Raw genomic sequence first — 57671 nt, 5'->3', positions numbered from 1 at the left:
GCTGATCATCGGCGACCGCCAGACCGGCAAGACCGCGATCGCGCTCGACACCATCCTGAACCAGAAGCCGATCAACGCCTCGGGCGACGAGAAGCAGAAGCTCTACTGCGTCTATGTCGCAGTCGGCCAGAAGCGCTCCACCGTCGCGCAGTTCGTGAAGGTGCTCGAGGAGCAGGGCGCTCTCGAGTACTCGATCATCATCGCGGCGACCGCCTCCGACCCGGCCCCGATGCAGTTCCTGGCCCCCTTCGCCGGCTGCGCCATGGGCGAGTACTTCCGCGACAACGGCATGCACGCGCTGATCGTCTATGACGATCTGTCCAAGCAGGCCGTGGCCTACCGCCAGATGTCGCTGCTGCTGCGTCGTCCGCCCGGCCGCGAGGCCTACCCGGGCGACGTGTTCTACCTGCACTCCCGCCTGCTCGAGCGCGCCGCGAAGCTCAACGACGACAACGGCTCCGGCTCGCTGACCGCGCTCCCCGTGATCGAGACCCAGGCGAACGACGTGTCGGCCTACATTCCGACCAACGTCATCTCGATCACCGACGGCCAGATCTTCCTCGAGTCCGACCTGTTCTACCAGGGCGTGCGCCCGGCGGTGAACGTCGGCATCTCGGTGTCGCGCGTCGGCTCGTCGGCCCAGATCAAGGCGATGAAGCAGGTCGCCGGCAAGATCAAAGGCGAGCTCGCCCAGTACCGCGAGATGGCGGCCTTCGCGCAGTTCGGCTCCGACCTCGACGCCTCGACCCAGCGCCTGCTGAACCGCGGCGCGCGCCTGACCGAGCTCCTGAAGCAGCCGCAGTTCTCGCCGCTGCGCGTGGAGCAGCAGGTGGTGGTGATCTACGCCGGCACCAACGGCTATCTGGACAAGCTCCCGATCGACAAGGTGCGCGGCTTCGAGACCGGCGTGCTCGAGCTGTTCGAGGGCAAGCACAAGGACATCCTCGAGACGATCCGCACCTCCAGGGAGCTTTCCAAGGAGACGACCGAGAAGCTGAAGAGCGCGCTCGACGCGTTCGCGGCCTCCTACTCGTAAGCGGATCGCCAGAGGAGTCCGGGCCACGTCATGGCGAGCCTAAAGGATCTAAGAAACCGCATCGCTTCCGTTAAGGCGACGCAGAAGATCACCAAGGCCATGCAGATGGTCGCGGCGGCCAAGCTCCGCCGCGCCCAGAGCGCGGCCGAGGCGGCGCGCCCCTATGCCGAGCGCATGGAGCGTGTGCTCGCCAACCTCGGCGAAAGCCTCAAGAACTCTCCCGAGGCCCCGCTGCTGCTGTCGGGCACCGGCTCGGACAAGCGGCACCTGTTCGTGGTGGCGACCGCCGAGCGCGGTCTCTGCGGCGGCTTCAACGGCTCGATCGTCCGTCTGGCCCGTCTCAAGGCCGAGAAGCTGCTGGCCGAAGGCAAAGAGGTTCAGTTCCTCACCATCGGCAAGAAGGGCGCGGAGCTGCTCCGCCGCAACTATGGCGGGCTGATCCGCGAGCGGATCGAGTTCCCGGCGAACAAGGCTCCGTCCTTCGCGTCCGCGGATGAGATCGCGAAGAAGGTGCTGGAGCTTTACCAGGCCGGCGAGTTCGACGTCGCGACGCTGTTTTATTCGCAGTTCCGCTCGGTGATCAGCCAGATCCCGACCGCGCAGCAGATCGTTCCCGCCGAAATCCCGGCGAGCGACGAGGCCGTCGCGGTGGCCGGCGGCGCGATCTACGAGTACGAGCCGTCCGAAGAGGAAATCCTCGAGGAGCTGCTCCCGAAGAACGTCGCGATCCAGATCTTCAAGGGTCTCCTCGAGAACGCCGCCTCGGAGCAGGGCGCCCGGATGTCCGCCATGGACTCGGCCACCCGCAACGCCGGCGAGATGATCAAGAAGCTGACGCTGAACTACAACCGGACCCGCCAGGCGCAGATCACGAAGGAGCTGATCGAGATCATCTCCGGCGCTGAAGCGCTCTGAAGAATTTCCGACGAGGATTGACACCATGACCGCTCAAGTCGGCCGCATCACCCAGGTCATCGGCGCCGTCGTCGACGTCCGCTTCGACGGCCATCTGCCTGAAATCCTGAACGCGCTCGAGACCAAGAACAACGACGCCCGTCTCGTGCTCGAAGTCGCCCAGCATCTCGGCGAGTCGACGGTCCGCACCATCGCGATGGACTCGACCGAAGGTCTCGTCCGTGGGCAGCAGGTGACCGACACCGGCGAGCCGATCGCGGTTCCCGTCGGCGCCGGCACGCTCGGCCGCATCCTGAACGTCATCGGCGAGCCGATCGACGAGGCCGGACCGGTCGCCAACGAGGGCACCCGCCCGATCCACGCGCCGGCTCCGTCCTACGCCGAGCAGTCGACCGAGACCGAGATCCTCGTCACCGGCATCAAGGTCGTCGACCTGCTTGCGCCTTATTCTAAGGGCGGCAAGGTCGGCCTGTTCGGCGGCGCGGGCGTCGGCAAGACCGTGCTGATCCAGGAGCTGATCAACAACGTCGCGAAGGCCCACGGCGGCTACTCGGTGTTCGCCGGCGTCGGCGAGCGCACCCGCGAGGGCAACGACCTCTACCACGAGTTCATCGAGTCCGGCGTGAACAAGCAGGGCGGCGGCGAGGGCTCCAAGTGCGCCCTGGTGTTCGGCCAGATGAACGAGCCGCCCGGCGCCCGCGCCCGCGTCGCGCTCTCGGGGCTGACCATCGCGGAGCACTTCCGCGACCAGGGCCAGGACGTGCTGTTCTTCGTCGACAACATCTTCCGCTTCACGCAGGCGGGCTCGGAAGTGTCGGCGCTGCTCGGCCGCATCCCCTCGGCGGTGGGCTATCAGCCGACGCTCGCCACCGACATGGGCGCGCTGCAGGAGCGCATCACCACTACCACCAAGGGCTCGATCACGTCCGTTCAGGCGATCTACGTGCCGGCGGACGACCTGACCGACCCGGCCCCGGCCGCCTCCTTCGCCCATCTCGACGCCACGACGGTGCTGAACCGCTCGATCGCCGAGAAGGGCATTTACCCGGCGGTGGACCCGCTCGACTCGACCTCGCGCATCCTGTCGGCTCTGGTCATCGGCGAGGAGCACTACAACACCGCCCGTCGCGTCCAGGAGACGCTGCAGCGCTACAAGTCGCTGCAAGACATCATCGCGATCCTGGGCATGGACGAGCTCTCGGAAGAGGATAAGCTGACGGTCTCGCGCGCCCGCAAGATCGAGCGCTTCCTCAGCCAGCCGTTCCACGTCGCCGAAGTGTTCACCGGATTCCCCGGCAAGTTCGTCGAGCTCGCGGACACCATCAAGGGCTTCAAGGGCCTGGTCGAAGGAAAGTACGACGACCTGCCCGAGGCCGCCTTCTACATGGTCGGCACGATCGAGGAAGCGGTCGAAAAGGCCAAGAAGCTCGCCGAGGGCTGATCCCCACAGGCTTCTCCCTTCGCCGGCCTGCCCGGCGAAGGGGCGGGCCCTATATCGCGCAATGCGGCCCCAAGGGCCGGCTTAGGCGAGGTAGGGTTCCATGAACGGCAAGGTTGTGTTTCTTCTGATCGGTCTCGTGGTCGGCGGTCTCGCCGGCTGGCTCACCCGGCCGCAGGCGGCGGAAGTGAGCTTCCTCGGCCTCAAGGTCGAGGTGCAGGGCGATCAGGCGGCCGCGCCCGACGACCGGACGCTGACGTCCGGTCAGGCGCAGCATGTGGGCGTGAGCGCCGTGATCGGCGCGCTGCTCGGTTTCGGCATAGGCTTCGTCGCCGACCGCCGCCGCGGGTGACCGCCGAAAGGTTTGAGAGAACGGAACGATGGACAGCTTCCCCTTCGAACTGGTGTCGCCGGAAAAGCTCCTCATCTCCGAGGAGGTGCAGCATGTGGTGGTGCCGGGCGTCGAGGGCGAGTTCGGCGTGCTGGCCCATCACGCGCCGTTCATGTCGGTGCTGAAGCCGGGCGTGGTGAAGGTCTACAAGACCGAGGGCGGCGAGCCGCAGAAGCTGTTCGTCCGCGGCGGCTTCGCGGACGTCAACCCGAAGGGGCTGACGATCCTCGCCGACGACGCGATCCCGCTGGAGCAGCTCGACGTCTCGCACATCGACGACCTGATCAAGGACGCCCAGGAGGATGTCGCCGAGGCGACCTCCGACGAGGCGGCGCTGAAGGCGCAGCTTCGCCTGTCGCACCTGCTGCAGGTCAAGGCGGTCGAAGGCTGACGGCCGAAAGCTTCACACGCTGGAACTGACGAAAGCCGGGCTCGCCCCGGCTTTTTTCATGGGCGGAGCGCGGCGAGCTCCTGACGCGCGCAGGCGTCGAGCCGCCGCACCGTCTCCTCGATGTCGGCGATCGTGGTTTCGGGGTGGATCGCGCAGATGCGGAGCGCGACGCGGCCGCCGATCCGGGTGGCTCCCACGGCGGCGTAGCCCTCGGCCAGAATCCGTCGCGCCGCCGCCTCGGTGACGGCGTCCGCCGCCGCGTCGTCCAGCCCCTCCGGAGCGTAGCGGAAGGTCACGATGGCGCACTGCGCCGTCGTCGCGACCACCCAGTCCGGCGTCGCGCGCAGGGCGTGCTCGGCCGCCTCCGCGAGACGGAAGCCATGGCCGATCGCGGCGGCGACCGCGTCGAGCCCCATGACCCGCAGCGTCATCCAGAGCTTCAGCGCCCGCGCCGGCCGCGTCAGCTCGGGGCCGAGATCCCAGAAGTTGGTCGCGCCGTCGTCCGGCGTGGCGTCGCGTAGGTAGTCCGGACCGGCGCTGAAGCTGTCGAACAGGCGCGCGCGGTCGCGCACAAGCACGAGGCCGCAGCCATAGGTCTGGAACAGCCATTTGTGGGCGTCCCAGGACAGGCTGTCCGCGCGCTCGAGCCCCGCGAGCAATGCGCGATGCTCGGGGCAAAGCGCGATCGACGCGCCATAGGCGCCGTCCACATGCAGCCACAGCCGCTCCGCGGCGCAGACGTCGGCGATGTCGTGCAGCGGGTCGATCGCGCCGCAGTTTGTCGAGCCCGCCGTCGCGACTACGGCGAACGGCTTCAGGCCCGCCCGCCGGTCGGCCGCGATCATGCCGGCGAGCGCGCCGGCGTCCATGCGCAGGTCCGCGTCGACCGGCGCGCGCCGGATGCGCGAGGCCGCGACGCCGATGATCCGCAGCGCCTTGGCGACGGAGGAATGGGTCTCGGAGGAGATGTAGGCGGCGCCGAGATGGCGGTCGTCGTCGCCGAGCGCGGCGTCGCGCGCGGCGACCAGCGCGGTGAGGTTGGCCATGGAGCCGCCGGAGACGAACAGCCCGCCGGCCGTATCCGGCAGGCCGGCGGCGTCCGCGAACCAGCGCACGAGAGCCGCCTCGACGGCCGCCGGGCCCTCGGCCTGCGGCCAGGCGCCGGCATGCGGGTTCGCGATCGCGGTCAAGGCCTCGCCGATCCAGGAGGCCGGCGACACCGGGCTCGGGATGAAGGCGAAGAAGCGCGGATGGTCGGTGCGGGCCCGCTGGTCGAGCAGGGCGACGAGGTCGGCGGCAACCTCGCCGAGCGGCTGTCCCGTGGCGGGCAGGCCGCCGCCGGCGAGCCGCGCGATCAGACCCTGCGACCTCTCCCGCTGGACGGGTTCGTCCGACCGCCCGGCCGCCCGCCGCCGCATTTCGCTCGCGACGAGGGCCAGAGCCTCGTCGAGCGCCGCGGGCGACAGCACCGGACGCTCAGGCCGGTCGAACACGGCGCTTCGCGGATCGTCGGGCTCAGACGCCGACGCCGGCGGGCGACGAGCCCGCCTCGGCGTCGCCGCGCGGCCTGAACATCAGCTTGTCCACGCGCGGGCCGTCCATGTCGATGACTTCGATGATCCAGCCGCCGATCTCGACGGTGTCGCCCTCGACCGGGATGCGGCCGAGTTCGGCGATCACCAGACCGGCCGCGGTGTGGAACTCGCCCTGATCCTCGGCCGGTATGGTGAAGGCGAAGGTGTCGGTGACCGCGTCGAGCGGCGCCCGGCCGTCGACCATGTAGCTGCCGTCCTCGCGGCGGCGGATGTCCTGGTCCTCGGCGGTCTCGTGCTCCTCCGGCAGGACGCCGGCGATCGCGCCGAGCACGTCGTGCGAGGTGACGATGCCTTCGAAGCCGCCGAACTCGTCGACCACGAACGCGGTCGAGGACGGCTGGCTCTTGAACAGCTCGAGCAGGCTGAGCGCCGAGGCGCCTTCCGGCACGTAGAGCGGATCCCGGATCGCCGAGGCCACCTCGAACGTCGCGCCGGAGATCAGCGTCGAAAGCACGTCCTTCTTGTGCAGGATGCCGACGGGATCGTCGATCGAGCCGTCCTTGCCGACGACGACGCGGGAGAACGGGCTTTCCGCAAGCTCGGTCTTGATGGTCTCGAGATCGTCGGTGATGTCGACCCAGAACACGTCGCGGCGGGGCGTCATGATCGAGCGCACCGGCCGGTCGGCGAGGCCGAGCACGCCTTCGATCATCTTGCGCTCGACAGGCTCGATCGAGCCCGCCGCGACGCCTTCGGCGATCACGCTGCGGACCTCCTCCTCGGTGACGTTGCTGCCGTCCTGCTCCTTGATGCGCAGCAGCCTGAGGATCAGCGTCGAGGACGCGCCCAGAACGACGACGAAGGGCTTTCCGACGATGGCGAGCAGAGAGAGCGGGCCGGACACAAACGAGGCGATCGCCTCCGGGTCGGCGAGCGCGATCCGCTTCGGCACGAGCTCGCCCAGGATCAGCGAGAGGTAGCCGATGCCGAAGACCACGACGCCGCTCGCGACCGGGCGGGCGTAGTCGTCGAGCGGCGTCGTGGCCGCGAGCAGTTGCGCGAGCGGTTCGGCGAGCGCCGCCTCGCCGACCACGCCGGTCAGGATCGCGATCAGCGTGATGCCGATCTGGACCGAGGACAGGAAGCTGCCGGGGTCGTCGGAGAGCACGATCGCCCGCGCGGCGCCCTTGCTGCCGCCGTCGGCGAGCATCTTGAGGCGGGGGCGCCGCGACGACACGATCGCGAGCTCGGACATGGCGAAGAAGCCGTTCAGGAGGACGAGTCCCACGAGAACGGCGATTTCGAAGATGGGCATGAAGCTTCCGGAGGGAGGTGGAAGGCGCGCCGCGCGCGCTTTTCGCGATCACTATAGGGCCAAACCGCACGTCCGTCATGACGGCTGCGTCATCGACGCCCTCGCGGCCTGGCGACACCGAACGTCGGCGTCGTTCACGCAGCGAAAACCCCGCGCCTTGCGGCGCGGGGTTCAAGCAGTTCGGCGGTTTGGCCGGACGTTCGGACTTACTTCAGCTTGCTGAAGGCGGTGTCGAACGAAAGGCTGAGCATGTAGCGGTCGCCGCAGACCCAGCGGGCGCCGTTGTTGACGGCGCACTCGGTCTTCGACAGGTCGCTGTCGGAGTAGCGGAACTCGACGGTCGCGGCCTTGTAGGTGGCGCCGATGCCGACGTTCCAGGTCAGGTAGTCCTCGAGCTGGACGCGGCCGTACTTGGCGGAGGTCTTGCCGATCCACTGCTTGCCGAGCTCGCCCGACACGTAGAAGGAGGTGTCCTGCAGGACGTCGACCGGGATGTTGACCTTGGCGATCGCGGACAGGTAGGTCGCGTCAGCGCCCGTGTTCACGAAGTCGCTGGTCCAGTAGACGTTACCGGTGATCGAGCCGAGGTCGCCGAACGCGTAGCTCGGCTTGGCGTAGATCTCCCAGTAGTCGAGCTCGAAGCGGCTCGGGCCGTCCTCGCCCGGGTAGTAGTAGTACAGGCCGCCGACGTCGATCGTGAAGGCGTCCCAGGTGTGGCGGATGCCGGCGTAGAGGTCGACCTCGGAAGCCGGGTCGGTGGCGAAGCCGTTGACGCTCGACGCCCAGATGCCGGCGTAGACCCAGTTGTAGGCCTGCAGCTCGGCGTAGCCCTGAACCGCCGGATCGCCCTTGCTCTGCGTCACGCCACGGAACACGTAATCGGTCGTGAACTTCACGCCGAAGGCGACGTCGATCGGCGAAGGAGCCGCCTCAATGATGGCGGCCTCAGGCGCAGCCAGGTCCGCCGCGGACGCGACGCCAGCCGCCGACACGATGGCCGCGGCGGAAACCAGCGTCCCGAATGCAAACCCCGTTGCTTTAATCATCTCTTAATTCCCCGAATCCCGTGAAACGTCAGGCGGTTGCTAGTCAAAATCACGGAATGACCCTGTTAAGTCTAGCCTGATTTTTGTGCGGCGCACCCGTTGTCGAGGTTAGATGCTTTTTCGCAACAGTTTTGCGTCGCGCTTGTTGTTTAGCGCTCAGCGCTCGTCCAGCGGATGCGTTCGCAGCCGGTGCGGATCGTAAAACGGCGTCCGCACCACATGAGCGGAAAATGTTCCGGCCGCGGATTGCACCTCAAGCGGCGTCCCGATCGCTTTCAACGCCGGCTCAACATGCGCGAGCGCGATCGACTTCATGAGATGACGGCTGTAGGTCGTGCTGTTCACGAGCCCCACATCTTTGCCGTCTTTGTAGATTTTGGCGCCGGGTTCGATCGCCTCATGGGCGTCGATCTCGATTCCGACCTGCGCCACGCGCTCCTTGCCCTTTTTTGAGGCAAGTGCGGCTTTTCCGTGAAAGTCGGGCTTGCCCATGTCCACCGTCCAGTCGGCGCCGACCTCCCAAGGGGTCGTGTCGCCCTGCGGCATGTCGAAGGGAAAGAACAGCAGCGCGCCCTCGACGCGGACGATGTCGAGGCAGGACCACGAGGCGGGAACCGCGCCGTAGGGCTTGCCGGCCTCGAGGATGGCGTCCCACAGGAACGGGGCGTCCTCGGCCGTGCAGAACACCTCGTAGCCGCGTTCCGCCGAGTAGCCGCCGCGGGCGAGCGAGACCGGCTTGCCGAACAGTTCCGTGCGGGCGTGCTCGAAGTATTTCAGCGTCTTGAGATCGAACGGCGTATGCGGCGCAAGAATATCGAGCGCGAGCGGCCCCTGCAGAGACAGGATATGCACGTCGTCGTCCTTGGCCCAGGTCGCGTCCGCGCCCTGGAAGAAGCCGTCGATCACGTCCTCGAGGCCGCCGCCGCCATGGCTGAGGCGGAACGCGGTCGGGCCGTCGCGATAGACCAGCACGTCGTCGATCAGCGCGCCGTTCTCGTCGACGATGTTGGAGATGGCGGACTGGCCGGGCGTCAGCTTGTCCACGTCCGACGTCAGCATGAGGTTCAAGACCTTCACGACCTCGGGGCCCGACACGTCGATCATGCGCAGGCCCGACACGTCGAACAGGCCGGCCTTCGAGCGGACGATCGTCGTCTCCTCGTAGGGGTCGGTGGCGTAGTTCTGCGGGATCGGCATGCCGTTCCAGTCGCTGTCGAGCGGCGAACCCAGCGCCCGATGCTTGGCGAACAGGGCGTTCTTGCGCGGAAAGTCTTCGGCGGTGGTGGCCATCGTGGCGTTCCTTCCAGGGACGAGGTTGGGCGTGTGGCGATGGGGCTCGAACGGCCCTTTGGGCGCCGGACGCGAGCGTCCGGCGCGGGAGGCGAAGGGGATCAAGGAGGCGCGGCGCCGGCCTTCAGTCCGGGAAGAAGCCCGGCGAGGTCGGGGCGCCGTCGTCGTGTCGCGACAGCCAGTCCACGGTCATGCCGTGGTAGCGCGACAGGCCCTTGTATTCGACGAGTTCGGGCTTGAGGCCGCGCAGCACGCGGTGGAGCCGCCGTCCCCATTTCGGGACCGTGACCAGCTCCTCCATCTTGATCATGTAGGCGCGGATCGAGAACACGATGGCGTTGGAGCGCGGCAGCCGCCACAGCGCCTGAAGCTCCACGCGCAGATGCACCTTGTCGCCCACGTTCTCGGGCGTCACCGTCGTCCGGTCCTTGCCCCACTTGTGGTAGTTCTCCGGGCTGGTGTCGAGCCGCGGATTGATGGTCATGGTCCAGTTCAGCCGGCGCACGGGGCGGCCCTGCTGCAGGTTGAGCAGGAACTTCAGCGCCCGCTCGAACACGCCGAGATCATGCGCGAGCGGCACCGGCGCGTGCCATTCCATGAAGTTCATGCCGATGTCGAAATCGAGCGACCAGTCCGCCTGAGTCGTGACGATGCCGGAATCCATCCAGAGATTGTCGAGCCGCTGGTCGAGCAGGCAGAAGTCGCCCTGGCACTGGCGGGTGACGTACTCCATCGGGGGGTAGGGCAGGGTCGAGACGTCGCCGAAGGTGAAGCTCTGATCGATGCCGAGCGGGCGGTTGACCCAGCGCCAGCGGTCGCCGTCCTTCGTCAAGGTGAAGTGCTCGGGATAGTTCTTCGCCATCGACTCCATCAGGAGCTCGAGCAGGTCCCATTCCGCGGTGATCATGTGCGGCAGGGACTGGCAGCGCAGCGGGTCTTCCTTCAGGACCAGCGCCCGATCCTGCATCTCGGCGACGTAATGCTCGTCGATGTCGATCGGGAACTCGAACGCCGACTTCGCCGGCCCCGGCATGTGCTGCTCGATGTTGACCGCGTACATGTACTCGTCCCTGTCGAACGGGAACGGAAAGCGGCGGATCGCCTCCGGGCTGTTCGAGAAGGTGAAGTCGTCGCGGAAGGTTTCCTGCTTGAACTGGATCGTCATCGGACCGCTCCGGCGTTCGAAGGATTGGGCGAGAAACAAGGACCGTCATGCCCGGGCTCGACCCGGGCATCCACCTTCAGGCGCGCGTCCGCGCGCGGATGGATCCTCGGGTCAAGCCCGAGGATGACGATCGGGGCGTCCGTCCGCGCGCTCACAGGTCCAGCACCAGTTCGCGGCCCTTGAGGCGCGAGACGCAGAGCATGATCTTGGAGCCCGAGGCCTTGTCGGCGTCGGTCAGGTAATGGTCGTTGTGGACGAGCTCGCCGTCCGCCTCGACGACGGTCGCCTCGCACTGGCCGCAGGCGCCGCCCCGGCACAGGAACGGCGCGTCGACGCCGGCTGCCTCCAGCGCCTCCAGCAGGCTCTGGTCGCCGCGCACCTCGCAGGTGATGCCGGCCTTCGCGAGCCTGACCGAGAACGGCTCGCCGGTCGGCGGCGCCTGGAAGCGCTCGGAGTGCAGGTTCTCCTCGGGCCAGCCGGCCTCCCGGGCGCCCTCGAGGACCGCCTCGATCATGCCCTCCGGGCCGCAGACGTAGAGATGCGTGCCGAGCGGCTGGTTCGGCAGGATCGCGTCCACCGCCAGAATCTCCTGACAGTCGTCGCGGTAGAGCTTGAGCTTGTCGCCGTGGCGGGCGCGCAACTCGTCGACGAAGGCGCCGCTCGCGGCGTTGCGCATGGCGTAGTGGATCTCGTAGTGCGCATCGGTGCGCCTCAGCTCCTCGGCCATGGCGAAGATCGGCGTGATTCCGATGCCGCCCGCGATCAGCAGGTGCTTGCGGCCGGCATGCGCCAGCGGGAACAGGTTCACCGGCATGGTGATCCGGAGTTCGGTCCCGACCGTGACCTCGTCATGCATGAAGGCGGAGCCGCCGCGCGACTGCGCGACGCGCAGCACGCCGATGCGATAGCTGGAGCCGTCCGCGGCGCGGTCGATCAGCGAATAGGCGTTGCGGATGACGCGGTCGCGCGCCGGCATAAGCGTCACCACATGCGCGCCGGCCGAGAACGGCGGCAGCGGCGCGCCGTCGATCGGGGCCAGCCGGAAGCGCCGGACGGTCGGGGTCGCCTGCTCGATCTCGACGACGCGGACGGGAATTTCGACGCCGCCGCTCACAGGTAGAGCTCCTCGCGCGCCGGCAACTCGCCGGGAGCCTCGGCGTCGACGCAGACGCCCTGGAAGGCGCCGAGCCGGCGGGAGAAGTGGTCGCGCACGAACAGGTTCAGCCCGCAATGGGAGCAGACGAAGGGGGTTGCGGTCACGTTCTCGGTCATCCCCTTGCAATGGACGCACTGGACGCGCCGCGCGAGCGAGCCGCGGTGCTCGGCGCGGACGGATTGTGGATCGACGCCATGGGTTTGCGCCGAAGCGATCACCTTTCCGATGAAGCCCTCGACGCCGGCGACATAGATGCGGGTTCCCATGGTCGCGGTCTGCAGGATGACCCCCAGACGGGTCAGCAGCGTCGGCTGCGTCGGCATGAGGTGAAGGCCGTCGAAGTCGAGCGCCGAGAGCTTCGCGCCGTGCTCTTGTGCCGCCGAGCCGCCGGGCGTGTAGAGCAGGGTGGCGCGGGCGACCGCGTCGGGCTGGTCCGCGAAGACGTCGAGCACGGCGAGCGCGCCTTCGCCCTCGGCGGCGATGAGGTGGCGGCGGGCTTTCCCGTCGAGGGACAGGCCCGGATAGATGGGTCTGCTCTTGATCGTGGCGGCTGGCATCAGGCGGAACTCTCCGGCGTTCGAAGGAAGCCCCGCCGGCGCGGCTTAGGCGCCGGCGGGAGGAGCGTCAGAACTGGAACACGGCGTTGGCGATCAGCACCACCGCGACGCCGGCCGCGAGCGTGAGATAAGGCAGCGCGCCGGCCTTCTTCGGCATGGCTCCGCCGGCGTCGCCGATCTGGAGATCCTCCAGCATCTGCGCCGGGAACTTGCCCTTGTCCTGCACGTAGTGCCGGAAGAAGAACACCGGGATGATGAGCGCCGCGGTGATCAGCCCGGCCCAGAGCGCGTTCGGGTTCCAGACCTTCGCGCCCGCACCCATGAAGACGGCGTTGACGAAGGCGAACACGGCGCCGAGCGCGATGATGAAGGTCGGCGCCTTGTAGGGCCGCGGGATGTGGCCGCTGTCGATGCGGTGGATCCAGCCCGCGTTCAGGTTCAGGAAGTTGAAGATGATGTAGCCGCAGTTCGACACCGCGAGGATGAAGAAGAACGACGTCGCGTCGGCGCAGGCGATCGCGAGCAGGACCAGATTGACGCCGAGGTCGGTCCACATGGCGTTGGTCGGCGCGCCGTGGTGGTTGACGTAGGATAGGTACTTCGGCAGCCAGCCGTCGACCGAGCCCTGGTAGAGCGTGCGCGACGAGCCCGCCATCGCGGTCATCAGGCACAGCATCAGCGCGAGGATCATGAGCATGACCAGCGCGTTCTCGATGATCGGGCCGCCGCCGACCATGTGCGCGAGCGCCGCCGCCACGCCGGAGCCGTCGACGATCGGGGTTTCGAGCATGCCGGCGAGGCCGAGCTCGCTCTGGAAGGTGAAGGGCACGATCACGAAGATCGCGATGCAGAGCAGCCCCGAGAAGAAGATCGCCTTGAACGTGTCGCGGGCGGGATCCTTGAACTCGCTCGTGTAGCAGATCGCGGTCTCGAAGCCGTAGGTCGACCAGGCGGCGATGAACATGCCGCCGAGCACCAGCGTCCAGCCGGGGATGTTCCACGCGCCGGGCTCGGGCTTGTAGGCTTCCGCGAGCGGCACGAACGGCTGGAAGTTCGACCAGTTCACGCCGTGCTGCAGCAGCGGCGCGACGCCGACGATGACGAGCGGCACGATCACCAGAACGCCGACGACCTTCTGCACCCGGGCGGTGCCGAGGATGCCGCGGTGCTGGACCGCGAAGGTGCCGAGCATCAGCGCCGCGCCGATGAAGAAGGCGGAGTTCAGCGAGAACGACACCGGCCCGAGCGAGCCGGAGAAGAGCGTGAAGGTGCGGATCGCGGAGGTCGCGTCCGGCGCGATCGCGGTCAGGATGTAGCCGGCCGCGATCGAGCAGCCGAGCGACAGCACCGGCGACCAGGCGAACCAGTTGCACCACACCGAGAGCGGCGCGATCGGCTTGGCGTAGCGCACCCAGGCGGCCGCGCCATAGATCGAGGCGCCGCCGGACTTGTTGGGGAACAGACCTGCGATCTCGGCGTAAACGAAAGACTGCAGGAAGCCCATCATCATGGACGCCGCCCAGATGGCGAAGGCGGGCGTGCCGGTGGTGCCGGCGATGCCGCCAATCGAGAACAGGACCAGCGGCGGCACGCCGCTCGCGACCCAGAAGGCGCCTGTCCACGAGATGCTTCGTTTTAGCTGATGCGAGCCGTCGGCCGAGGCCGCGGTATCCGTGAGAGCGATCGTCATCGTTGTTCCCCGTTCCAGAAACCGCGCGGCCGGTCGGCCGGGCGTTCAGGCGCGCTCCGTGCCGGCCGTCGCCGGGGACGAGCCCGGAGCGGCGTTTGGTTCTGTGTTGGAGCGGGCCGATGAGGTCGCGCGCTGGAGCCCGGAGCTCAGCGCTCCGGCCTCCGACGTCCTGCGTTCGGCAGGGGTGACTGCGGGCATCGAGGGTCCCCATCCGTCGTTGCGGACGACCTTCGCGCGACGTCGCGCGACCTCCGGACCGATCATGCAGGTCCTGAAATTGAAGTCAAAACTTTTTCTCATGAAGAAACAAATAGGCCCCGCACAGCGAGCCGGCGGGGCCAATCCACATCCTTCGCTGACAAATCCGGAGCGCCTTGCGCGCCCCGACGCCGCCTCCCGCTCAGCAGTCGAGCGTGTTGTCGCGCTCCCATTGGGTCAGGTGGCGCGTGTAGTTGTTCCACTCCTGGTTCTTGAGCTTGGCGTAGGCCGTGACGAACTCCTCGCCGAACATCGTCCTTGTGGCGGGCGAGGACTCGAACGCGCGGATCGCGTCGAGCAGATTGAGCGGCAGCTTCTTGCAGTCCGTGACCGTGTGGCCGTCCGTGTACATGTTGATGTCGAGACGCTTGCCGGGATCGCGCTTGTTCTCGACGCCGTCGAGGCCGGCGGCGAGGATGGCGGCCTGAAGCAGGTAGGGGTTGGCCGCGCCGTCGCCGAGACGGAACTCGAACCGGCCCGCGTCCGGGATCCGGATCATGTGGGTGCGGTTGTTGCCCGTGTAGGTGATCGAGTTCGGGGCCCAGGTCGCGCCGGAGGTCGTCCGGGGCGCGTTGATGCGCTTGTAGGAGTTCACGGTCGGGTTGGTCAGCGCGCAGATCGCGTCGGTGTTGTGCATCAGGCCGCCGATGAAGTGGTAGCCGAGCTCGCTGACGCCGAGCTCCCCGTTGGGGTCTGCGAACAGGTTCTTACCCCCGTCCCACAGCGACACGTGGGCGTGGCAGCCCGAGCCGGTGAGGTTCAAGAACGGCTTGGGCATGAAGGTGGCGCGCAGGCCATGCTTCTCGGCGATCGACTTCGCCATGAACTTGTAGAACGCGTGCTGGTCGGCGGTCTGCAGCGCCGGGCCGTAGTTCCAGTTCATCTCGAACTGGCCGTTCGCGTCCTCGTGGTCGTTCTGGTAGGGGCCCCAGCCGAGCTGGATCATCGCGTCGCAGATTTCGGTGATCACGTCGTAGCGCCGCATCAGGGCCTGCTGGTCGTAGCAGGGCTTTTCGGCGGTGTCGGACGGGTCCGAGATCTGGGTGCCGTCGGCGTTCACCAGGAACATCTCGGGCTCGATGCCCGATTTCATCTGGTGGCCGGACCGGGCGATCAGGCGCTTGAGCAGGTTGCGCGGCGCCTGCTCGACCTCCTTGCCGTCCATCCAGAGGTCGGCCGCGAGCCAGCCCACCTCCGGCTTCCACGGCAGCTGGATCAGGCTGTCCGGGTCGGGCTTCGCGAAGAGGTCGGAATCCGACGGGCTCATGTCGAGCCAGGTGGCGAAGCCGGCGAAACCGGCGCCCGCCTTCTGCATGTCGCCGATCGCGGCGGCGGGAACCAGTTTGGCGCGCTGCGCGCCGAACAGGTCCGTGTAGGAAATGAGGAAGTATTTGATGCCGCGATCTCGCGCGGCCTCCGAAAGATCAATCGCCACTGAAGTCCCCTCGATCGCCCCTTTTGGGGTCTAACCTGAAACAGTTCGGCTTTGCTTGCGGGGTTCCCCGCCTGCAGGAGGCGCCTGCCGAAGAGCCGGAGGAAGGCCTCCGGGGGACGTCGGCGGGCCTTCCTTTTCGTTTTTGTCAGAACCCTCCGGACTGGCCGGGGATCCAGGTGGTGCCGGCGAGCGGCACGTTCGCCATCGCCGCCGCCTCGATCGTCAGCGCGACGAGGTCCTCCGGCTCGAGATTGTGGACGTGGCTCTTGCCGCAGGCGCGCGCGATGGTCTGGGCCTCCAGCGTCATGACGGAGAGGTAGTTGGCGAGGCGGCGGCCGGCGATCTCCGGGTCGAGGCGCTTCATCAGCTCCGCGTCCTGGGTGGTGATGCCGGCGGGGTCGCGGCCCTCGTGCCAGTCGTCATAGGCGCCGGCGGTCGTTCCGAGGGCCTGGTACTCGGCCTCCCACTTCGGATCGTTGTCGCCGAGCGCGACCAGCGCCGCGGTGCCGATCGCGACCGCGTCGGCGCCGAGCGCCAGCGCCTTGGCGACGTCCGCGCCGTTGCGGATGCCGCCGGAGACGATGAGCTGCACCTTGCGGTGCATGCCGAGGTCCTGCAGCGCCTTGACCGCCTGGCGCACCGCCGCGAGCGTCGGAATGCCGACGTTCTCGATGAAGACCTCCTGCGTGGCGGCGGTGCCGCCCTGCATGCCGTCCACCACGACCACGTCCGCGCCGGCCTTCACCGAAAGCGCCGTGTCGTAATAGGGCCGGGCGGCGCCGACCTTGACGTAGATCGGCTTCTCCCAGTCGGTGATCTCGCGAAGCTCCTCGATCTTGATCTCGAGGTCGTCCGGGCCGGTCCAGTCGGGATGGCGGCAGGCCGACCGCTGGTCGATGCCTTCGGGCAGCGTCCGCATTTTCGCGACGCGGGGGCTGATCTTCTGGCCAAGCAGCATGCCGCCGCCGCCGGGCTTGGCGCCCTGGCCGACCACCACCTCGATCGCGTCCGCCTTGCGGATGTCGTCCGGGTTCATGCCGTAGCGCGACGGCAGGTACTGGTAGACGAGCTTGGTCGAATGCCCGCGCTCCTCTTGCGTCATGCCGCCGTCGCCGGTCGTCGTGGACGTGCCCATGGCCGAGGCGCCGCGGCCGAGCGCCTCCTTCGCCGGACCCGACAGCGAGCCGAAGCTCATGCCGGCGATGGTGATCGGGATTTTCAGCTCGATCGGCTTCTTGGCGAAGCGCGTGCCGAGCACGACGTCCGTGCCGCAGCGCTCGCGGTAGCCCTCGAGCGGATAGCGCGACATCGAGGCGCCGAGGAACAGCAGGTCGTCGAAATGGGGCAGCTTGCGCTTCGCGCCGGCGCCACGGATGTCGTAGATGCCGGTCGCCGCCGCGCGGCGGATCTCCGACAGGGTGTAGGCGTCGAAGGTCGCGCTCTCGCGGGGGAGGGTGCGGGGCGCGGCTGGCGCCTTGACGTGCTCGTTCATCGTCGTCTGTCCCCTCAGTACGCGGACGCGTTGTCGACGTGGAAGTGGTAGAGCGTGCGGGCCGAGCCGTAGCGCTTGAAGTCGGACGGATCGAGTTCGCCCTCCACGCCCGCGAGCTTGAAGCGCTCGTAGAGCTCCTGGCGGTGCTCGTCGCGCATCTCCTTCTCGACGCAGTCGGCGCCGAGGCTCTTCACGCCGCCGCGGACGTAGAGCCGGGCCTCGTAGATCGAGTCGCCGAGCGCCTCGCCGGCGTCGCCGAACACGGTCAGGGTGCCGGCCTGCGCCATGAAGGCGGACATGTGGCCGACCGAGCCCTTCACGACGATGTCGACGCCCTTCATCGAGATGCCGCAGCGCGCGCCGGCGTCGCCGCCGATGATCAGCGCGCCGCCGTGGGCGGTGGCGCCGGCCGCCTGGCTGACGTCGCCCGCGACCTCGACCCGACCCGACATCATGTTCTCGGCGACGCCGACGCCGGCGGCGCCGCGGACGATGATCGTCGCCTGCTTGTTCATGCCGCCGCAGTAGTAGCCGACGGGACCGTCGACCTCGACCGTCACCGGCGCGTCGAGGCCAGCGGCGATGGCGTGCAGGCCGCGCGGATTGGCGACCTGCCACAGCGAGGCGTTGGTCCCGTCCTTCAGCGCGTGCAGCGCCGCGTTGAGCTCGCGGACGCTCGCCGTCGCCAGATCGAAGCTGTGACTCTTGGTGCTCGCGTTCATGCGCGGCTTCCCCCTGTTCTGACTTTGGCTCAGGCCGCGGCGCGATCCCAGAAATAGACCTTGGCGGGCTCGGGCTCCCAGACCTTGGCGTTCTCGATCCCAGGCAGGCCGGCGAGCGCGCGGTACTCCGAGCCGAAGGCGACGTACTGGTCGGTCTCGGCCATCACCGCGGGCTTGCAGGCGATCGGGTCGCGCAGCACGCCGAAGCCGGACTCGGTGCCGACCACGAAGGTGTAGAAGCCGTCGAGATCGCCGAGGCTGTCCTCCAGCGCCTCGCCGAGCGAGCGGCCTTCGCGCATGCGCCAGGACAGGTAGCCAGCGGCGACTTCGCTGTCGTTGTCGGTCTGGATCGCGACGCCCGCGCGCTCGAGATTGCGGCGCACGGTGCGATGGTTCGACAGCGAGCCGTTGTGCACAAGGCACTGGTCCGCGCCGGTCGAGAACGGATGCGCGCCGTTGGTGGTCACGGCGCTCTCGGTCGCCATGCGGGTGTGGCCGATGCCGTGGGTGCCCGACATCTCCGCGAGCTTGAACCGGACGGCGACGTCGCTCGGCAGGCCGACCTCCTTGTAGAGCTCCATGCGCGACCCGGCGCCGACGACCGTCACGTCGGGCGCGACCTTGGCGAGCGTGTCGCGGACTTCGGCCTCGCGTCCGGCCGGCAGCGTCAGGATGGCGTGGGTGGCGCGCTCGCTGAGGCCGACGCCGTCGCCGAGCTTCGCCGCGAGGCCTGCGAAATCATAGCCCTCGGGCGCGCGCAGGGTCAGTTTCACCTCGTCCGGCGCGCCGGCGCCGTAGACCGCGAAGCCGGCCGAGTCCGGACCGCGGTCGGTCATGATCTCGAGCATGCCGCTCAGCAGTTCGCCGAGCTTCGGCTCAAGCGCCTTGTCCTTCAGAAAAAGTCCGACGATGCCGCACATGATTTCGGCGCGCTCCGTTTGCTCGAGGCTTACGTGCCTTTCGAAAACGGACGCTATCCGGGCGCCGCAGGCGCGTCAATCGATATGAAAAAATAATTCTTGTGAGGAAACTCGACCGTGGCGCTGAAGGCCTCGGCGCGTCAGTCCTTTTCGTACATGATGACCGACAGATAGGTCATCGGCTTCACCAGCAGCCGCTCCGGCCCGTGCGGCGCGCCGGAGTCGAACAGCAGCGAATCGCCGGGCTTGAGGTGGTAGCTGTTGCCGGCGTGGGCGTAGATCACCTCGCCGCTCAGCATGTAGATCAGCTCCGTGCCTTCGTGCTGGAAGGCGGTGTAGGGCGCGGCGTCCTCGGTCAGGGTGATCAGATAGGGCTCGCAGGCGATCGCCCCGCCCAGCATGTGGCCCAGCAGCTCGTACTGGTGGCCGACCTTGGTGCCGCGCCGCTGGATTACGACGCCCTGGCCCGCTGGCACGTAAGAGCAGTCCCGCCGCTCCTCGAACTCCGAAAACAGCAGGCTTATCGGCATGTTGAGCGCCGAGGCCAGCGTCTGGAGCGTGCCGAGCGACGGCGAGATCTGGCCGTTCTCGATCTTCGACAGCATGCCGGTGGAGACGCTCGCCGCCGCGGCGAGCTCCGCGACCGTCAGCCCCATCAGCTTGCGGTGGTGCCGGATCTGCAGGCCGATCGCCTGCTCCAGCGTGCGGCGCTCCATCGCCGCCGGCGCGCCGGAGCCCGTGACGTAGGCGTCCTCCGCGCCCGGCGCGGCCTCCTCCGCGGGAACCGCCGCCGCCGCGGATGTGGACTTGCGAACCATGGCGCTTTCCTCTCAGGAAACTTTCCGCAAGGCTAGCGAAAGGCGCCTGGCTTCCACAAGCGCGCCGACGCCGCAACCTCCGCGCGCGGGAGGGCGGTTCTGAGCATGAGGAGTAGCGTGATGGGGTGGGTCTACCTGCTGGCGGCGGGCCTCATGGAGATCGTCTGGGCGACGGGGCTGAAGTATTCCGAAGGCTTCACGAAGCTCGTCCCGACCGTCGTCACTGTGATCTCCATCGCCTGCAGCCTCACGCTGCTCGGGCTGGCGCTGAGGACGCTGCCGATCGGGATCGGCTATGCGGCGTGGACCGGAATCGGCGTGGTGGGCACGACCATCTTCGGCATGGCGGTGTTCGGCGAGCCCGCGACGGCGGCGCGGATCGGCTGCATCGGGCTGATCCTGGCCGGCGTCGTCGGGCTGAAGATCGCGGGCTGAGCCTGCGCGCTCAGTCCTCCGCTCGGGCGTCGAGCCCGCGGGCCTGCCCCGCCTCGACGATCCAGCGCCAAAGCGTGGCTGCGAAGGTGCGGAACGTCGCGATCTCGTAGGTCGGCGCGTCGTCGACCTGCCAGAGGTGGACCGCGATCGAGGCGGCGTGGGTCATGGCGGCGTCGCCGGGCCCGAACGTCCTCGGATGCAGGTCGAGCTGGATCAGCGTGGCGAGCGTCTCCCGCGCCTTCGGGCCGGAGACGCGCAGCACCGTTCGGCCGTCCGACTGGTCAGCGACCGCCGCCGGCAGCGTGGAGAATTCGGTCGGAGCGGACGACACGGCCAGCCATTTGCCGGGTCCTGCGCCGACGAAGGCGACCTTGCCCGAAGCCACCCGCGCCGGTCCGGTCGGGAGATCGAGGCCGTAGGCGGCGCGGACCGCCTGGACGAGCTCCGCCTCGCGCCCCCTCAGGGCCGCGACGGAGGCGAGGGTCAGGTTCTCGACCTCCCGCAGCGTGACGCCGTGCGCTCCGGCGGCGGAGGCGTGAGGAGCTACGTGCGGCCGGAGCGCCGAACGGGCGACGAGGGGCTCAGCCACGGACGCGGACTCCTTCCGGATCGACGAAGACGGGAGCGACCACCTCGACCTCGACGTCGCCGTCGCGCACCGGGTCGACGGCGCGGACGATCTCGCCGATCCGCTCCTGGCCGCGCGCGAGGAAACCGAGGCCGACCCAGCAGCCGTTCGAGGGGGAATAGGCGACGGAGGTCATGTAGCCCTCGTCGTTGGCGGCGGTGACGGCCGCGCCGCGTGGGACGAAGTGCGCGCCGCCGCGGAGCCGCTGGGAACGGTCGACCGGCTTGAAGCCGACGAGCCGCGGCCGCGCCGGATCGGCGAGGCCCTCGCGCTGGCTCAGCACCTTGCCGATGCAGTCCTTCTTCTTCGACATCATGCCGCCGAGGCCGAGATCGGCCGCCGTGGTCTGGCCGTTGAGTTCAGCCGCCGCGGCGTGGCCCTTCTCGATGCGCATGACCGACAGCGCCTCCGCGCCGTAGGGGCAGATGCCGAAGGGCTCGCCCGCCGCCATGATCGCCCGGATCAGCGCGTCGCCGTAGCGGGCGGGGACCGCGAGCTCGAACGCCATCTCGCCGGAGAAGGAGAGCCGGAACAGCCGGGCCCTGGTCCCGCCGCACACGGTCAGCTCCTTGACGCCGAGATAGGGCAGGCCGGCGTCGGAAACGTCGAAGCCGTCGTCCGCCAGCGCCGCCACCACGTCGCGCGAGCGCGGCCCCGCGATCGCGTATTTCGCCCACTGGTCGGTGATCGACGACAGGTGGACGTCGAGATGCGGGAACAGCCACTGCCGGCAATATTCGAGATGCCGCATCACGCTCGCGGCGTGCGCCGTCGAGGTGGTGACGTAGTAATGCGTCTCGCCGAGACGGGCGACGGTGCCGTCGTCCATCGCGATCCCGTCCTCGCGCAGCATCAGCCCGTAGCGCGCCTTGCCGATCGGCATCGTGGAGAAGGTGTTGATATACACATGGTCGAGGAACGCGCCGGCGTCCGCCCCCTGCACGTCGATCTTGCCGAGCGTCGAGGCGTCATAGACGCCGACCTTGGTGCGGACGGTCTCCACCTCCCGGATGGTCGTCTCGAGCCAGTCGGTCTCGCCGGCCCGCGGGAAATAGGCCGCGCGCATCCAGAGCCCGGTCTCGACGAACACGGCGCCCTGCTCCTCGGCCCAGAAATGCGAGGGCGGCAGGCGGGTCGGCTTGAACTCCTTAGCCCGGTGCGCGCCGCCGAGCGCCCCGAGTGCGACCGGCGTGAACGGCGGCCGCGTCAGCGTCAGGCCCGTCGCGGGGATCGACCTGCCGGTGATCTCCGCCATCAGCGCGAGGCCGAGGACGTTCGCGGTCTTGCCCTGGTCGGTCGCCATGCCGAGCGTGGTGTAGCGCTTCAGGTGTTCGACCGAGCGGAAGCCTTCGCGGGCCGCGAGCTCGACGTCCTTGACCGTGACGTCGTTCTGGAAGTCGACGAACGCCTTGCCGCGCTTCGCCGGAACGCGCCAGGGCCCGAGCCCCCGGGTCTCGCCGGAATCGTCGTCGGCGCGCGGCGGATCGAAGGTCCCGCCCGAGAAGCCGCAGTCGTTCGCGGCCTCCGCGCCGGCTTGGGCCCCGGCGGCGAGCGCCTCGCCCAGGCCGAAGGCGCCTGCCGCCGCGCCGACGACCGTCATGCCCGGAGGCGTCCCGCCCGGCGCGAAGGCGGCGAGGTCGTCCCGCCACTGCGGCCGTCCGCCGAGATGGGTGGTGAGGTGGATCGTGGGGTTCCAGCCGCCCGAAACCGCGACGAGATCGCAGGCGACGTTGAAGCTTCCGCCGCGGGCGTCGACGATCTCGCAGCCCTTGACGCTCTGGCCGCCATAGGCGCGCGCCACCGCGCCGCCGAAGACGAGGAGCGCCCCGGCGGTCCGCGCCGCCGCATGCAGCGCGGGGCTGTCGCCCCGCGCGTCGACCACGGCCACGAGCTCGCAGCCGGCGGCGTTCAGGTCCGCCACGGTGCGGGCGGCGTCGTCGTTGTTGGCGTAGACCACCGCGCGCCGGCCCGGCGCGACGCCGTAGCGGTTGAGATAGGCGCGGACGGCGCCCGCGAACATCACGCCCGGCGTGTCGTTGCCGCCGAAGGCGATCGGCCGCTCCAGCGCGCCGGCGGCGAGCACGGCGCGCTTCGCGACGATGCGCCAGAAGCGCTGGCGCGGCTGATGCGGCGCCGGCTCGCGCAGGTGGTCGGAGACCCGCTCGACCGCGCCGTAGACGCCGCCGTCATAGGCCCCGAGCACGGAGGTGCGCCGAAGCACGGTCACCTCGGGCAGGTTCGCGAGCTCCGCCTCGGCTTCGTCGGCCCAGCGCGCCGCGCTTTGGCCGCCGAGCTCGCGCCGCTCGGCGATCAGCCGTCCGCCGAGCGCGAAGTCCTCGTCGGCGAGGATCACCCGCGCGCCCGTGCGGCCGGCGGCGAGCGCCGCAGCGAGGCCGGCCGGGCCGCCGCCGATCACCAGCACGTCGCAATGGGCGGTGGTCTTCTCGTAAGGATCGGGATCGGCGGCCTCCGCCGCGCGGCCGAGACCCGCGGCGCGGCGGATGAGAGGCTCGTAGAGCTTCTCCCACAGCTTCGCCGGCCACATGAAGGTCTTGTAGTAGAAGCCCGCCACGAACACCGGCGAGGCGAGCTGGTTCACCGCCAGCAGGTCGAAGGCGAGCGACGGAAAGCGGTTCTGGCTGCTGGCTTCGAGCCCGGCGTAGAGCTCGGCCACCGTCGCCTTCACGTTCGGCTCCCGCCGCGCGCCGGTCCGGAGCTCCACGAGCGCGTTCGGCTCCTCGGAGCCCGCCGTCAGCACGCCGCGGGGGCGGTGGTACTTGAACGAGCGGCCGACGAGCGTGACGCCGTTCGCGAGCAGCGCCGAGGCGAGGGTGTCGCCGGGGTGGCCGGAATAGGTCCGGCCGTCGAAGGTGAAGGCGAGCGGGCGCGTCCGGTCGATCAGGCCGCCGGAGGCGAGGCGGTTCGGCTGGGACATCATTCGGCTCCGGAGCCACGCGCCGCCGCCACGTCGCGGGCTACTTCGACGCGGCCGATGGCGTGGGTGCGGGTGTCGCGGGTCACCACCAGCCAGGACTGGCAGCCGCTGGCGTGCTGCCACAGCTCGCGGTGCAAGCCGGCCGGGTTGTCGCGGAGGTAGACGTAGTCGTGGAACGCGGCCTCCGCGCCGGGAGCGGCCGGGTCGGGACGGATCAACGTGGCGTCGCCGAGATAGGCGAACTCGTCCAGGCCGCGGACGCCGCAATAGGGGCAGGGAATGCGCATGGGTCGAGCCTCAGTGCAGGTTCGGCTGGGCGCCGACGCCCTTTTCGTCGATCAGGCGGCCGGTGGCGAAGCGGTCGAGCCGGTAGGCGGCCGCGACCTCGTGCGGCGCGTCGGTCGCGAGCAGGTGGGCGAAGCACCAGCCCGACGCCGGCGTCGCCTTGAAGCCGCCGTAGCACCAGCCGGCGTTGAGGTAGAGGCCCGCGACCGGCGTGCGGTCGATGATCGGCGAGCCGTCCATCGACATGTCCATGATCCCGCCCCAGTGCCGCAAAAGCTTGACGCGGCCGATCGCGGGCATCAGCGCCATGCCGCCCTCCGCCACGTCCTCGATCGTCGGCAAGTTCCCGCGCTGGGCGTAGGAGTTGTAGCCGTCGATGTCGCCGCCGAAGACGAGGCCGCCCTTGTCGGACTGCGAGATGTAGAAGTGGCCGGCGCCGAATGTGCAGACGGTGTCGATGAAGGGCTTGATCCCCTCCGACACGAAGGCCTGCAGCGCGTGGCTCTCGATCGGCAGTCTGAGGCCCGCCATGGCGGCGACCCGCGACGAGTTGCCGGCGCAGGCGAGGCCGACCTTCTTCGCGCCGATGAAGCCGCGGGTGGTCTCGACGCCAAGAATGCGGCCGGCCTCGATCCGGAAGCCGGTGACTTCGCAGTTCTGGATGATGTCGACGCCGCGGCCGTCGGCGGCGCGGGCGTAGCCCCAGGCGACCGCGTCGTGCCGCACCGTGCCGCCGCGGCGCTGGCGCAGGGCGCCCTTGATGGGAAAGCGCGCGTTGTCGAAGTCGAGCATCGGCAGGATGCGCTTGAGCTCGGGCACGTCGAGCAACTCCGCGTCGACGCCGTGCAGGCGCATAGCGTTGCCGCGGCGGGCGTAGGCGTCGCGCTGGCCGTCGGAATGGAACAGGTTGACCACGCCGCGCTGGCTCACCATGGCGTTGTAGTTCAGGTCCTGCTCCAGCTCCTCCCAGAGCTTCATCGAGTGTTCGTAGAACGGCGTGTTGCCCGGCAGCAGGTAGTTTGAACGCACGATCGTGGTGTTGCGGCCGACGTTGCCGCCGCCGATCCAGCCCTTCTCCACCACGGCGACGTTGGTGATGCCGTGGACCCTGGCGAGGTAGTGCGCGGTCGCGAGCCCGTGGCCGCCGCCGCCGACGATGACGATGTCGTACTCCGCCTTCGGCTCGGGCTCGCGCCAGGCCGGCTTCCAGCCGGTGTGGCCGCGAAGCGCCTCGCGCAGCACGGAAAAGATCGAGTACCGGTCGGTCGACATGAGCGCGCCTGGGTGATCGCGAAGCAAGGACACGCCGGAGTATGGCGAACGGAAAGGCGCTATGAGATATAAATCGGACTTATAGTGCGAGCCCCGCGATGCAGCCCCGCGCCGACGACCTTCCCTTCGATCTCCGCCAGCTCACGATCTTCCTCGCGGTCTGCGACGCCGGCTCGATGGCGGCGGCGGCGCGGCGGCTCGGGCTGACGCAGCCGGCGGTGTCGCTCGCGGTGGCGGAGCTCGAAGCCCGCGTCGGCGCCGGGCTGTTCGACCGGGCGATCCGGCCGATCGCGCCGACGCCTGCGGGCGTGCTGCTGCGCCAGCGCGCCTCGGCGCTGGTCTCCGAAGCGCGCCAGATCGCGCCGATGCTGCGGGAGGCGGGGCGGGCGCGGTTTCCGCTGGTGCGGCTCGGGCTCGTCGACTCGCTGTCGCGGACGCTCGGGCCCGCGCTCGCCGACGCGATCGCGGCGCGGGCCGACGAGGTCGCGATCCTGTCGGGCCTGACGGCCGCGCACGCCAGCGCGCTGCTGTCGCGCAACCTCGACGTCATGATCGGCGTGGACGATCTCGGCGACGTCGCCGGGCTCGAACGCTGGCCGATCGTCGCGGAAACGCATGTGCTGATGCTGCCGGCGGACGCGCCGGCGGTGTCCGATCTCGCCGATCTCGCGCGGCTCGCGGAGACGCACGATCTCGTGCGGTTCAGCGCGCGGTCCTCGACCGGCGTCGAGATCGAACGCCATCTCCGGCGCATCGGACTGGACCTGCCGCGGCGGCTGTCGTTCGACACGCCGCAGGGCGTGGCCGCGGCGGTCGCGGAAGGCGGGCGCTTCGCGATCGTGACGCCCCTCTGCGTGGCGGAGGCCGCGCCGCCGGCGGGAGCGTTGACCTACGCCGCCCTGCCGGGCCCGCGCCTGACGCGGCGGCTGACGCTCGTCGCCTACGCCCAGGAGCTCGGCCGGTTGCCCGGCGAGCTCGCGGCGCTGGGCCGGTCGCGGGTAAGCGCGCTGGTGGAGGGCGGCGGCCTCGGGCCGCTCGCCGGTTTCGTCGACGTCGGCTGAACCGCGCTTAAGGAGCCACGATCCAGCGCCGAGCGCCCGGTCGCGCGGCGACCTCGCGGGCGCGTTCGGCGCCGGCGCGCTCGAGGCCTTCAGCCAGATGGCCACGCTCGGCGGAGGCGAGGTCGGGACGGACCGGCGTCCACAGCGCCGCTTCGCTGATCTCCGCCGCCAGCGGCACATCGCGCCACCACGGCCCGGCGCCGCCCGCGAGCATGTCAGGAATGCGCGCGTAGAGAGTCTGGACGGCCTCGGCGGCCTCCTTGTCGAGGTCCGCGCCGCGTTTGGCGAACAGCGAGATCTCCGCCTTGAGGGCGCGCGCGTCCGCGGCCAGCGGCGCCGAGGGCAGGTCCGCGGGCGTGAGCCGGCGCGAACGGTCGGGATCGACGTCCGGCGCGACCGAGACGACATGCAGGTCGCCATGGGCGGCGATCAAGGCGCCGAGGTCGGCGTCGCCCTTGACCGCGATCAGTACTGCGCCGGCGGCCTCGCCGCGGGAGACGGCGTCAAGCGCCTCCTCGCGGCCCGAACGGCGCTCGTCCGCTTCGAGCCGCAGCAGCGCCAGCGCCTTGCGCGCGACGGCGGCGTCGTCCTCCGCAGCGCCGATCTCGATCGGCTTGCCGGCGAGGTCGCCCGCCCCGGCCACGTCGTGGCGGGCGACGATCACGACGACGGCGTCGAACAGGCGCGCCACGCGCTGGACGTCCGGTTCGGCCGCGCCGTCGAGGCTCGGAGACACGGCGAGGTCGGCCGTCCCGCCGCCGAGCGGCGCGTCGATCAGCCTGGCGTCGTCGCCAAGCGCCTCGACGACCTCGGCGCCGGGACCGGCGGCCGCGCCGGCCGCGCTGACCGCGATCGCGAGGCCGCTGCGCTCCGGCGGCAGCGGCGCGGCGCGCGCTACCTCCCGGCGGGACGCGGCCGCGCGCCGGGCGGAGGAGCGCCGGAGGCTTCGGCGCTCGGCGGGGGCGGTTTGCGCAGCGACAACGCGCCGCGCGTTCTGCGCCGGCGCAGGCTGCGCGGTCCGGTTTCGCGACAGCGCCTGATCAGCGGCGGTGCGCCACCAATTTGATGTCTGGCCGGGGGAGGCGGCGGGCGCCGGGGCCGCCGCGGTCGCCGCCACGCGTGGGGCCGCCTGTCGCCTCGGCTGGGTCGCCGCCGGGCGCTGCGCCGGTTGCGCCTGCCGCGGCGCGGTCGGAGCGGCTTGGGCGCGCTGCGTGGGGTTGACAAGCTGCGCGCTGGCGAAGGTTGGCGCGGACAAAGCTGCCGCCAAGACGGCGATAGCGATCGAGCGGGGTCGTAAGGACATCCTGATCACCTGACAGCTCCGATGCGGCGCCGAACGCCGGCCTGAATTTCCTGATCTGCAGCTTCTATCGCTTTCCTGGCCGACGAATCTGTTTTCTTCAAGACCTGTTAACGGACCTTAACGGCCATTATTGGCGGGCATGGCGTCGATACGGGCCGAAAGGATGATGTGATTGCGGCCGCGTCCGTCGCTTCGTCGCAAGCGCGCAAACCTCGCGCGACGGGTAAGCTTGGCCGACGCGCCGCGAAGGCTGCGGCCAGGCAGGAGGTTCCCATGCGCCACTCCACATTCGGCCCCGACCGACGTCCGGTCCCGGTCATCGGGCAGGGCACATGGCGGCTGGACGACGACGCGCGGGCGATGGTGCTCGAGGCGCTGCGCGCGGGCCTCGACGCCGGCATGACCCATGTTGACACGGCGGAGATGTACGGCGAAGCCGAGCCGCTTGCGGCCGAAGCCATCGCCGGCCGGCGCGACGAGGTCTTTCTGGTGTCGAAGGTCCTGCCGCAGAACGCGGCCAAGGCGCGGGTGCTCGAAGCCTGCGAGCGCAGCCTGCGGCGGCTGAAGACCGACCGCCTCGACTGCTATCTCCTGCACTGGCGCGGCGCGACCCCGCTCGAGGACACCATCGACGCGTTCGAGACCCTGAAGCGGCAGGGCAAGATCGTGTCCTGGGGCGTCAGCAACTTCGACGTCGACGATCTGGAGGAGGCGCTCGGAATCGCCGACGCGGGCGCGATCGCCTGCAATCAGGTGCTCTACCACCTCGAGGAGCGGGCGATCGAGCACGCCGTCCTTCCCTGGTGCGAGGCGCATGACGTGACGGTCGTGGCCTACAGCCCGTTCGGCAGCGGCGCCTTTCCCGATCCGCGCTCGAGGTCCGGCGCCGTGCTCGCGGAGGTCGCCGCTGAGGCCGGCGCGTCACCGCGCCAAGCGGCGCTCGCGGCGCTGACGCGTCGCCCCTCGGTCATCGCGATCCCGAAGGCCGCGCGGAAGGCGCACGCGCTCGACAACGCCGCCGCGGGCGATCTCGAACTCACCGACGGGCAGCTCGCGCGCATCGACGCGGCGTTCCCGCGTGGCCCGAAGCCGCGTCACCTGCCGATGATCTGAACGAGGCGCGCGCTTTCGGCGGCCCGCGCCCTAGCTTCGTCCCTCAAAGCAAGAGGGAGACGCCCGATGGATATCGACCCGTTTGAACAAGGCCTCATCGCCGCGGCCAATGGCGGCTCGCTGAACGACAATCCCTACGAAGCCGGAAGCGAAGAGCACAGGCTCTGGGACGAGGGCTTCCTCCAGGGCGCCCGCGACGCCGAGCCGGCCGGGCCGGAATGATCGGCGAGGCGGCGGTCTGAACCGCCGCCGCCTGTCCTCGCGCGATTGGCCGCGCCCGATGGGTGGTCTATCGTCCGCGCCGCGGGGGCGGGACGATGGATGCGATTGCGGGTTCGCCGGCCAGGGGCCGGCCCAGGATTTTCGTGCTGGGCAGCTTCGTCGCCGCCTGCACGGTGACGGTCGAGGAACTGCCCCTGCCGGGCGAATCCCTGCGCGCCGGCGCGTTCCTGATGGAGCCCGGCGGCAAGGGGTTCAATCTCGCGCTCGCCGCCCACCGGCTCGGCGCCGAGGTCGACGGTCTGTTCGCGGTCGGCGCCGACCTGTTGGGGGACCTCGCCGAGCCGGCCTTTCGTCGCGCAGGACTGGATCTCGCCATGTTGCGGCGGAAATCCGCCCCGACCGGCGGCGGCGTCGGCTTCATCGCCGCGAACGGCGAGAACTGCCTCGCGGTCGCGCCCGGCGCGAACGAGGCGCTCGGCGCGGAGGACGTGCGGCCGCTGGAGAACGCGATCGGCGCGGCCGATCTGTGCCTCGCCCAGTTCGAGATCGCCGACGGACCGATCGCCGAAGCCTTCGCGATCGCCCGCGCGACCGGACGTCCGACGCTGCTGAACCCGTCGCCCTTTCGCCCGCTGAGCGACGGCGTGCTCGCCGCGACCTCGATCCTGTGCGTCAACGCGGTCGAGGCGGAGGAGCTCGCGGAGTCCCTCGGCGAGACGGCCGCGCCGGGCGCGGACGGCGCCGCGGGCCTCGCGCGCCGGCTGTTCGATCTGGGGCTGGAGGCGCTCGTCGTCACCCGGGGCGGGGAGGGCGCGACCGTGCATCGGGCGGACGGGCCGGCGCATGTGGAGCCGGCCTTCCCTGTGCGCGCGGTCGACACGCTCGGCTGCGGCGACGCCTTCGGCGCCGCGCTCGCCGTCGCGCTGGCGGAAGGCCGCGACTGGCCCGAGGCCATGCGCCGCGCGGCCGCGAACGGCGCGCTCACCGCGGCCGCTCCAGGCGTGTTCGACGCCCTGCCCACGGTCGCGGCTCTCGAACTTGCGCTCGACGGCGCCTACGCCGAGGTCGTCGGCTTGGGCGGGCCGTAGGGCAGGGCGGGCGCGCGGAACAGCCGTCGGCGCGACCGCGCCTCGGCCTCGGCGGCGGCCTCGACGGCCGGCAGCGTGATGACGGCGCGCAGGCCGCCGCTCCGGTTCGTCAGCGTGACGTCGCCGCCGTGGCGGCGGACGATCGTGCGCGAGATCGCGAGCCCGAGACCCATGCCGCCGGTCTCGCGGTTGCGGGATTCCTCGAGCCGGAAGAACGGCGCGAACACCTTCTCCATCGCCTCGGCCGGAATGCCCGGACCGTCGTCGTCGACCACGATCTCGACCGTCTGCGGCGTCTGGACGACGCTGACCCGCGCGCGGCCGCCATAGCGCACCGCGTTCTCCACAAGGTTGCGCGCGGCGCGGCGCAGCGAGTCCGGGCGACAGCGCAGCTTGACGCGCGAACCCTCCAGGAAGCTGACGTCATGGCCGATCTCGGCGAGGTCGTCGCACATGCTCTCGACCAGCGACCTTACGTCGACGGCGCGCGTCTCCTCGACCACCGACTCCTCGCGCGCGAAGGCCAGTCCGGCCTCGGTCATGGCGCGCAGCTCGTCGATCGTCGCGAGCATTTTTTCGCGGGTCTCCTCGTCCTGCACGAATTCGGCCCGCAGCCGGAGCGAGGTGATCGGCGTGCGCAGGTCATGGCCGATCGCGGCCAGCATGCGCGTGCGGTCGCCGATGAAGCGCTGCAGCCTCGCCTGCATCAGGTTGAACGCCTCCGCCGTCCGGCGGATGTCGTCGGGGCCGGTCTCGGGCAGGGTGCGCTGCTCGCCGCGGCCGACCGCCTCGGAGGCGAGCGCCATCTGGCGCATCGGCCGGGTGATGCCGCGCGCGATGAAGGCGGCGATGCCGCAGAGCAGGACGGCCGCGAGCCCCATCGAAACCATGGACTGCGTGGTCCAGAAGCCGGCGGGCGCGGGCTTGGCGAGCGCCGTGTTCAGCCAGCCGCCGTCCTTGAGCCGGACGGCGAGGCCCATGCCGTTGGAACTGTTGATGTACTGGAACTTGGCCGGCCGGGACAGCGGCCAGGCCTGGGGCGGCAGATCGCGCCAGCTCGATTCCGGCGGCGGTTCGGTGGAGGGCGTGAAGCTGCTCCCGGACGAAAGCTTCGCGGGGCTTCCGAGACTGGCGAAGCTCGGGAGCGGCCGGCCGAGCTGGGCGAAGGCCTCGCCGCGCCAGGCGACCGCGTCGCCGGGAGCGTCGGGGGTGTACCAGAAGCGCGAATAGGTGGTGCCGCTCGCCTTCAGGATGTCGTCGCGGAGGTTTGGCGGCGTGCTCTCCACCACCTGGGCGATCGAGGCGCAGCGGCTCAAGAACTCGGCCTTCGCCGCCTTGTGGAGCGCCTCGCTGCGCTCGCCGAGGAACAGGACCGCGCCGAGGCCCTGCGACACGGCGAGGGCGAGCAGCATCAGGCCGATGAACTGGATCGTCAGGCTTCGGGTCCAGAGCCGCGTCATGGCGCCTGCACCTCCGCGACGAAGCTGTAGCCGCCGCCCCAGTGCGTCTTGATCAGCGACGGCGATTTCGGGTCGGTCTCGATCTTCTTCCGCAGGCGGCTGACCTGGTTGTCGATGCTGCGGTCGAACGGGTCCGCCGCGCGCCCGACGGTCAGGTCGAGCAGCTGGTCGCGGCTGAGCACGAGGCCCGAATGGTCGAGGAACACCGACAGCAGCCGAAACTCCGCGGTGCTGAGCGGGACGGCGAGGCCGTTGTCGTCCACGAGCTCGCGGCGGCCGACATGCAGCTGCCAGCGGTCGAAGCGGATCTCCCGCGCCTTCGGCGTGGCGCGCTGTGGCGGCAGGCTCTGCACCCGACGGAGCACGGCCTTGATCCGGGCCAGCAGTTCGCGCGGGTTGAACGGCTTGGTCAGATAGTCGTCGGCGCCGATCTCGAGGCCGACGATGCGGTCGGTCTCCTCCGCCATGGCGGTCAGCAGGATGACCGGGAGGTCCGTGGTCGAGCGCAGCTCGCGGCACAGCGACAGCCCGTCCTCGCCCGGCATCATCACGTCGAGCACCACGAGGTCCAGGCCGTTCTTCTCCATCAGCCGGCGGAACGCGGACGCGCTCTCGGCCTGACTGACGCGAAATCCATGTTTCGCGAGGTACTTCCCGACCAGGTCGCGAATGTCGCGATGGTCGTCGACCACGGCGATGTGTGGCTGGCAGTCCATTCGTCTTCAGCTCTCTATGACAACCTCATCATACCGACGCCGCCGATCGCGCGGCGGAGAAAAATGTATCGGAATGTAACGTTCTCACGAACCGCGACATCTCGCGACCAAAACGCCTGTCGACCGGCAGAACTCTGCGACAGACGGCCGGTAGAACGTCCTCATCGCCGGAGACGAACTGAGCGTCTCCATGAGGTTCCTGACGCAAGTCACGGGAGAACTCCGATGAAGACCATCATGACCGCCATCGCCGCGACGCTTCTCGCCACCGCGGCCGTCCAGGCCGACGAGCGTGGCGCGGATCGGCCCGCCGCCGTCACGTCCCAGCAGCGCGACCTCGACGCCCGCTACGGCGAGCGCATGCCCGTCTCGCTCGAGCGGACCTACGACGAGCCGTCCCGCCAGCCGTCCGACGACGCCTACCGCGCTTCGGTCGAGTGGACCGGCAACGACAACGAGGGATGATCCGCCTCGCCCCCGCGCGGCCTTCCCCCCGGGGCGGGCCGCGGGCGGATCGGCGGGGGCGCGGGGTTCCCCTCGCGCCGCGTCCCCGCCTGTAGCGCCGAGAGGGCCTGCGTCTTCAGCAGCGTCCCCCGCAAGACGCGGATCCTCTTGCGCTCAACCGGCCGCCGACGACATCGTGATGCCTCGTCGGCGGCCGGCGCTCTATCTTCGTTGCGTCGCAGCAAACGCCATGTCGGTTCGGAGAGCACAACATGCGGGTCGTCCGCGTCATCGGCCTCACATGCGTCCTCGCGATCGCCGCAGGGGCCGGCTTCTACGCATGGGGTCGGGTCACGCCATCGACCGCGCAGACCGCCGCGCCGCCGCCGCCCGCCGTGACGGTCGCAAGCCCGCTCGTGCGGCAGGTCACGGACTATGACGAGTTCACCGGCCGGTTCGAGCCGACGGCGACCGTCGAGGTGCGCCCGCGCGTGTCCGGCTACCTCACCGAGATCAATTTCAGAGACGGTCAGGTCGTCGAGGCCGGCCAGCTTCTGTTCGTCATCGACAAGCGGCCCTACCAGACCGCGCTCGCCCAGGCCGAAGCGCAGCTCGCCGGCGCGAGGGCGCAGCTCGCCTTCGCAGAGGCCGACGCCAAGCGCAGCCAGGAGCTGGTGAAGAGCTCCAACATCGCGGTCGCGACCCACGAGCAGCGCATCCAGCAGCGCCAGGCCGCCGACGCCGCGCTGAAGACCGCCGAGGCGGCGGTCGCGCGCGCGCGGCTCGACCTCGAGTTCACCGAGGTGCGTTCGCCGGTGCGCGGCCGCGCCTCGAACCGCCGCGTCGACATCGGCAACCTCGTCGTCGGCGACGGCGCCTCGACCGTGCTGACGACCGTCCTCGCCGAGGACCAGCTCTATTTCGTGTTCGACATCTCGGAAGGCGATCTGCTCGCCCGACAGCAGCAGGTCGGCGGGACCGCGCGCGCCGCGCAGGGCGTCAAAGTGCAGGCGCGGCGCGACGGCGAGGGGGGCTGGCCACGCGAAGGCGTGCTCGACTTCCTTGACAACCGCCTTCAGGCCGGTTCCGGCACCATCCGCGCCCGGGCGACCTTCGACAACGCCGACGCCGCGCTGACCCCCGGCCAGTTCGGCCGCATCCGCGTGCCCCGGGGCGAGCCCTACGACGCGCTGCTGGTGCCCGAGTCCGCGATCCTCTCCGATCAGATCGAGAAGGTCGTGCGCGTGGTCGACGGCGGAAACGTGGTCCGCCAGCGTAAGGTCCGGCCTGGGCCGGTCCAGCCCGGCGGCCTGATGATCGTGCGTTCGGGCCTGAACAGGGACGACCGCGTGATCGTCAACGGGCTGATGCAGGCGCGCGTCGGCGCGCCGGTGCGCCCGCAGCCCGCGGCGATCGAAGCCGCCGCCGCGCCGCAGAGCTGACGCCGGCGCCGCGCAGGCGCTCAAACATTCGAGGACCGTCCCATGCGGCTCGCTCATTTCTGCATCGACCGGCCGATCTTCGCTGCGGTGATCTCGATCCTGATCACCATGCTGGGCGCGGCGAGCTTCTTCTCGCTGCCGCTGTCCCAGTATCCGGAGATCGTGCCGCCGACGGTCGTGATCCGCGCGAATTATCCCGGCGCCTCGGCGCAGGTGGTCAGCGACACGGTTGCGACGCCGATCGAGCAGCAGATCAACGGCGTCGAGGACATGCTCTACATGTCCAGCCAGGCGACCGGCGACGGGCAGCTCACCACCACGATCACGTTCCAGCTCGGCACCGACCTCGACAAGGCGCAGGTGCTCGTCCAGAATCGGCTGTCGCTTGCGCTGCCGCGGCTGCCGGAATCGGTGAGCCGCCAGGGGCTGACGGTCCGAAAATCCTCGCCGGACCTGTTGCTCGCGGTGCATATGCGCTCGCCCGACAACAGCCGCGACCAGCTCTACATCTCGAACTACGTGAACCTGACGATCCGCGACGTGCTGGCGCGCATCGAGGGCGTCGGCGACGTGCGCATGCTCGGCGCGCAGGACCTGTCGATGGTGGTCTGGCTCGACCCCGACAAGGCGGCGGCGCGCAACCTCACGGCCGGCGAGATCGTGGCTGCGCTCAGGTCCCAGAACGTGCAGATCTCGGCGGGCGTCGTGAACCAGCCGCCGACCGCGACGTCGCGCGCCTACCAGCTCAACGTCGAGGCGCTTGGCCGGCTGACGCAGCCGGAGCAGTTCGCGAACATCGTCATCAAGAGCGAGGACGGCAGGGTCACGCGCGTCCGCGACGTCGCCCGGGTCGAGGTCGCGAGCCAGACGGTGACCGACCGCACCTACATCAACGAGTCGCCCGGCGTCGGCATCGGCGTGTTCCAGCTGCCCGGCGGCAACGCGCTCGCCACGGCGGACGAGGTGCGCGCCACCATGACGGAGCTGGCGAAGAACTTTCCCTCCGGCGTCGAGTACCAGATCAACTTCGACCCGACGCGCTTCGTTTCGGCCTCCGTCTACGCCGTCTACACCACCATCATCGAGGCCGTGATCCTCGTGGCGCTGGTGGTGATCCTGTTCCTTCAGCGCTGGCGCGCCGCGATCGTGCCGATCGCCGCGATCCCGGTGTCGCTGGTCGGGACCTTCGCCGCGCTCGCGGCCTTCGGCTACTCGCTGAACACCATCTCGCTGCTCGGGCTCGTGCTCGCGATCGGCATCGTGGTCGACGACGCCATCATCGTGGTCGAGAACGTCGAGCGAAACCTCGAGAAGGGGATGACGCCCAAGGAGGCGGCCCACGTCACCATGGACGAGGTCGGCGTCGCTCTGATCGCGATCGGCCTCATCCTGATGGCGGTGTTCGCGCCGGCGGCGTTCCTGCCCGGCATTCCTGGCCGGTTCTTCGAGCAGTTCGCCATCACCATCTCGGTCGCGACGCTGATCTCGGTGTTCGTCTCGCTGACGCTCAGTCCCGCCTTGTGCGCGGTGCTGCTGAAGCCCCACACGCACGGGACCCAGGCCCGGCCGCGCTTCTGGGGAACGCGCGCGCTCCACTGGTTCTTCGGATGGTTCAACCGCGGCTTCGACTGGATGTCGGAGCGCTACGGCCGGCTCACCGCCCGGCTCCTGCGCATCTCCACCCTCGCGCTCGTGGTCTATGTCGGCTTCGTCGGCCTCGCCGGCTGGCAGCTCATGCGCGCCCCGACCGGGTTTATCCCGGAACAGGACCAGTCCCAGCTCGTCACCATCGTCAAGCTGCCGCCCGGTTCGTCGCTCGAACGGACGGACGCCACGGTGGTCCAGATCGCCGAGCGGCTGAAGGCGATCGAGGGCGTGCAGGTCGCGGTGTCGAGCAGCGGCATCGACGGCGCCACCGGCGTCAACGCGTCGAATGTCGGGCGCGTCTTCACCATTCTGAAGCCGCACAACGAACGCGGGCAGGGCCTCGATCTCCGGACGATGCAGGCGAGGGTGAACGCCGCGCTCGCCGGCATCCAGGACGCGCAGATCGTGACCGTGCTGCCGCCTTCGGTGCGCGGCATCGGCTCGACCGGCGGCTTCAAGCTGATGGTGACGAGCCAGATGGGCGCGTCCGCGGAGGAGATCGCGAAGGTCGCGAACGACGTCGTCGCCGCCGCCAACCGCGAGCCCTCGCTGTCGCGTGTCTTCACGCCCTTCGACACCGGAACGCCGAAGATCTTCGCCGACATCGACCGCGTGAAGTCCGAGATGATCGGCGTGCCCGCCGACCGCGTGTTCGAGGCGCTCGAGGTTTATCTCGGCTCCGCCTATGTCAACGACTTCAACCTGCTCGGCCGCACCTACCGCGTGGCCGCGCAGGCCGACAGTTCCTTCCGGCAGGACGTGGAGGCCATCGGCCGCTACCGCACCCGCAGCGACAGCGGCGAGATGGTGCCGTTGAGCTCCGTCGCCTCGTTCAGCGAGATGACCGGCGCCTACCGCGTGCCGCGCTACAACCTCTACCAGGCGGCCGAGATCCAGGGCTCCGCCGCGCCGGGCTTTTCGTCCGGCGACGCCATGGCGACCATGGAGCGGGTCGCGGCGGCGACGCTGCCGCCGGGCTTCAGCTTTCAGTGGACCGAGCTGTCGCTGCAGGAGAAGCTCGCCGGCAACTCCGGGATGCTGATCTTCCTCGCCTCCGTGGCGCTGGTGTTCCTGCTGCTCGCCGCCCAGTACGAGAGCTGGACGCTGCCGCTCGCGATCGTTCTGATCGTGCCGATGTGCCTGCTCGCGGCGGTGACGGGGCTCAACATCCGCGGCATGCCGGTCGACATTCTGGCGCAGGCGGGATTCGTGGTGCTGATCGGGCTCGCGGCGAAGAACGCCATCCTGATCGTCGAGTTCGCCAAGCAGAACGAGGAGGCCGGCCAGAGCCGCGCCAAGGCCGCGATCGCCGCCGCCAAGACCCGCCTCCGGCCGATCCTGATGACGTCGCTCGCCTTCATCCTCGGCGTGCTGCCGCTGGCGCTCGCGACCGGCGCCGGCGCCGAGATGCGGCAGTCGCTCGGGACCTCGGTGTTCTACGGCATGATCGGCGTCACGATCTTCGGGCTGATCTTCACTCCCGTGTTCTACGTCGTGTGCCGGTCGCTCTCGCGCGCGCCGAAGCCGGCGGCGGCCCCGCATGGGGCGGCGCCTGCGCCCGCCGAATAAGGCGGCGCGTCAGCCGGAGGTGATCATCTCGCGGATGCGGGCGCCGAGAGCGTCGACCACGAACGGCTTGGTCAGCACCGCCATGCCCGGCTCCAGATGGCCGGAGTTCAGGGCCGCGTTCTCGGCGTAGCCGGTGATGAACAGCACCTTGAGGCCGGGCCGCGCGGCGCGCCCCGCGTCCGCCATCTGGCGGCCGTTCATGCCGCCGGGCAGGCCGACGTCCGTCACCAGCAGGTCGATCCGCACGTCCGACTGCAGCACCCGCAGCCCGGCGACGCTGTCCGCCGCCTCGATCGCGGCGTAGCCGAGGTCCTCGAGAACCTCGGTCACGAGCATCCGCACGGTGGGCTCGTCGTCCACCACCAGCACCGTCTCGCCCTGCTCCGCGCGGGAGGCGATGATCGCGCCGCCGAGGGGGTCGGCCTCCTCCAACTCGCCGATGTAGCGCGGTAGATAGAGGCACACCGTCGTGCCTTGCCCGACCTCGGAATAGATCCGCACCTGGCCGCCGGACTGCTTTGCGAAGCCGTAGATCATGCTGAGCCCGAGGCCGGTGCCCGCGCCGATCGGCTTGGTGGTGAAGAACGGATCGAACGCCTTCGCCATCACCTCCGGCGTCATGCCGGACCCGGTGTCGGAGACGCAGAGGGAGAGGTACTGCCCGATGGGCACGTCGTGCATGCGCGCGGCGCGCTCGTCGAGCCATCGGTTCGCGGTCTCGACGACCATCCGGCCGCCGTCGGGCATGGCGTCGCGGGCGTTTATGCAGAGGTTCAGCAGCGCGTTCTCGAGCTGGGAGGGGTCGACCAGCGCGGGCCAAAGCCCCGACGCGCCGATGACCTCGAAGTTCACGGACGGGCCGACCGTGCGCCGGATCAGATCCTCCATGCCGTGGATCAGCCGGTTCACGTCGGTGGGCTTCGGCGCCAGCGTCTGGCGGCGCGAGAACGCGAGCAGGCGATGGGTCAGCGCGGCGGCGCGCCGGGCCGCGCCCTGCGCGACGTTGATGTAGCGCTCCACGTCGTGGATTCGGCCCTGACTGAGGCGCGTCTGCATCAGCTCCAGGCTGCCGGAGACGCCCGCGAGCAGGTTGTTGAAGTCGTGCGCGATGCCGCCGGTGAGCTGGCCGATCGCCTCCATCTTCTGCGCCTGCCGCAGCGCGGCCTCGGTCTCGCGCAGCCGGTCCTGCTCGGCGAGCCGTTCGGTGACGTCGTAGACGAACTGGTACGCGCCGATCGGCGCGCCGTCAGCGTCGCGCAGCGTGCTGAAGCGCATCTCGTAATGCCGGACCTCGCCGCCCGGATCGCTGAACGCGGCGATCTCCACGAACTCCTCGCCGGCGAGCGCCCTGGTCCAGATCGCGCGGACGGCTTCGCGCTGCTGCGGCCGCCCCTCCAGAATCTCGAGCATGTGGTCGCCGACCTTCGGGCGCACGCCGAACACGCGCTCGAACTCCTGCGCGCCGGAGCGGTTGATCGCGAGCCACACGAAGTCCTTGTCGAGGACGTGGATATAGGCGGTGGTGGCCTCGAAGACGTCGGCGAGCAGCTTGCGCTCGGCGATCGCCTCCGCGATGCGCGTCTCCAGCGTCTCGTTGAGGCTTTGGAGCGCCTGTTCGGCGCGCTTGCGGGCGGTGATGTCCTGGAACAGCACGGCGACCTGGCGGAGGCTCGGCGGCTCCAGACGGAACGCGGCGAGCTCCAGGTGCCGGCCGGTCGCGACCAGCTCGCGCTGGAAGCGGATCGGCTTCCCGGTCCGCAGCACGCCGCCATAGAGCTCGACCCAGCCGTCGGCCTCCTCCGCGACCATCTCGCGCAGCTTCTGCCCGACGACGTTCGGAATGCCCGCATGGGCGGCGTAGGCGGCGTTGGCCTCCACATGGATGTAGTCGCTCAACGGCCCGTGGGGGCCGTCGAAGAACTCGATGACGCAGAAGCCCTCGTCCATCGCGTCGAACAGCGCGCGGTAGCGATGCTCCTGCACGTTGACGGCGGTCTCCCCCCGGAGCCGTTCCGCGCCCACCTGCTCGCGCAGCCGCGCGTTCTCGGCTTCGAGCGCGCGCGTGCGGTCCAGAAGCTTCTCGATGTCGTCCGTGCTCACGGCCGGCGCCCCGGCCGGGTCGGAGAGCCGAAGGAGGCGAGGACGGTGGGCATGCGGTTTCCGGAACGGTGCTGAAAGGCGTCAGGCGCGGGTTCGCGCGCGTTCGAAAGGTAGCCTCTTTCGGTCGGCGGGCCACGAAATGTTTTCGCGAACAGCGCATGTCGGAGCGCCGATCGCGGCCGTCCCCCGGCGCGCCGTACCGATACGCAGGACGGGGAAGAACGGTTCCCGCGGGCGGGCATCACATATCGGGATAGATCGGATGGGCGCGGCACAGCGCGCGCACCTCCTCGCGCACGCCGGCGATCAGGGCCGCGTCCGAGGGCGCGTGCGCGATGCGGGCGATCCAGCCGCCGATGCGGCGGAACTCGTCGACGCCGAAGCCGCGCGTCGTGCCGGCGTTGCTGGACAGGCGCAGACCGGACGGCGCCTCGGCCGGACGCTTGTCGAACGGGATCAGGTTCTTGTTGGCGGCGAGGCCGGCCTTCTCCAGCGCCTTCGCGGCGACGTCGCCGTCGACGCCCTGGTTCACCAGATCGACCAGCGCCATGCTGGTGTCCGTGCCGCCGCCCACGAGCCTCATGTTCGCGGCGGCGAGCGTCTCCGCCAGCGCGCGGGCGTTCGCGACCGCCGCCTCGTTGTAGGCGCGGAACTCGGGCCGCAGCGCCTCGCCGAAGCAGGCGGCCTTCGCCGCCACCTCATGGAGCATCACCGAGCCCTGCACGCCAGGAAACACGCCGTGGTTGATCCGGTCCGACAGCGTTTTGTCGTTCCAGAGCACGATCGCGCCGCGGGCGCCGCGCAGCGACTTGTTGGTCGTGGTCGTCACCACATGGGCGTGGGGAAACGGGTGCGGATAGACGCCGGCGGCCACGAGGCCCGCGAAATGCGCCATGTCCACCATCAGCCAGGCACCGACCTCGTCGGCGATCGCCCGAAAGCCGGCGAAGTCGAGCGTCCAGGCGTAGGCCGAGCCGCCGGCCACGATGATCCGCGGGCGGCTCGCGAGCGCGAGCGCGCGCACCTCGTCGAGATCGACCCGCTCGGTCAGGCGGCTGACGCCGTAATGGGCCACGCGATAGTCGCGCCCGGTGAGGGTCGCGGGGTGGCCGTGGCTGATGTGCCCGCCGGCGGCGGTGTTCATCGACAGGATCGTGTCGCCGGGGGCGAGCAGCCCCAGAAACACGCCGTTGTTGGCGTTGGAGCCGGAATGGGCCTGCACGTTGGCGAAGCGGCAGCCGAACAGCTTGGTCGCCCGCTCGATCGCGAGCGCCTCGACGGCGTCGGCGAACTCCGCGCCGCCGTAGTAGCGCGCATAGGCCGGGCCCTCGACGGTCTTGTTGGTGAGCACGGAGCCCTGCGCCTCCAGCACCAGCCGGGAGACGATGTTCTCCGAGGCGATCAGCTCGATCCCGTCCCGCTGACGCTCCAGTTCGCCGCGCAGCGCGGCCGCTAGGTCGGGGTCCGCGTCGAGACCCTGCGTGAAGTAGCCATCGTGCAGCACGGACATCGGTCGTTCCATGAGGGGCGGCAGGACGCGCGGCGGCGGCGCGCTTCGGAGGGGGCCGGACCGTCGCCCGCGCCCCGTCGCGGCGTCAAGGCCGGGGAGGGGGCGCTTCCGTCGGCGCGCCTCGCGCCCATATAGCGGGGGGAGGCGGCGGCGACGCCGCAGCGGTTGAGGAGCGATCCGGCGACGTGACGATGCTCATACCCTTCGACAACAGCTACGCCCGTCTGCCCGAGGCGTTCCACCGCCCCACGCCGCCGACGCCGGTGGCCTCGCCCCGTCTGGTGGCGTTCAACCGGCCGCTCGCGGCCGAGCTCGGGCTCGACGCCGCGGCGCTGGCGGCGGCCGAGGGGGCGGCGGTCTTCGCCGGCAACGTGGTCGCCCCCGGCTCCGAGCCGATCGCGACCGCCTATGCCGGGCATCAGTTCGGCCAGTTCGTTCCGCAGCTCGGCGACGGGCGCGCCATCCTGCTGGGCGAGGTGGTGGACCACGCCGGAGCCCGCCGCGACATCCAGCTCAAGGGCGCCGGGCTGACGCCGTTCTCCCGGCGCGGCGACGGTCGCGCCGCGCTCGGTCCGGTGCTGCGCGAATATCTCGTCAGCGAGGCGATGGCCGCGCTCGGCGTGCCGACCACGCGCGCGCTCGCCGCCGCCACGACGGGCGAGGCGGTGCTGCGCGAGCGACCGCTGCCCGGCGCGGTGCTGACGCGCGTAGCCTCGAGCCACATCCGGGTCGGCACCTTCCAGTTCTTCGCCGCGCGCGGGAACGTCGCCGCGCTGAAGGACCTCGTCGACCATGTGATCGCGCGCCATTATCCGGAGGCCGCCGATCGTCCCGACCGCGCGCTCGCCATGTACGAGCGGGTGGTCGCGCGGCAGGCGTCGCTGGTCGCGCAGTGGATGCATGTGGGCTTCGTCCACGGCGTCATGAACACCGACAACTGCTCGATCGCCGGCGAGACGATCGACTACGGCCCCTGCGCGTTCCTCGACGCCTACGATCCGCGCGCCGTGTTCAGCTCGATCGACCAGCACGGGCGCTACGCTTTCGCGAACCAGCCCGGCATCGCGCAGTGGAACCTGGCGCGGCTGGCGGAGTGCCTGCTGCCGCTGCTGTCGGAGGACCAGGACGCCGCCATCGCTCAGGTCACCCTGGCGCTCAGCGCCTTCGCGCCCGCCTTCGAAACGGCGCGGCTCGACGGCTACCGCCGCAAGCTCGGCCTGACCGGCGACCGCGAGGACGACGGCGGGCTCGTGCAGGAGCTGCTCGACCGCATGGCCGAGGGCCGGGCCGACCACACGCTGACCTTCCGCCGGCTCGCGGCCGTCGCGGGCGGCGACGCGCAGGCGGGCCCGCGCGACCTGTTCGACGAGCCGGCGCTCTTCGACGAGTGGGCGGTCCGCTACGTGGCGCGGCTCGGCCAGGAGCCGGGCGACGGGGCCGCCCGGCGGGAGAGCATGGAGCGGGTCAATCCCGCGATCATCCCGCGCAACCACAATGTGGAGGCCGCGCTGCAGGCCGCGGTCGAGGACGACGACTTCGCGCCGTTCGAGGCCCTCGCGGCGGCCCTCGCCGCCCCCTACGCGCGCTCGGCCGACGACAGCGTCTACGCCGCGCCGCCGCCGAAGGACGCCGGGCCCTACCGCACTTTCTGCGGCACGTGAGGCGGCTCAGTCCGGGAAGAAGCGGTTCTCCGGCCGCGGCAGGCCGAGATGCTCCCGCAGGGTGCGGCCCTCGTAGGCCGTGCGGAAGATTCCACGCCGCCTGAGTTCCGGGACCACGCGATCGACGACGTCGTCGAGCCCCTGCGGCAGGTAGGGGAACATGACGTTGAAGCCGTCGCAGCCTTCGGCTTCCAGCCATTCCTGCATCTGGTCGGCGACCGTTTCGGGCGTGCCCACGAAGGCGAGCCCGGAATAGCCGCCGACGCGCTGCGCGAGCTGCCGCACCGTCAGGTTCTCCCGGCGCGCGAAGCCCATGATCTTGTCCTGGCTGCTGCGGCTGGCGTTGGTCGGCGGCAGTTCAGGAAGCGGCGCGTCGGGGTCGAAGCCGGAGACGTCGTGGCCGAGCATGGTGGAGAGCGAGCCGAAGCCGCTGTCCACATGAACCAGGGAGTCGAGCGTCGCGCGTTTCGCCCGCGCCTCGTCGACGCTGTCGCCGACGACGATGAAGGCGCCGGGCAGAATCTTGACGTGGTCCGGATCGCGTCCCGCGACGGCCGCCCGGCGCTTGACGTCGGCGTAGAACGCCTGCGCCTCGCCGAGCTTCGTCGGCGCGCAGAACACGGCGTCGGCGGTCTCGGCGGCGAGCTGGCGTCCGGGCTCCGACGCGCCCGCCTGCACCACGACCGGACGTCCCTGCGGCGAGCGCGCGATGTTGAGCGGGCCGCGCACCGAGAAGTGCGGGCCCTTGTGGTCGAGCCGGCGCATCCGGTCGGGGTTCACATAGACGCCGGCCTCGACGTCGCGCACGAAGGCGTCGTCGGCGAAGGAATCCCAGAGCCCGACGACGACGTCGTAGAACTCCCGCGCCCGGACGTAGCGGGCGTCGTGCTCCATGTGCTCCTCGAGCCCGAAGTTGAGCGCCGCGTCCGGATTGGAGGTGGTCACCACGTTCCAGCCCGCCCGGCCGTCCGAGATGTGGTCGAGCGAGGCGAAGCGCCGGGCGACGTGGTAGGGCAGGTCGAAGGTGGTGGAGCCGGTCGCGACGAGGCCGATGCGCTCGGTCACCGCGGCGAGCGCCGACAGCAGCGTGAAGGGCTCGAACGAGGTCACCGTGTGGCTGCGCTTGAGCGCGTCCGGCGGCATGTTCAGCACCGCGAGATGGTCGGCCATGAAGAAGGCGTCGAACGTCGCCTCCTCGAGCCGCTGCGCGAAGCGCTTCATGTGGCCGAAGTTGAAGTTCGCGTCGGGCCAGGAGCCGGGATAGCGCCACGCGCCGGTGTGCAGGCTCACCGGACGCATGAAGGCCCCGAGCTTCAACTGTCGCGTCGCCATCGGTCGCGGATCCTCACAATGCGCGTCGGCCGCCGACGCCTGATCGCGGCGGCCTCTGCCGGCTTACGTGCTCGAACGGATCAGAACTGCCAGCCGAGCGGGACCCAGGTGTAGCCGACATCCGTCTTCAGCATGCGCCCGAGGCCTGGGAACGGATAGTGGAAGCCGAGGACAAGCAGCCGGTCCGCCGCGGCCATGTCGAAGATGCGGCGGCGGGAGACGAGCGCGGCGTCCTTGTCGCGATCCGGCCCAGGCTTCCACGGCCGGTCGACATTGACGATTGGGTGATAGGCGAGATCGGCCGTCAGCAGGAGCTGATCGCTCCCGGACTGAACGAGGAAGTTCGCCATGCCGGGGGTGTGGCCGGCGGCCGGCAGGGTGGACAGTCCCGGGACGATCTCCGCGCCGGGCTCATACAGTTCGATCCCGTCGGCGACCGGCTCGACGCTCCGCTTGATGGCGGCCGCGAAATTGCGGCGGAACTCCGCGGGGACCGGCATGTAGGAGAGGTCGGGGTCGGTGCGGACGAAGAAGTCCCAGTCGGCCCGAGGCGCGAACACCGTGGCCCGCGGGAACATTCTGCCGCCGTCCGCGGCGCGGAGGTTCCCGACATGGTCGGGATGGGTGTGCGAGACGACCACGATGTCGATGTCGTCGGGCGACAGGCCGAGGGCGGCCAGGTTCCGGAAGACGCGGCCGCCCTGAGGCCCCATGGTCTGCCCGGCCCCGGCTTCGAGCAGGATCCGCCGTCCGTTGGTCTCGAGGAGCAGCGTGTTCAGGTTGAGCGTCAGCCGGTCGGTCGGCAGGAAGGCGCGCCGCAAAACCTCCTGAAGCTCCGCCTCCGGCGCGTCACTGGCGTAGACCCGCGGCGGCCCGCCGATCAGTCCGTCGCTCAGCACCGTCGCCGTCATGTCGCCGACGCGAAAGCGGTAATGACCGGCGTTCCCGGCCTCGGCGGGTGGCGAGGCGGCGGGAGCCTGCTGCGCAAGAGCGACGCCGGTCGGGAAAACCAGTCCCGTCGCCGCCGTCGCGGCCGTCAGGATGATCTTTCTGCGGTTCAACGTGATCTCAGCCATGTCCTGATCCTCACCCGAGAGCGGCCGGCAAGCGCCGCGTTCGAAGTCACGCCGGCGCGAACTGCGATCATCCGCGGCGGCGCCTCGTTGGGATCGGGATCTTAACCTCTGTCGAAGCGCGCAGGGAGGCGATCGGTCGCCTCCCTGCGCTTCTCCGTCAGCGCGGGCCGTGGCGATCGCCGTGCGGGCCGCCATGGGGGCCATGACGATCGGGACCGTGCCGGCCGCGCTCGCCGCCATGGCGCGGGCCGAGCGGCATGCTGTCGAGCTGGGCGATCTGCTCCGGGGTCAGCTTCTGGCGCAGGGCCTCGGTGGCCGCCTTCAGCGTCCTGGCCTTCTCGGCGCGTTCGATGGTCCGGTCGGCCATGCGGTCGGCGAAGTCGAGCACGCCGCGGGGACGGTCGGGACCCCGCTCGCCGCCGTCCGGGCCGGGACGCGGGCTGGCGGGACGCGGCGGCTTGACGAAGTCGACCGCAGCCGCCGTGAAGGCGCGCCAGGTGTCGAGCTGGTCGCCGCGGACTCCGATCGCGACCTCCGCGGCGGCGAGCCGGCCGGCGAGCTTGAGGGCGAGGCGGTCCGCCTTCTTATGCGCCTTGTGCATGGGTCCGTGGCCGTGACGAGGACCATGGGCGTGGCGCTCGCCCCTGCCGTCCCGTTCCGCCTGATGCGGCGCCGGCGGCTGGACCTGGGCGCTTTGCGCCGGCGCGGGCTGCGCCTGCGACGCCGTGTTCAGCGCGAACACGCTGGTTGCGGCGGCCGACGCGGTGACGAATGCGATAGCGAGAGCAGTTTTGCGCAATTCGAATACTCCTGGAAAGACGCTCGAAGTTCGCGTTGATTTGCGGGGGCGATCAAAGACGAAAGTTCGGGGGCCTCGATATGAACGATCATTCATGATTTGCTTTGATCATCGATCCTGATGTTCGACCACTGACACGCGAGAACGATGACGATCATGCGGATACTCAAGGTCACGTGCTCGTGAGCGGGAGCGGTCGCGCATCATCCCTCGGTCGGACTGCCATGCTCTCCGCCGGTCGACGTCGCGATGTGCGTCAGGATCGCGGCGATGAAGGCGACCGGCCGCGTCGTCGACCTGTCGGCGATAGGCGGCGCGGCGTCGCCGCCTCGCGCCGGGCCTTCACACGGCCTTGATGATCGCCTATATCAGCATCACCGGATGGTCGCGGCGGCGCCTGCATGGAGCGCGCCGCGGGTCTCCGGCTCCCGACACTTTTTTACATCGACGGCTCACGCGCCGCTGTCTCTGCGACGGCGAAGACCCGCGAGGCCGCAAGGACATCATGAAGCATCACGCCACAGCCCGGCCCGCGGAAGCGCGGCCGGCGCCCCACCCGATCCGCAGGTCGCCGACCCCGAGCACGACCAGCGCCTGGAAGCCCGAACCGAGCGCGATCTCACGCGCGGAAATGCGCGACATCATCATCGAGATGATCGGCTGACCGCGACCGCCCGAACTCGCGAAGCCCGCCTCTGGAGGCGGGCTTCTTGCGTTTTGAAGGGGCGTTTTTCCACCGCCGGCCGACGACGGAGCGCCGAGGCGTCCCCGTTGCGACCGCTTACGCCGCCGCCAGGCGCGCGGTGCGACGGACGGCCTGGGGAGGCTGGCCGAGCGTTCGCAGGAAGGCGCGCCGCATGCGGTCCGGGTCGGCGAAGCCGGTTTCGCGCGCGATCGCGTCGTTGGGCAGGCGGCCTTCCTCGATCAGGCGTCGCGCCGCCTCCACCCGCAGCGTCTCGATCGCCTTGGCCGGGGACTGACCGGTCTCCGCGCGGAACGCCCGGCTGAACTGACGCGGGCTGAGATTCGCCGCCTCCGCCAGCCGCTCGACGGAGAGCTCCAGCCGCAGGTTTTCGCGCGCGAAGGCCAGCGCGCGCTGGATGCGGTCGGACGACGGCCGCATCTCCAGCATCGCCGAATACTGCGACTGCCCGCCGGTGCGCAGGTGGTACATCACCATGCGCCGGGCGATGTCGCGCGCCACCTCCGCGCCGAGGTCCGTCTCGACGATCGCGAGCGCGAGATCGATGCAGGCGGTCATGCCGGCGGACGTCCAGACGCCGTGGTCCTCGATGAAGATGCGGTCCTCCTCCACCCGTACGGCGGGGAAGAGGCGCTGCAGCTCGCGCGCCTTGGCCCAGTGCGTGGTCGCGCGCCGGCCGTCCAGCAGGCCGGCTTCGGCCGCCACGAAGGCCCCGGTGCAGATCGCCGCCACCCGGCGGCTGACCTTCGCCGCGCGCCGCACGAAGGCGACGAGGCCGGGCGAGTCCTCGAACACGGCGCTCGTCCCGCAGACGAACAGGGTGTCGAAATCCGCCGCGCCGAACGGCCGGCTGTCCACCTTCGCTCCGAACGAGCTCCGGACCAGGCCGCCGCGCTCCGAGACGATTTCGATGGCGTAGACCGGCGCCCCCATGACCTCGTTGGCGAGCTCGAACACGGTCCCGACCGCGAGGTCGAGGGCCTGAAAGCCCGGAAAAATGGCGACGCCGATCCTGCGGGTCATGTCTCGAAAAGCCGGAAAAATGACATTTGGGTCATTTTGCTACGCTTCTAAGCTGAGCCGGTCAACCAAAGCGGCGAAGGCGCGCGCCACGGCGGACGTCGGCATGGGCGCGGGCTCAATCAGGGCCGTCCCTCCCGGCGTCGCCTCCGCCTTCGATCTGATCCTCAGGTGGAGGGAGCCATGTACGAGATCGACGTCAACGGTGAGAAGCGTCAGGCGGATGTCGAGGCCGGCACGCCGCTGCTCTGGGTGCTGCGCGACACGCTCGGCATGACCGGCACCAAGTATGGCTGCGGCATCGCCCAATGCGGCGCCTGCACGGTCATCGTGGACGGCGCCGCGATGCGCTCCTGCCAGTTCCCGGTCGAGGCCGTCGGCGACTCCAAGGTCACGACCATCGAGGCGATCGAGCAGGACGAGGTCGGCCGCAAGGTGGTGGAGGCCTGGGTCGAGGCGCAGGTTCCGCAATGCGGCTACTGCCAGTCCGGACAGGTGATGGCCGCGACCGCGCTGCTGAAGGAGACGCCCAAGCCCTCCGACCAGGACATCGCCGACGCGATGACGAACCTCTGCCGCTGCGGCACCTACAATCACATCGCGAGCGCCGTCCGGCGCGCCGCGGCCTGATCGGGAGGCTTCGATGAACGATCTCTCGCCGCTCGACGTCTCGTCCGCCACGCCCCTGGTGCCGGACGAGGGCGTCGCGAACCTCTCTCGCCGCCGTTTCCTCGGCGTCGCCTCCGGCGCGCTGGTGCTGGCCGTCGCGCTGCCCCATCGCCGTGCCCTGGCGCAGGCCGAAGGGGCGGGGGCGATCGCGCCCAAGCCCGGCACGCGGGTGCCCGCCTTCCTCGAACTTCGCCCCGACGGCTCGGTGAAGCTGCTCAGCGCCTTCATCGAGGGCGGGCAGGGCATCAACACCGCCATGGCTCAGATCGTCGGCGAGGAGCTCGACGTCGATCCCGCGCGCTTCGAGGTGGAATGCGCGCCGCCCGGCCCGGACTACGCGCTGGTCAACGGCCTCCGGATGACGGGCGGCAGCTTCTCGACGCGGTCGAGCTACGCCGCCATGCGCCGCCTCGGCGCCACCGCGCGCGAGATGCTGATCCGCGCCGCCGCCGGACGGCTCAAGGTTCAGGACGGCGAGCTTTCGACGGAGGACGGCAAGGTCGTGCACGCCGCCTCCGGCCGCTCGCTGAGCTACGGCGAGCTCGCCGGCGAGGCGCTGCTGCTGCAGCCGAAGGAGGAGGTCCCGCTCCGCGATCCGGCGACCTTCCGCTACATCCGCAAGCCGGTCGCCCGGCTCGACGTGCGCGACAAGTCGACCGGAAAGGCGGTCTACGCCATCGACCAGAAGGTCGACGGCATGCTCTACGCCGCCGTCACCCACGCGCCGGTGTTCGGCACGGAACCTGAAGCGCTCGACAACGAGGCCGAGGTGAAGGCGATGCCGGGCGTGCATTCGGTGCACAGGCTGCCGAGCGCGGTCGCGGTCGCGGCCGACAGCTGGTGGCGCGCCCGCCAGGCGGTCGAGGCGCTCAAGGTGCGCTGGTCCGAGCCGCCGAAGGACGGGCTCGACGCCATGTCGTCGAGCTTCTCATCCGAGAGCCTGCTCGCGACGCTGAAGGGCGCGAAGGAGAAGGGCTTGCCGTCCGAGACGGAAGGCGACGCCGACGCCGCATTCGCCAAGGCCGCCAAGGTGATCGAGGCGGAGTACGACGCGCCCTATCTCGCCCACGCGCAGCTCGAGCCGCCGTCGAGCATCGCCCGATTCAACCCCGACGGGACGCTCGACCTCTGGGTTCCGAACCAGATGCCCGAGCTGTTCCAGGCGGTCGCGGCCAAGACGGCGGGCTTGTCGCCGGAACAGGTGAAGATCCATTCGCCTCTGCTCGGCGGCTTCTTCGGCCGGCATTTCATGTACGGGCCCTCGAACCCGTTCCCGCAGGCGATTGTGCTCGCCAAGGCGACGGGCAAGCCGGTCAAGGTGCTGTGGTCGCGCGAGGAGGAGTTCCTGAACGACGCGGTGCGGCCCTTGAGCTTCAGCCGCTTCCGCGCCGCGCTCGACGCCTCCGGGCAGCCGACCGCGATCGAGGTCAAGACCGTCGGCGAAGGCCCGATCGCGCGCTGGTTCGGGGCGATCTTCAAGAACCCGGTGGATTCCTCCGCGGTCGAGGGCATCGTCGAGAAGCCCTACGCCATCCCGAACCGGAAGATGGAGTTCCTGAAGATCGCGCATCCCGTGAACATCGCCTTCTGGCGGTCGGTCGGGCACTCGATGAACGACTTTTTCTACGAGAGCTTCTTCGACGAGATCGCCGAAGCGGGCGGCAAAGACCCGTTCGAGCTGCGGCTGGCGCTGCTGAAGGACAAGCCGCGCCACCTGAACCTGCTGAAGGCGGCGGCGGAGCTTTCCGGCGGCTGGAAGCGGGGGCCGTATGACGCCGAGGGCGGCAAGCGCGCCCGCGGCGTGGCGATGGCCTCGCCCTTCGGTTCGGAGACCGCGACCATCGCGGAGGTCTCCATCGCGGGCGGCGAGGCCAAGGTCCACCAGCTGTGGATCGCGATCGATCCGGGCTCGATCGTCAATCCGGCGATCGTGAAGGCGCAGGTCGAGTCGGCCGCCGCGCTGGGGCTGTCGTCCGCGCTGTTCGAGCAAGTCGTCTACAAGAACGGCGAGCGGCAGGCGAAGAACTACGACGCCTACAAGATCCTCTCGCGCGACCACATGCCGGAGGTGCACGTCACGATCATCGAGAGCGGCGAGCCCATGGGCGGCATCGGCGAGCCGGGCCTGCCAGGCGTGCCGCCGGCCGTCGCCAACGCGCTCGCGGCGCTCAGCGGCCAGCGCGTGCGCAGCCTGCCGATGGCGAACACCAAGCTGTCGGGCGCCTGAGCGGGAGCGGTCGGCGCGCGGAAGCGGCCGTCCTGAGTTGCGCGGCGGACATCGTCTCCGCCGCGCACGAACCACGCCGCGCGTCCTTAGTCGCCGCCGATGCTCGAGCGCGGCGCAGGTGAGCAGCCTCCGGAACCCGGCGGCGGAGATCGAGAACGATCCTGCGCGTCGCGCGACTGCGTCGACTTTTGGAGCGTCCGGCGTACGCGGCCCGTTCCCGCTCGTCCGCCTTGTCAGCGCCGACATTTTACGGGAGCGCTCGAAAAGACGCTTTCGTCTCGTTCACGGGGACTTGTGTCGAAGCTTTTCAATCCGGAAGCGCTCTGCATTGTGTCCGCCGACGGATATCACTGGCCTGTCTGCGAAATTAAACGTCCGCTTTCCAGAGCAGATCCAACTTCCGATATTTCGCGCATCTGAGCCGGATCGCCTCGTCCCGGGCTGACCCAAAGCGGACGTTGTAAGGGGTCGCTCATTGGCCCGCTGATCCGCTTCGTCAGCGCTTGACGCTCTTCGAGGTGCCGGCCCGGGCGCCCGCCGCCTTCATCTTTCGTGCGGCCCGAACCATCGGGGCGTCGACGGGACCAGATACGGGCCGTCGACGTTTGGTCGTTTTGACTCCCGACAGAGCCGCGGCGAGCAACGCCCGCGCCGCCTCTTCGCGCGACATCGGGTCGACATGGGCCGCGATCCAGCCGTCGAGCTTGGCGAGAAGCTCGGGGGCCGCCGATATCGTGAGGTTGGCGACGCTGGAGGCCGCGGGGGACAAGTTGGACTTGGTCATCGATGCAGCCTGTCAGAACGAGGCGTCGGAATAGGGGCGGGTCGGAACGATCCGTGCCGAAAAGGCGCCTCGGAGGTGAGGCGATTTGGATCCAGACCCGGCCAGGGTGATGGTCAGCTCGTGCTCTCGCCCGTCCAGCGGGATCCGCGCGCCTTCAGCCGCCGGATCGAGCGGTGCGCCATCGAGGGCGTACAGCGGGGCCTCGTCGTCGTCCGCTAAACGACGCTCAACCCGGATCCGGCAGACCGTACCCTCGACCGTAAGCGTCGCCTCGAAGCCCGGCCATGACGGCGGAATCACGGGCGCGACGCGCAGGTGCGCGCCCCCGCGGGTGCCGCCCAGAATGCCTTCGAGACCGGCGCGGTGCATCCAGGCGGCGGAGCCCGTGTACCAGGTCCAGCCGCCGCGCCCGACATGGGGAGCGACCGAATAGACGTCGGCCGCCACCACATAGGGCTCGACCTTGTAGCGCTCGGCCGCGGCGCCATCGAGCGCGTGGTTGATGGGGTTCAGCAAGGCGAACAGGTCGTGCGCCCTGGCCCCGTCGCCGAGCTTGGCGAAGGCGAGGATCGACCACATCGCGGCGTGCGAATACTGCCCGCCGTTCTCTCGCAGGCCCGCCGGATAACCCTTGATGTAGCCGGGGTCGTGCGGGGTCGAGATGAAGGGCGGCGTGAACAGGACCGCGATCCCGTCGTCGCGCCGGATGAGGCGTTCGTCGACCGAGGCCATGGCGCGGGCGGCGCGCTCCGGGTCCGCCGCGCCCGACAGCACGGCCCAGGACTGTGCGATCTGGTCGATGCGGCATTCGTCGCTGTCTTCAGACCCGAGCCACGTCCCGTCGTCGAAGGTCGCGCGGCGATACCATGCGCCGTCCCAGGCCTCGCGCTCGATCGCGGCGCGGACGCTTTCGGCGTGCGCTCGCCAGCGCGCGGCGCGCTCCGGGTCGCGCGGCTCGGCGAGCGGGGCGAACAGCGCGACGGTTCGGATGAACAGCCAGCCGAGCCAGACGCTCTCGCCCCGGCCGCCTTCGCCGACGCGGTTCATGCCGTCGTTCCAGTCGCCCGTGCCCATCAGCGGCAGGCCGTGCGGGCCGGTGAGCTCCACGCACTGGTCGAGGCCGCGGGCGCAGTGCTCGAACAGCGAAGCGCGCTCGGCCGCCTCCATCGGCTGGAAGAAGGCGTCGTGCTCGCCGGGCTTCAGCGGCGGGCCGTCGAGAAAGCCGGTCTCCTCGTCGAGCACGGCGGCGTCGCCCGATGTCGCGACGTAGGTGGCGGTCGCATAGGCCAGCCACACGCGATCGTCGGAGATGCGGGTGCGCACCCCCTGGCCGGAATGCGGCAGCCACCAATGCTGGACGTCGCCTTCCGGGAACTGGCGGCTCGCGGCGCGCATCAGGTGGCTGCGCGTTTCGGCCGGATCGATCAGCGACAGCGCCATGCCGTCCTGCATCTGATCGCGGAACCCGTAGGCGCCGCTCGCCTGATAGAAGCCCGAACGCGCCCAGATGCGGCAGCCGAGCGCCTGATAAAGCAGCCAGCCGTTGAGCATGATGTCCATCGCGCGGTCCGGCGTGCGAACCTGAACGGCGCCAAGCCGCGCTTTCCAGCTGTCGGAAACCTCCGCCAGCACGGCGTCGATATCGGCCGCGCGCGTGCGAACGACTAGCGCGCGCGCGTCCTCCTCGGAACGGCATTGGCCGATGAGCCAGACGATCTCGGCGCTCTCTCCAACGCCGAGCGCGACCTCGGTCGAAAGCGCCGCGCACGGGTCCAGCCCGGCTCCGGTCGCGCCGCAGAGCGGCGTTTGCCGGAACAAGGCGGCCGGCGCCTCCGGGCCGCCGTTGCGGCCGAGGAATTCGGTACGGTCGGCCGTCCAGCCGGTCTGGCGTCCGCAAAGGTCGGAGAACGCGACCCGGCCGGGGAACGCCGAGCCCCATGGGTTGCGGGCGAACAGGGCTCCGGTGTCGGCATCGACCGCCGTCGTCACGAACGGCGCGGAGGCGCCGCGCGCGGTCCCCAAAACCCATTCGGCGAAGGCCGTGACGGAGAGCTTGCGCGGGCGGCCGGAGGTGTTGCGCAGCGTCAGCCGCGAAATCTTGACCGGATCGGCCACGGGCACGAATTGCGTCAGCTCGAGCGCGACGCCGTTCGCCTCGTGCTCGAAGCGGCTGGAGCCGAAGCGGTGGCGGGCGACATAGAGCCCGCCGTCGCAGATCGGCTGCGCGGTCGGGGTCCAGACGTCGTCGGTCTCATCGTCCCGGACGTAGATCGCCTCGCCGACCGGATCCATCACCGGATCGTTCGACCACGGCGTCAGCTGGTTCTCGCGGCTGTTCTCCGACCATGTCGAGCCGCCGCCGCCGGCCGAAACCTGGAAGCCGAAGCCGGGATTGGCGATGACGTTGATCCAAGGCGCGGGCGTCGTCGCGCCGCTGTCGAGCGCGACGACATATTCACGGCCGTCGTCGCCGAAGCCGCCGAGCCCATTGAAGAATTCGAGCCCCGCCGTCGCCGCGGCGCGCTGCGCCTCGGTGCTCTTCGCCTTTGGCGTCATGCGCCGCGCAGGCGTTGCGAGGGGCGCGAGCGCGACGAGGCGCGCCATCTGGGCCGTGATCGGGCCGCGGCGAGCGACGAGCACGACGCGCGCGACCGACAGCAGCAGGTTGCGGGCTTCGATCGGCAGCAGGTCGGCGCGGAGCGTATAGACCCCGCCTTGCGCCGGCGCGTCGCCGAGGCGTGGCCGGGATTGGCTCGAACGCACGGCGGTGTCGATCGCGATCTGCAGGTCCTGCAGGTAGGACGAGGCGTGCTCGTTGACGATGACGAGATCGACCGAGATCCGCTTCATCCGCCAATATTCGTGGGCCCGCAGCAACTGGCGGACCTGGTCCATGTCCTCGACGTCGTCGATCCGCAGCAGCACGATGGGCAGGTCGCCGGAAATCGAATAGGGCCAGAGCGCCGATTGCGGACCCGCTCCGCGGACGATGGCGTCCGAGGCCGCCCGGAAGCGCGCGTCCGGATAGAGCAGCGGGGCCGCGAGCCGCTGGAAGTCGGCGGCCTCTTCCGCGGTCACGTCGAGATGGCGGAGCTGCACCTGCGCCTGCGTCCAGGCGAGCGTCTTGGCGCGGTCGAAGGCGTTGCGGTCGTGATGGGCGTCGACGAGGTAGAGCAGGTCCTCGCGCGAGGTCGCGACCACGGTCCAGAACGCGACGCGCACGCGGCCGCCGGCCGGGACCGTCACGCGGCGGCGGATCGAAAACACCGGGTCAAGCACCGTCCCGACCGTGTTCGACAGCGGCCGGGCCGCATTGCCTGCGAAAGCCGCAGCGGGCGCCAGACTGCGCCCGAGGAATCTCGCGCGATCGGTCTCGTATTCCGGAGCGGCGGTCTCGCCGCCCTCGACCACCGCGAAATGCGCCGCGCAAGGCGCGGCCTCGCCGTTCGCGCGCGGGCGGCGAGTGGCGACCAACGCGCCGAATTCCGGCAGGTGCTCGGTCACGACGAAGAGCTTGGCGAAGGCCGGATGGGCGGCGTCGGCGGCGGGCGGGGCGAGCACGATCTCGGAATAGGACGTCAGCTCGATCTCGAGGGCGGTTCTGCCGGCGTTGGTCAGCGTGACGCGCCGGACCTCGGCGTCGACCTCGCCCGAGACGATGACCTCCATGGTGGTGGTCAGCGGTCCGTCGCGGCGGATGAAGCTCGCCTGGTCCTCGCCGAACACGACCTCCTGGTGGTCCGCCGGCGCGCCGATTGGTTGGGCCGCGGCCGACCACGTCCGGCCGCTCGCGACGTCGCGCAGCGTGACGAAAGACCCGAGATCGTCGCGGGTGGCGTCGCCGCGCCAGCGGGTGACCGCGAGGTCGCGCCAGCGGCTGTAGCCGGCGCCTTCCGCCGTCAGCATGACGGCGTAGCGGCCGTTCGAGAGGACATGGGTGACCGGAGCGCCGCCTGTCGACGGCGTCACATGCCGCATGACCGAGGCTTCGCTGACCTCGCCGGCGGATGCCTTGACCTCTTCCGCGCGAGCCTGAAGCACCGCTACGTCGCGCGGCATGCGCTCCTGCATCAGGAGATCGCAGGCCTGGATGATCGGCTCGCCGTGGAACCGCGCGCGCATGCGACCGTTCTGCAGGACGTTCGAAAGCGCCACGATCGTCATGCCCTGATGGTGGGCCATGAAGTTGCGAACGATCGCGACGCTCTCCCCCTCCGGCAGGCGCGAGCGGGTGAAGTCGAGCGCCTCGTAGAAGCCATAGCGGCCGCGCGCGCCCATATCCGCCATGCGCTCGAAATTCGCCAGCGCGCCCTGCGGGTCCACCATGGCGGCGAGCGCGGTCGCGTAAGGGGCGAACACCGCGTTCTCGGCAAGGCCGCGCTTCAGCCCGAGGCCAGGCACGCCGAAGTTGGAATACTGGTAGGTGAATTCGAGATCACGGGCGTTGTAGGCGGATTCCGAGACGCCCCATGGAACCCCAAGCGACTTCCCGTAGTCCTGCTGGCGGCGAACCATCAGGCGGTTGGTCTGCTCCAGCAGGCTTCCGGCCGGCGCGCGCATGACGAGCGACGGCATCAGGTATTCGAACATCGAGCCCGACCAGGAGATCAGCGCCGAGGCGCCGCCGATCGGGGTCGCGGTCCGGCCGAGGCGGAACCAGTGCCGGGTCGGAGCGTCGCCCTTCGCGATGGCGAACAGGCTTGCGAGCCGGGCTTCCGAGGCGAGCAGGTCGTAGCAACTCGGATCGAGCCGGTTGTCGGGCAGCGAATAGCCGATTGAGAACAGTTTGCGCTCAGGATCAAGCAGGAACGCGAAGTCCATCGCAAGCGCGGTCGCGCGCGCCTCCGCGGCGATGGCGCCCGCCCGCTCGGCGAGCGCGAAACTCGGGCGTTCGGCTTCGTCGCGCGCGTGCTCGGCGACGCCCTGCGCGAACGCCCTGATCCAGAATTGGAAATCAGCCCTGTCGTCGGACGCCGTCGACGGCAGCACGTCGCGCGCGACCTTCAATGTCTTTTCGGCCAACCGAGCGAGCACCGGCGCGAGCGAGGAGATCGCGACGCCGCCATTCAGCTGACCGTCGATCTCGTCGAGGATTGCGACGATCTGGCGGCCGTGATCGTCCTCGCGCGACACGAGCGTGGCCAGCGCGCTTCGGGCGAGCGTCAGGTTGTCCGCGAGCCCCTGCCGCACGGCCGGCGCTACAGGCTCGGCGGCCCATTCCTCGCAGGCGTTGGCGAGCGCGATGAGGTGGCCTGCGAGATTGCCGCTGTCGACGGTCGACACATAGGCCGGAATGAGGGGAGCGCCGTCCTCCGTGCCGTACCAGTTTAGAAAATGCCCGCGATGGCGCTGCAGCTTTCGAAGCGACGCGAAGGTCGCCTCCAGCCGCTCGACGGTCTCGGCCGTTCCGGCCCAGCCGAAGTCGCGCGCCGCGACCGCCGACAACAAGTAGAGCCCGATATTGGTCGGCGAGGTGCGCCGTGCGATGACCGGGTTAGGGTCTTCCTGAAAGTTGTCCGGCGGCAGCATGGTGTCGGCCGGCGTCACGAAGGTCTCGAAGAACCGCCACGTCCTGCGGGCGATCAAGCGCAGCTCGCGCGCGTCGTCGGGTGAGACGGCGAGATTGGACGCTGCTGTCGGCGAGCGGCTGGCCCAAAGCGCGATCGCAGGCGCAAGGCCCCACGCGACTGCGAATGGGAGGATCAGGGCCCATGCCGCGGGCGCGATCGCGAGACAGAGAGCGGCGAGCCCGAGCCCGAGGCCCGTGCCTCCCGCCATCATCCTGTAGAACCCGCCGAGCGTCAGCCGCGGCGCCGCGCTCGACTGGGCGGCGGTCGTCCATTCGAGCAGCCGGCGCCGGGTCCGGAACACCCGGTCGAGCGTGCGCGCGATGGCGTCGATCCCTCGCCATGCCTGGTCGGGCAGGAAGGCGAGCGACAAACCGATCTGCGTCGCGGCGAGCCTGAGATCGCCGAGCAGCGCGCGGTTGTGCGCCCCAAGATGGATTCCCGAGCGCCGCGGCACCACGCAGAAGAACAGGTGGAGCGCGCCCGGAATGGCGATGGCGAGAACGGTGAACAGCACGCCCAATGCGGCGGCCGGAGCCGGCGCCAGCCAACTGGCCGCGAGCATCGCCATCGCGGCGGGCGCGACGAGGGAGCGGCGGAGGTTGTCGAGCATCTTACCGCGCCCGACCGCAGGCAGGCCGGCGCGGCCCTCTCCCACGCCCAGCACCCACGGCAGCAGCTGCCAGTCGCCGCGCGTCCAGCGGTGCTGTCGGCGCGCCGCCACGTCGTAGCGGGACGGGAAATCCTCGATGACCTCGACGTCGGACGCCAGACCCGCTCGCGCGAATATCCCCTCGAACAGGTCGTGGCTCAGCATGGCGTTGTCGGGCATCCGACCGGCAAGCGCGGCCTCGAAGGCGTCGACGTCGTAAATGCCCTTGCCCGTGTACGAGCCTTCGCCGAACAGGTCCTGGTAGACGTCCGAGATCGCGGCCGCGTAAGGATCGACGCCGCCCGGGGCCGAGAACGCCCGCTGATAGGCCGAGCCCTCCCGGCCGATCGGCAATGAGGGCGTCACCCGCGGCTGGAGGAT

The 57671-nt window shown here is 69.9% G+C and carries 45 protein-coding genes (2 of these 45 cut by a window edge); 16 read left to right on the top strand and 29 right to left on the bottom strand.

The genetic code is table 11. The features are described 5' to 3' along the window. From atpA to PKE78_RS00725, 5 genes are all read left to right on the top strand, one after another. Nucleotides 1-1036, top strand: the 3' portion of a protein-coding gene (atpA, locus tag PKE78_RS00745; protein ID WP_271198928.1) for a F0F1 ATP synthase subunit alpha. 494 nt of this gene lie to the left of the window's left edge; the window shows 1036 of its 1530 coding nt (coding positions 495-1530); its start codon lies beyond the left edge, outside the window; the stop codon is at nt 1034-1036. A 30-nt stretch (nt 1037-1066) separates the two neighbouring features. Then, nucleotides 1067-1951, top strand: a complete 885-nt coding sequence (locus PKE78_RS00740; protein WP_271198927.1) for a F0F1 ATP synthase subunit gamma — start codon at nt 1067-1069, stop codon at nt 1949-1951. 25 nt (nt 1952-1976) lie between these two features. Next, nucleotides 1977-3392 carry a F0F1 ATP synthase subunit beta gene (gene atpD, locus PKE78_RS00735; protein WP_271198926.1) on the top strand — a complete coding sequence of 472 codons (1416 nt, stop codon included), beginning with the start codon at nt 1977-1979 and terminating at the stop codon, nt 3390-3392. Between the two features lie 100 nt (nt 3393-3492). Next, entirely contained in the window at nt 3493-3741 is a 249-nt protein-coding gene (locus PKE78_RS00730; protein WP_271198925.1) for a hypothetical protein, read from the top strand. A gap of 28 nt (nt 3742-3769) precedes the next feature. Beyond that, a complete protein-coding gene (locus PKE78_RS00725) occupies nt 3770-4171 on the top strand; it encodes a F0F1 ATP synthase subunit epsilon (RefSeq protein WP_271198924.1) in 402 nt (133 codons plus the stop codon). Nucleotides 4172-4227: 56 nt separating this feature from the next. Here PKE78_RS00725 and PKE78_RS00720 read toward each other — a convergent pair whose 3' ends face one another. From PKE78_RS00720 to PKE78_RS00660, 13 genes are all read right to left on the bottom strand, one after another. Continuing rightward, nucleotides 4228-5664, bottom strand: coding sequence for a pyridoxal phosphate-dependent decarboxylase family protein (locus PKE78_RS00720; protein WP_271198923.1), 1437 nt, complete (start codon nt 5662-5664; stop codon nt 4228-4230). 22 nt (nt 5665-5686) lie between these two features. Further along, nucleotides 5687-7021 carry a hemolysin family protein gene (locus tag PKE78_RS00715; RefSeq protein WP_271198922.1) on the bottom strand — a complete coding sequence of 445 codons (1335 nt, stop codon included), beginning with the start codon at nt 7019-7021 and terminating at the stop codon, nt 5687-5689. A 206-nt stretch (nt 7022-7227) separates the two neighbouring features. Then, on the bottom strand, nt 7228-8067 hold the full coding sequence (locus tag PKE78_RS00710) for a TorF family putative porin (protein WP_271198921.1): 840 nt from the start codon (nt 8065-8067) through the stop codon (nt 7228-7230). Between the two features lie 156 nt (nt 8068-8223). Continuing rightward, a complete protein-coding gene (locus PKE78_RS00705; protein WP_271198920.1) occupies nt 8224-9357 on the bottom strand; it encodes an aminomethyl transferase family protein in 1134 nt (377 codons plus the stop codon). Nucleotides 9358-9481: 124 nt separating this feature from the next. After that, nucleotides 9482-10522 carry a heme-dependent oxidative N-demethylase family protein gene (locus PKE78_RS00700; RefSeq protein ID WP_271198919.1) on the bottom strand — a complete coding sequence of 347 codons (1041 nt, stop codon included), beginning with the start codon at nt 10520-10522 and terminating at the stop codon, nt 9482-9484. Between the two features lie 151 nt (nt 10523-10673). Further along, nucleotides 10674-11636 (bottom strand): PDR/VanB family oxidoreductase, encoded by a 963-nt coding sequence (locus tag PKE78_RS00695; RefSeq protein ID WP_271198918.1) that lies wholly within the window; start codon nt 11634-11636, stop codon nt 10674-10676. Beyond that, nucleotides 11633-12235: a dimethylamine monooxygenase subunit DmmA family protein gene (locus PKE78_RS00690; protein ID WP_271198917.1), complete on the bottom strand. Its 603-nt coding sequence runs from the start codon at nt 12233-12235 to the stop codon at nt 11633-11635. The genes PKE78_RS00695 and PKE78_RS00690 overlap by 4 nt, the downstream gene beginning before the upstream one ends. Before the next feature lie 67 nt (nt 12236-12302). Further along, nucleotides 12303-13925, bottom strand: coding sequence for a trimethylamine N-oxide permease (locus PKE78_RS00685; protein WP_271198916.1), 1623 nt, complete (start codon nt 13923-13925; stop codon nt 12303-12305). Nucleotides 13926-14325: 400 nt separating this feature from the next. Then, nucleotides 14326-15618, bottom strand: a complete 1293-nt coding sequence (glnT, locus tag PKE78_RS00680) for a type III glutamate--ammonia ligase (protein ID WP_271198915.1) — start codon at nt 15616-15618, stop codon at nt 14326-14328. A gap of 145 nt (nt 15619-15763) precedes the next feature. Further along, on the bottom strand, nt 15764-17110 hold the full coding sequence (locus tag PKE78_RS00675; RefSeq protein WP_271198914.1) for an FMN-binding glutamate synthase family protein: 1347 nt from the start codon (nt 17108-17110) through the stop codon (nt 15764-15766). A 14-nt stretch (nt 17111-17124) separates the two neighbouring features. Further along, nucleotides 17125-17832, bottom strand: coding sequence for a protein glxC (locus PKE78_RS00670; RefSeq protein WP_271198913.1), 708 nt, complete (start codon nt 17830-17832; stop codon nt 17125-17127). A gap of 29 nt (nt 17833-17861) precedes the next feature. After that, nucleotides 17862-18752: a class II glutamine amidotransferase gene (locus PKE78_RS00665; protein WP_271198912.1), complete on the bottom strand. Its 891-nt coding sequence runs from the start codon at nt 18750-18752 to the stop codon at nt 17862-17864. Nucleotides 18753-18892: 140 nt separating this feature from the next. Beyond that, nucleotides 18893-19570 carry a helix-turn-helix domain-containing protein gene (locus tag PKE78_RS00660; protein ID WP_428981211.1) on the bottom strand — a complete coding sequence of 226 codons (678 nt, stop codon included), beginning with the start codon at nt 19568-19570 and terminating at the stop codon, nt 18893-18895. A 120-nt stretch (nt 19571-19690) separates the two neighbouring features. On the opposite strand from PKE78_RS00660, the gene PKE78_RS00655 reads away from it, so the two are divergent. After that, entirely contained in the window at nt 19691-20005 is a 315-nt protein-coding gene (locus PKE78_RS00655; RefSeq protein WP_271198911.1) for a DMT family transporter, read from the top strand. Between the two features lie 10 nt (nt 20006-20015). On the opposite strand, the gene PKE78_RS00650 is transcribed toward PKE78_RS00655, so the two are convergent. Genes PKE78_RS00650 through PKE78_RS00635 form a run of 4 tightly spaced genes read right to left on the bottom strand, consistent with a single transcriptional unit; the run spans nt 20016 to nt 25125 of the window. Next, the gene (locus tag PKE78_RS00650) at nt 20016-20594 is read right to left on the bottom strand and encodes a sarcosine oxidase subunit gamma (RefSeq protein WP_271198910.1); all 579 of its coding nucleotides are present in this window, start codon (nt 20592-20594) and stop codon (nt 20016-20018) included. Beyond that, on the bottom strand, nt 20587-23568 hold the full coding sequence (locus PKE78_RS00645; RefSeq protein ID WP_271198909.1) for a sarcosine oxidase subunit alpha family protein: 2982 nt from the start codon (nt 23566-23568) through the stop codon (nt 20587-20589). Before PKE78_RS00645 ends, PKE78_RS00650 begins: the two co-directional genes overlap by 8 nt. Beyond that, on the bottom strand, nt 23568-23855 hold the full coding sequence (locus tag PKE78_RS00640; protein ID WP_271198908.1) for a sarcosine oxidase subunit delta: 288 nt from the start codon (nt 23853-23855) through the stop codon (nt 23568-23570). The genes PKE78_RS00645 and PKE78_RS00640 overlap by 1 nt, the downstream gene beginning before the upstream one ends. A 10-nt stretch (nt 23856-23865) precedes the next feature. After that, nucleotides 23866-25125 (bottom strand): sarcosine oxidase subunit beta family protein, encoded by a 1260-nt coding sequence (locus tag PKE78_RS00635; RefSeq protein ID WP_271198907.1) that lies wholly within the window; start codon nt 25123-25125, stop codon nt 23866-23868. 98 nt (nt 25126-25223) lie between these two features. Between PKE78_RS00635 and PKE78_RS00630 the strand changes: the two genes are divergently transcribed. Beyond that, nucleotides 25224-26186: a LysR family transcriptional regulator gene (locus PKE78_RS00630; RefSeq protein ID WP_271198906.1), complete on the top strand. Its 963-nt coding sequence runs from the start codon at nt 25224-25226 to the stop codon at nt 26184-26186. A gap of 7 nt (nt 26187-26193) precedes the next feature. Here PKE78_RS00630 and PKE78_RS00625 read toward each other — a convergent pair whose 3' ends face one another. Beyond that, nucleotides 26194-27303 (bottom strand): hypothetical protein, encoded by a 1110-nt coding sequence (locus PKE78_RS00625; protein WP_271198905.1) that lies wholly within the window; start codon nt 27301-27303, stop codon nt 26194-26196. A gap of 459 nt (nt 27304-27762) precedes the next feature. On the opposite strand from PKE78_RS00625, the gene PKE78_RS00620 reads away from it, so the two are divergent. The 3 genes from PKE78_RS00620 to PKE78_RS00610 all read left to right on the top strand — a co-directional run bounded on the left by PKE78_RS00620 (nt 27763) and on the right by PKE78_RS00610 (nt 29912). Beyond that, nucleotides 27763-28602, top strand: coding sequence for an aldo/keto reductase (locus PKE78_RS00620; RefSeq protein WP_271198904.1), 840 nt, complete (start codon nt 27763-27765; stop codon nt 28600-28602). A gap of 66 nt (nt 28603-28668) precedes the next feature. Then, nucleotides 28669-28824, top strand: coding sequence for a hypothetical protein (locus PKE78_RS00615; protein WP_271198903.1), 156 nt, complete (start codon nt 28669-28671; stop codon nt 28822-28824). 143 nt (nt 28825-28967) lie between these two features. Then, complete coding sequence (locus tag PKE78_RS00610) at nt 28968-29912, top strand: PfkB family carbohydrate kinase (RefSeq protein ID WP_271198902.1); 945 nt, start codon at nt 28968-28970, stop codon at nt 29910-29912. Here the strand turns inward: PKE78_RS00610 and PKE78_RS00605 are convergent. Further along, nucleotides 29879-31372 carry a sensor histidine kinase gene (locus PKE78_RS00605; protein WP_271198901.1) on the bottom strand — a complete coding sequence of 498 codons (1494 nt, stop codon included), beginning with the start codon at nt 31370-31372 and terminating at the stop codon, nt 29879-29881. The two genes, PKE78_RS00610 and PKE78_RS00605, sit on opposite strands and share 34 nt — an antisense overlap. Continuing rightward, on the bottom strand, nt 31369-32088 hold the full coding sequence (locus PKE78_RS00600; RefSeq protein WP_271198900.1) for a response regulator: 720 nt from the start codon (nt 32086-32088) through the stop codon (nt 31369-31371). Before PKE78_RS00600 ends, PKE78_RS00605 begins: the two co-directional genes overlap by 4 nt. 225 nt (nt 32089-32313) lie before the next feature. Between PKE78_RS00600 and PKE78_RS00595 the strand changes: the two genes are divergently transcribed. From PKE78_RS00595 to PKE78_RS00585, 3 genes are all read left to right on the top strand, one after another. Next, a complete protein-coding gene (locus PKE78_RS00595) occupies nt 32314-32553 on the top strand; it encodes a hypothetical protein (RefSeq protein ID WP_271198899.1) in 240 nt (79 codons plus the stop codon). 251 nt (nt 32554-32804) lie between these two features. Beyond that, nucleotides 32805-33974, top strand: coding sequence for an efflux RND transporter periplasmic adaptor subunit (locus tag PKE78_RS00590; protein ID WP_271198898.1), 1170 nt, complete (start codon nt 32805-32807; stop codon nt 33972-33974). Between the two features lie 42 nt (nt 33975-34016). After that, nucleotides 34017-37190 (top strand): efflux RND transporter permease subunit, encoded by a 3174-nt coding sequence (locus PKE78_RS00585; RefSeq protein WP_271198897.1) that lies wholly within the window; start codon nt 34017-34019, stop codon nt 37188-37190. Nucleotides 37191-37199: 9 nt separating this feature from the next. Here PKE78_RS00585 and PKE78_RS00580 read toward each other — a convergent pair whose 3' ends face one another. Then, nucleotides 37200-39290, bottom strand: coding sequence for a PAS domain-containing sensor histidine kinase (locus PKE78_RS00580; protein ID WP_271198896.1), 2091 nt, complete (start codon nt 39288-39290; stop codon nt 37200-37202). 241 nt (nt 39291-39531) lie between these two features. Beyond that, on the bottom strand, nt 39532-40800 hold the full coding sequence (locus PKE78_RS00575) for a serine hydroxymethyltransferase (RefSeq protein ID WP_271198895.1): 1269 nt from the start codon (nt 40798-40800) through the stop codon (nt 39532-39534). A 185-nt stretch (nt 40801-40985) separates the two neighbouring features. Between PKE78_RS00575 and PKE78_RS00570 the strand changes: the two genes are divergently transcribed. Continuing rightward, on the top strand, nt 40986-42461 hold the full coding sequence (locus tag PKE78_RS00570; protein ID WP_271198894.1) for a protein adenylyltransferase SelO: 1476 nt from the start codon (nt 40986-40988) through the stop codon (nt 42459-42461). Between the two features lie 6 nt (nt 42462-42467). Here PKE78_RS00570 and PKE78_RS00565 read toward each other — a convergent pair whose 3' ends face one another. The 5 genes from PKE78_RS00565 to PKE78_RS00545 form a co-directional block, all read right to left on the bottom strand. After that, nucleotides 42468-43793, bottom strand: coding sequence for an LLM class flavin-dependent oxidoreductase (locus tag PKE78_RS00565; RefSeq protein ID WP_271198893.1), 1326 nt, complete (start codon nt 43791-43793; stop codon nt 42468-42470). An 80-nt stretch (nt 43794-43873) separates the two neighbouring features. Beyond that, entirely contained in the window at nt 43874-44836 is a 963-nt protein-coding gene (locus PKE78_RS00560; RefSeq protein WP_271200037.1) for an MBL fold metallo-hydrolase, read from the bottom strand. A 190-nt stretch (nt 44837-45026) separates the two neighbouring features. Next, complete coding sequence (locus PKE78_RS00555) at nt 45027-45668, bottom strand: hypothetical protein (RefSeq protein WP_271198892.1); 642 nt, start codon at nt 45666-45668, stop codon at nt 45027-45029. Between the two features lie 513 nt (nt 45669-46181). Next, nucleotides 46182-46316, bottom strand: coding sequence for a hypothetical protein (locus PKE78_RS00550; protein WP_271198891.1), 135 nt, complete (start codon nt 46314-46316; stop codon nt 46182-46184). 133 nt (nt 46317-46449) lie between these two features. Beyond that, entirely contained in the window at nt 46450-47394 is a 945-nt protein-coding gene (locus tag PKE78_RS00545) for a GlxA family transcriptional regulator (protein WP_271198890.1), read from the bottom strand. Nucleotides 47395-47574: 180 nt separating this feature from the next. On the opposite strand from PKE78_RS00545, the gene PKE78_RS00540 reads away from it, so the two are divergent. Together PKE78_RS00540 and PKE78_RS00535 are read left to right on the top strand one after the other, a co-directional pair. Next, nucleotides 47575-48021, top strand: coding sequence for a (2Fe-2S)-binding protein (locus tag PKE78_RS00540; RefSeq protein WP_271198889.1), 447 nt, complete (start codon nt 47575-47577; stop codon nt 48019-48021). Between the two features lie 13 nt (nt 48022-48034). Beyond that, entirely contained in the window at nt 48035-50287 is a 2253-nt protein-coding gene (locus PKE78_RS00535; RefSeq protein ID WP_271198888.1) for a xanthine dehydrogenase family protein molybdopterin-binding subunit, read from the top strand. 496 nt (nt 50288-50783) lie between these two features. Here PKE78_RS00535 and PKE78_RS00530 read toward each other — a convergent pair whose 3' ends face one another. Together PKE78_RS00530 and PKE78_RS00525 are read right to left on the bottom strand one after the other, a co-directional pair. Further along, nucleotides 50784-51071, bottom strand: a complete 288-nt coding sequence (locus PKE78_RS00530; RefSeq protein ID WP_271198887.1) for a hypothetical protein — start codon at nt 51069-51071, stop codon at nt 50784-50786. Between the two features lie 12 nt (nt 51072-51083). Continuing rightward, nucleotides 51084-57671: the 3' portion of a glycoside hydrolase family 94 protein gene (locus PKE78_RS00525; RefSeq protein WP_271198886.1), read on the bottom strand. It continues 2004 nt past the right edge of the window; the window shows 6588 of its 8592 coding nt (coding positions 2005-8592); its start codon lies off the right edge, out of view; it ends in the stop codon at nt 51084-51086.

It is taken from the genome of Methylopila turkensis, from assembly GCF_027922325.1.
In the GTDB taxonomy this organism is placed as follows: domain Bacteria; phylum Pseudomonadota; class Alphaproteobacteria; order Rhizobiales; family Methylopilaceae; genus Methylopila; species Methylopila turkensis.
This window is presented reverse-complemented; position numbering and strand designations above follow the sequence as displayed.

Excerpts from the sequence above, each read along its gene's own strand:
- PKE78_RS00740 (WP_271198927.1), top strand. The coding sequence starts at position 1,067 with ATGGCGAGCCTAAAGGATCTAAGAAACCGCATCGCTTCCGTTAAGGCG.
- atpD (WP_271198926.1), top strand. The coding sequence starts at position 1,977 with ATGACCGCTCAAGTCGGCCGCATCACCCAGGTCATCGGCGCCGTCGTC.
- PKE78_RS00730 (WP_271198925.1), top strand. The coding sequence starts at position 3,493 with ATGAACGGCAAGGTTGTGTTTCTTCTGATCGGTCTCGTGGTCGGCGGT.
- PKE78_RS00725 (WP_271198924.1), top strand. The coding sequence starts at position 3,770 with ATGGACAGCTTCCCCTTCGAACTGGTGTCGCCGGAAAAGCTCCTCATC.
- PKE78_RS00715 (WP_271198922.1), bottom strand. The coding sequence starts at position 7,021 with ATGCCCATCTTCGAAATCGCCGTTCTCGTGGGACTCGTCCTCCTGAAC.
- PKE78_RS00710 (WP_271198921.1), bottom strand. The coding sequence starts at position 8,067 with ATGATTAAAGCAACGGGGTTTGCATTCGGGACGCTGGTTTCCGCCGCG.
- PKE78_RS00705 (WP_271198920.1), bottom strand. The coding sequence starts at position 9,357 with ATGGCCACCACCGCCGAAGACTTTCCGCGCAAGAACGCCCTGTTCGCC.
- PKE78_RS00700 (WP_271198919.1), bottom strand. The coding sequence starts at position 10,522 with ATGACGATCCAGTTCAAGCAGGAAACCTTCCGCGACGACTTCACCTTC.
- PKE78_RS00690 (WP_271198917.1), bottom strand. The coding sequence starts at position 12,235 with ATGCCAGCCGCCACGATCAAGAGCAGACCCATCTATCCGGGCCTGTCC.
- PKE78_RS00685 (WP_271198916.1), bottom strand. The coding sequence starts at position 13,925 with ATGACGATCGCTCTCACGGATACCGCGGCCTCGGCCGACGGCTCGCAT.
- PKE78_RS00675 (WP_271198914.1), bottom strand. The coding sequence starts at position 17,110 with ATGAACGAGCACGTCAAGGCGCCAGCCGCGCCCCGCACCCTCCCCCGC.
- PKE78_RS00670 (WP_271198913.1), bottom strand. The coding sequence starts at position 17,832 with ATGAACGCGAGCACCAAGAGTCACAGCTTCGATCTGGCGACGGCGAGC.
- PKE78_RS00665 (WP_271198912.1), bottom strand. The coding sequence starts at position 18,752 with ATGTGCGGCATCGTCGGACTTTTTCTGAAGGACAAGGCGCTTGAGCCG.
- PKE78_RS00660 (WP_428981211.1), bottom strand. The coding sequence starts at position 19,570 with ATGGTTCGCAAGTCCACATCCGCGGCGGCGGCGGTTCCCGCGGAGGAG.
- PKE78_RS00655 (WP_271198911.1), top strand. The coding sequence starts at position 19,691 with ATGGGGTGGGTCTACCTGCTGGCGGCGGGCCTCATGGAGATCGTCTGG.
- PKE78_RS00645 (WP_271198909.1), bottom strand. The coding sequence starts at position 23,568 with ATGTCCCAGCCGAACCGCCTCGCCTCCGGCGGCCTGATCGACCGGACG.
- PKE78_RS00640 (WP_271198908.1), bottom strand. The coding sequence starts at position 23,855 with ATGCGCATTCCCTGCCCCTATTGCGGCGTCCGCGGCCTGGACGAGTTC.
- PKE78_RS00635 (WP_271198907.1), bottom strand. The coding sequence starts at position 25,125 with ATGTCGACCGACCGGTACTCGATCTTTTCCGTGCTGCGCGAGGCGCTT.
- PKE78_RS00630 (WP_271198906.1), top strand. The coding sequence starts at position 25,224 with ATGCAGCCCCGCGCCGACGACCTTCCCTTCGATCTCCGCCAGCTCACG.
- PKE78_RS00620 (WP_271198904.1), top strand. The coding sequence starts at position 27,763 with ATGCGCCACTCCACATTCGGCCCCGACCGACGTCCGGTCCCGGTCATC.
- PKE78_RS00615 (WP_271198903.1), top strand. The coding sequence starts at position 28,669 with ATGGATATCGACCCGTTTGAACAAGGCCTCATCGCCGCGGCCAATGGC.
- PKE78_RS00605 (WP_271198901.1), bottom strand. The coding sequence starts at position 31,372 with ATGACGCGGCTCTGGACCCGAAGCCTGACGATCCAGTTCATCGGCCTG.
- PKE78_RS00600 (WP_271198900.1), bottom strand. The coding sequence starts at position 32,088 with ATGGACTGCCAGCCACACATCGCCGTGGTCGACGACCATCGCGACATT.
- PKE78_RS00595 (WP_271198899.1), top strand. The coding sequence starts at position 32,314 with ATGAAGACCATCATGACCGCCATCGCCGCGACGCTTCTCGCCACCGCG.
- PKE78_RS00590 (WP_271198898.1), top strand. The coding sequence starts at position 32,805 with ATGCGGGTCGTCCGCGTCATCGGCCTCACATGCGTCCTCGCGATCGCC.
- PKE78_RS00585 (WP_271198897.1), top strand. The coding sequence starts at position 34,017 with ATGCGGCTCGCTCATTTCTGCATCGACCGGCCGATCTTCGCTGCGGTG.
- PKE78_RS00575 (WP_271198895.1), bottom strand. The coding sequence starts at position 40,800 with ATGTCCGTGCTGCACGATGGCTACTTCACGCAGGGTCTCGACGCGGAC.
- PKE78_RS00565 (WP_271198893.1), bottom strand. The coding sequence starts at position 43,793 with ATGGCGACGCGACAGTTGAAGCTCGGGGCCTTCATGCGTCCGGTGAGC.
- PKE78_RS00550 (WP_271198891.1), bottom strand. The coding sequence starts at position 46,316 with ATGATGATGTCGCGCATTTCCGCGCGTGAGATCGCGCTCGGTTCGGGC.
- PKE78_RS00545 (WP_271198890.1), bottom strand. The coding sequence starts at position 47,394 with ATGACCCGCAGGATCGGCGTCGCCATTTTTCCGGGCTTTCAGGCCCTC.
- PKE78_RS00540 (WP_271198889.1), top strand. The coding sequence starts at position 47,575 with ATGTACGAGATCGACGTCAACGGTGAGAAGCGTCAGGCGGATGTCGAG.
- PKE78_RS00535 (WP_271198888.1), top strand. The coding sequence starts at position 48,035 with ATGAACGATCTCTCGCCGCTCGACGTCTCGTCCGCCACGCCCCTGGTG.
- PKE78_RS00530 (WP_271198887.1), bottom strand. The coding sequence starts at position 51,071 with ATGACCAAGTCCAACTTGTCCCCCGCGGCCTCCAGCGTCGCCAACCTC.